Consider the following 53,630-nt stretch of genomic DNA (forward strand, 5'->3'; position numbering starts at 1 on the left):
CATCGTTACTGACCGCAATGGAATAATTCTCAGCATGCCCATGGGCACCCAACCGAGCGGTCTAGTGATCTACGCGGCCGACGGCCACATGTCCGCACACCTGCGCGACCCTCAGCGTCGCACCTCAAGCGCATCCGTCTCCGAATTCATGAATAGCTCGCAGGTCGACGCCGAATCGATCGCCATGAACCATCCCTACATCGGATACTGCGGAACCTATTGCCTAGAGGATGATCAAGTCATCCATCATGTGCAGGTGGCGTCTGTTCCCGAATGGATTGGAGGGAACCAGGTTCGCAATTTCGCGTTGAGAGAGAATGTGTTGACGCTGTGTTGTCCGGCGAAGTGGGACGGCTCTGGCATCCGGCTTCCGTACCTGACGTGGGAGCGGATCCGGCCCGCGGAATCGCCAGCTGGTGCGACCGTAGCACCATAGCGGCCACCGCTGACGAAGAAAAGAGCCTGCCATGACGGGCGCACACGCTGGCCGTGCCAATTTTGGCTGGCACGCACGATTCATTGATCTGCCTGCCGGCCGATTCAGCTATCGGGTCTGGAGTGAAGATCGAGATGAACGAATGCGGGTCGTGTTGCTGCATGCCAACGCGGGATCGGCTGCAAGCTGGTCTCGTGTCGGCCCCGCGCTGGGGGATAGGTACCAGGTGTTCGCGCTCGATCTGCGAGGACATGGTGCCAGTGTTCGAGCACCCATCGGGTCGTACGGCCTACGCAAGGCCGCTGATGATGTGGTGTCCTTCCTGACCGCCCTGGGGGTCGAGGAGCCGATGCTGGTCGGCCACTCGTGGGGAGCCGCCGTGGCCCTGGTCACCGCGACCGGTGCCGAGTCGGAGCAGCTTCCCCCGACGGTGTCGAGTCTTGTTCTTGAAGACCCCCCGGTGATGATGTCACCAAAGCTGCAGCGCGAACAGATCAACGATCTGATCAAGGCCATCGCACTGCCCGAAATAGAACTGCGGGAAATCCTCGCCATGGTTCATCCCAGCTGGCACCCCGATGATGTGGACAGTCTGCTGGAGGGTTTCCGGTACGCCGACCCTGCCATCGTCGAGAGCCTGGTGCGCGATGGATCCTGTACGGGCTCGCTACTCCCGCTCCTAGGTCAGCTCACTGTTCGGACCCTTCTCATCCGCGCCAACCCGCTGCGGGGCGGACTGTGGTCCGACGAGGAATGGGCGCACGCACGCCGCATCCTGCCCGCCTGCTGCACCACCGTCGAGTTGCACAACGCATCACACGACGTGCACCGTAGCCAGTTCAACCAGTTCATCCAGGCCGTTCGCGAATTCGCAGAGATCTGAGAAGGTGTTTGAGATTGTCGGTCAGAAGGGGTTTGAGAATGGAGGTTGATAACGGTATGTGACCCGCCGGCGTGCGGGACGATGGCACCCAGACCCGCTGCCTGGACACGACGGCGAGCCGGGCCGCGTTCGGCCCGTCGGGCACCGCCGACGACCCGCCCCACCTACTTGTGCGCGCCGCGCTCATGACCACCTACGCGTCGCGAGCGACGCTCGGGGCCGCGATCGACGGCTCCCACGTCGGCGAGCAGACGCTGGCCGCCCGATCCTCGCCGAGCAGCCGGGGGTGTTCAACGCCCTGCGGACCTGCCTCGAACCGGAGTGGCAACGGTTCAACCAGCTTCCACAACTCGTCCGGGACCGGACGTAGAGCAAGCCGCTCTCCATCACATCCATGATCGTTTATCTACCGGGAACCGCCGCGTGAGACACGCTCTTAAAGTACTTCCATTGAGCTCACACCTGATCATCAATGGCACCAGCAAGGTTCGGAAGAGGCGGGCTGGTTTACCCGCCGAAGGTACTGATGTGATCACCGGAAGGACGCTTCAGGATCTTTTTGACCTCGCGGACGGGTGGAAAACCCGGCCTCTCGGGTAGGTGGAAAAGTTGCGCATAGGGCAGTAGACTACTGAATCATTATGGACACCATACATTCCTTCCAATCCCGATGGCCCCGGACGCCGAGGCACCGTGGCCGTCGAGCCATGGTGACGGTGCTTGGCGCCCTCGTCATCCCATCGACTCTGTTCCTCAGCGGTTGCGGCCAGAACTCCAAGCAGGACAACGGCGGCGCCGTACCCGTACCACGGGCCAGTATCGAGAGTCCGCAAAGTGCGACACCCCGGCCGGCGCCAGCCGGGGCCACCAGCCACGTTGCGGTCATAGCCCAGACAGCGGTCCCAACCCCTCCCGGAGGAAAATTCTAAGAACCTATTTTAGATCTTGCTCTAACCTCGGACGCATGCTGGGCGCCAGAGGATCGGACTCCGGCGCTCGGCGTGCCAACCGGTCGACAGCCCGCTTTATCGGGTCGGGATATGGGACCAGGGTAATTCCAAAACAGCTTCTTGGGTCGGGTGGCCCAGGGGATTCGCACTCCTGGGCTGGTAGGGGCAGGGCGACTCCGAAGGGTCAAAATCCTTCATCTGCCACGCAGTCGTTGGCCTGTCCGTGGTCTTCCCGACGGGCTGACGAGCGGGAGTGAGCCGGTCGGGTCGCGCGGGTCGAGCACACCCCGACCCCACCTACACCACACCCGATCGAGTTACGAAACAGCCTTTTGCAGGATGCGGTTATTTGACGTCCATACCGGCGCTAGCGTCGGGCACCGGAATGTGCGCTTTCGGTGTCGCCGGGGGGTCCAGTCGCCGTAGTGTCTCGTCCGCGGTGTGCTCCACCCGTCGCATCGTGAGGTGCAGGATCGGCGGAGTTATCATGGTGGTGATGAGTGCCACGAGGACCACCACCGTGTAGGCCGCCGTGTTCAACACGCCGAGGCGCAGCCCCACTCCGGCGACGACCAGACCGATGACCCCGCGGGCGTTCAGCCCGGCGCCGAGCGCGAGGGCCTCCCAGTGGCCAAGCCGGCTGGCCCGGGCTCCGAGGTAGGCGCCGGCGAACTTGCCCGCGACGGCAAGCAGCAGGACCACCAGGCCGGCGGCGAGGACCGACAGGTCGGTGAGCTTGCCGAGATCGACCCGTAGCCCGGCGGTGGCGAAGAAGATCGGCGCCAGCACGGTGAGCACCACCGTCCGCAGCGGCGCGACCCGGTCGGGAGCGAAACCCCGGCTGGACCCGATGACGACGCCGGCGATGAACGCGCCGAAGATCGCCTCAAGCTTCAGTGCCTCCGTGGCCGCCGCCGCGGCCAGGATCAGTACGGTGACGACCACGATGTGGCCACCGCCGTCGCGCGCCGTGCTGGCGTATCGAAGTGCCCGTCGGACCGTCGGAGGACCGACCACCAGGGCGGCCAGCACGGTGCCGAGCACGCTGACCACCGGCACGGCGATGTCACTGCCACGCACGCCCGTGGTCGCCATCGCCGACACTATGGAGAGTGCGAACCACCCGGCCACGTCGTCGACTGCGGCCGCGGCCAGGGTGAGCTGGCCGACGTTGCGGTCCAACAGGTTCATGTCGATGAGGATCTTCGCGGCTACCGGGATCGCGCTGACCCCGAGCGCTACGCCGAGGAACACCGCGAACACCAGCCGATGGGCGCCGTCCGCGACGAGAGAGTCAGGCAGCAGTAGACCCGCCGAGACGCCGAGGCCCACCGGAACCAGCAGCCCGGCGAGGCCGACCCGGGCGGCGGCCAGACCCCGGCGCCGCACCATCTGGATGTCCATCTCTATGCCGATGAATCCGACCAGCAGAATCACGCCGAGCTGGCCGACGGCGTCGAGGAGATGGAACTGGTCGGCCCGTGCGGGCAACAGCCAGCCGGCGAAGCCAGGCGCGAGCGCGCCAAGCAGAGATGGCCCGAGGATCACGCCGGTGAGGAGTTCACCCACCACTGCCGGCATTCCCAGCCGCGTTGCCGCCCGCCCGAGGAGATAAGCTAGCCCGAGCAGGACAGCGATCTGGAGCAGGAAAACGAGAAGCGCATGGGGCGACAGCGCGGCTACCGGACCGGATGCGTTGACCATCACTACTCCTGGGAAGGTCAGGCGGACGTCTAAACCGACGGTGACGCCGAGCACGAGCGAGAGTGGCAGGATGAGGTAAACCGCCGGTAGATCCGATGCGCTGCGTGCGTAACCGTTACTCCCCGGGGCCGGCGAGCGTTTCTCGGTAGGTCATCGGGTCAGCCGCCAACCGCCCGCGCGATGGTCTTTGCGTACGTGTCGTAGGCGTTGCCCTCGGTCAGGAGCAGACGGGGGATGACGAGCTCACATTCCAGTAGCCGCAGCACACGGTGTTCGTCCCGCAAGCCGTCAACCCGGCCGAAGATCAACGGTCCGTATCGGTTCTCTAGTGCTTCATATACACAGTACGCCCACTCACGCTCGGCTGGTGTCGGCTGGATCACTTCATTCCGGCCACCGAACCGTTCGTGTGCCCACCAGCCGCCGTCCCGGGCGACTCTTTTGCGGACCGCGTGGCTCAACTTTCCGCCTAGGAAGACGAAGGAGAGTTCACCGTGAGCCAGGATCGATGAAAGAAAGGGCTGGACACAGACGTGATGGGTGGACACCAAGTCACGGAGCAGTGTCTCGGGTTCCGTGTCGCGGCGTGGTGCCACGCCCGTCGCCGACGTTGCTTCGTGGCCGTGCCGGACGAAGTGCGTTGCTGAGGTGCTCGGCCCGCTCCGTGAGACCCGGAAGGTGCGCCAGGAGCCGGCCGAGACGGTTGGCTTGATGACGACATGGTCCCATCCGGTCTGGGTCATGAGCGTGTCAATCGTCACGTCCTCGCCCCGGGAAACCCACCGGGTCGGGATCACCGCGATGCCGTCCTGTTCGAGCTCTGACAGGTACCGACGTTTGTCGAGCGTCCCGACGGCCACCCGCATCGAGTTCAGAATTGGAATCTTCCCGTCCAGCTCCAGATACAGTCTCCGGATCCTGTCAAGAAAGTCGGGCCGCTCGTGGAAGCCGCGGCACATTCGTAGGTTCACGCCGTCGAACGCTGTCCAGTCGACGGTGTGCACGTTGTCGAGATGGACCGCGACTGCCGTGACACCGTAATCAGCCAGGGCGGTAACGATCTGTGGGTACTCCGCGTGCGGCGAGTCCAAATGTAGATAAGCGATCGGTCGCCCAGTGGTAACGGCTTTCATTCATTCTTCCTTAGCAAGGCCTCGTGGTTAGCGAGTTCGCTGGCCGTCGCGCTGTCGCTGGGGCGGCGTACAAGCAGGCGCAGGCGTCGGATCGCCGTGTCCGCCCCGTCCCACAGATAGGCAGCGGAGAATCCGGCGAGCAGGGCGTACGGCCGCAGCCGGATCACCCATCGCAATCGGGTGTTGGCCGGCACGGGCAACCGGTCCAACCAGGTCGCGGTGCCCTCTGGTCGTAGTTCCGCGGGTTCCACCAGGTCATGAGCTGAAATATCTCGTCCGCGGTCCCCGCCGATCGCCAGCCACCACAGCTTAGGCAGCGGCGCGGTGACGTTCTGGACACTACGGACCGTTGGTAGCTTGACACCGTGATCCAGCCGCCACCGTGCGCGGGCCGCGAGGTTGGCCTGTAGCCGGCTCTGTATCCAATGCACGGTTTCCGGCGGCAACCACCGCCACAGCGGGGCCCGGGAGTAGAATAGCGTGGATTGCAGACGCCGCCGGACGCGGCGGTTCTTCGGGGTCTCCCGAGTGGTGTCGCCCTCGGTGTCGACGAGCCATCGGGTGAGCGCTGAACGGGTGCTGCCCACCGACCAGAACACCATCATATCAAGCACGTGGGACAACACGAAGAAGCGAGGATCCGCGATCGCGGCAGTGTACTTTTCGCGGACCATCGCGCGCAGCATGTGCCAGTCCTGGCGAGTGGCTCGGTTCACCCGCTCGATATACGCCCGGTCCAGGTTCCCGGAGCGGACGTCGTCCTGGACAATGTTGGCGAGATGCCAACTGGTCACCAACGCCAGCGCGATTCCCTGGCTGTAGTAGGCGTCGATGATGCTGCCCGCGTCGCCTACCATTGCATAGCGCTGCGGGCTGACGAACGTGTCGGTCCAGTGCTGGACGTTCCGGTAGGTCCGGAACTCAAGGAGTGACTCCGGTGCGATCACCTTGTCGAGGACGGGGTGCCGCCGGATGAGATTCCAGAACTGCTCCTGCGGAGTTCGGCCGGGTGGCGCCGACCGCTGGTCGAAAGTCGCGCCGACGCTGATCCGTTCCTTCGAGAGCCGGATGACCCAGATCCAGTAACCGGCCCCCCACAAATGTACGGTGTACAGGTCGCGTTGCGTATCGCGGCCGTTAGGGAAGGTATGCGTCCACTCGTCACCGAACAGGCCGTCGGTCACGCCCTCGAACTGGCCCCAGACCGCTGTCGTCTGAAATCCGTCAGTCAGTTCCCGCCGCTCCGCGGCATGTCCGCGGCCGCGGGCCAACAACCGGTTGCGTCCAGAACAGTCGACGACCCAGCGCGTTCGGATGATGTTGCTGTGCCCGGTTGTGCCGTCCAGCCATTCCACCTGGTGCCAGTCCGCTCCCGGGGAGATCTGTATGTCGCTCACTCGGGCGGTGTCGACGAAAGTGATTCCAGCACGCCGTCGGACGGCCGCACACATCGAATCCTCCGCTTCGGGACGGACGATCTGCATGTCGAGGAACATGCAGCGGAACCACTTCTTGTCGGGCGCAAGATCGTAGAGATAATGCGGCGGATGCGGGTCGGCGTTGATGGCCCACTCGGTGGCGTCGTGGAAGTCTGATCTGTTCTCCGTGCCGTGGGAGAACCATACACCGAGTTTCGCGAATGATTCCTCGGTGATGAACTCATCCAGCTCGCCCACAGTGCGGAGAAAAGCACTTGTGAAGACTAGGAACGACTCTCCAACCTTGTAGCTGTGTTTCTTGTCGCGAAGGTTGTCGATCAGCGTTACTCGCAGGCCTCGTTTGGCAAGCTGAAGGGCGTTCGCCAGGCCTATGATGCCGGCACCGACTACCACGACATCAGTTTCGGAGGTCGTCTGCCGAATCACCGGCAAGCCCTTCGGTGAATGCGCTTTCTCGTTGGTCATCAAATCAGATCTTTGTCGAAGTTTCCGGGAAACGCGGTCGGCCTCGCCCACCGGCTGGATTTTCGCATCTGGTCTCGCGTGCTTAGTCTCGCATAAATTTACTTCGTCATAAGCGCACAGGACTGGTGTCGACGATACCAAGGGACTTTGTTGGCTAGCTCCGCAACCAGATCCGGCCGCCACGTTAACGATCTTCCTAACTGCCCTGCTTCGCAGGGTCTCCCCCAACTCTGGCGTCATCTCATTGCATGGAACACGGATGTACAACACCCGACTATTACAATTGATTGGCCTGTGGATGTGCCATTGCCCTGGCTGCCTACACCCGCTCCAGCCGGTCGGCTCCGGTCCCCGGCATCCCAAGGCTGCTGGCAGTGCAGTCTGCGTCCTCGGCATGGGTGCAGCCTGAGCGACGGACCGGTGTGCGGGGACGGGAGAACTACCTGTCTCACTACCTGTCCGCTCGCCTGCCCACCTGTCTGTCCCAGTTGTCCACCTGTCCGTCCCAGTTGTCCACTTATCCGACCAAGTTGTGTCCCCCCACAGGTAGCGGGACGGTGTTGTGTGTGTCCGGACGTGGAAGGTCGAACCTGCCGGCGGAACTAACCAGCTTCGTCGGTCGCAGACAGGAGCTGGCAGAGGCATTGCGGTTGCTGGCCGGCGCCCGGTTGCTCACGCTGACCGGGCCCGGGGGGGTCGGGAAGACCCGCCTCGCCCTTCGGCTCGCGGCGGACCGGCAGCGCGCGTTCCCCGACGGTGTCTGGATCGCCGAGTTGGCCGACCTCGACGACCCGTCACTGGTCGTCGACGCGGTCGCCGAGGCGATGGACCTGCAGTTCCTCTCCGGGCGATGGACCGCGGCGACGCTCGCCGCGCACCTTGCTCCGCGCAGGATCCTGCTCGTGCTCGACAACTGCGAGCACCTCGTGGACACGTGTGCCCGGCTCGTCAACACCCTGCTGCGCGCGGGCCCGGACCTGCGGGTCATCGCAACCAGCCGCCACCTGCTCGGGGTGGCGGGGGAACGGGTGCTGAAGGTGCCCCCGCTGAGAGTACCCCCGGTGCCGGCCCCGGGCGCGGACCAGTCCGCGTTGGCTGGCGGGCTCATCCAGTACGAGGCGGTGAGCCTGCTGGCGGAGCGCGCGGCGGCGGTACTGGGGGAATTCAGCCTCGACGAGGGCAACTGGCGGACCGTCGCGTCGCTGTGCCATCGCCTGGATGGCATCCCGCTGGCGATCGAACTGGCGGCTGCTCGGCTCCGGACGCTGTCCCTGGAGCAGATCCTCGATCGGCTCGACAACCGCTACGCCCTGTTGACGCGAGGCAACAGGGCCGGACCCCGCCGCCAGCAGACCCTGCGCGCGCTGATCGACTGGAGCTTCGGCCTGTGCAATCCCGAGGAGCAGCAGATGTGGGCGTGCCTGTCGGTGTTCGCCGACGGGTTCACCTTGGAGGCGGCTGAGCAGGTGGAGGGCGCCAGGTACCCGCCGGCAGTCGTGCTGGACGTGCTGAGCGGGCTGGTTGACAAGTCGATTCTGGTCCGTGACGACGACGAGGGGATGGTCCGGTTCCGGATGCTGGACACCATTCACCAGTACGGCCAGGACCGCCTGCGCGAGTCCGGTCGGGAACAGGACGTGCGCCGTCGGCATCTCGCCTACTACCGCCGGATGGCGGCCCTCGCCGACGCTCAGTGGTGCAGCCCGGCCCAACTGGACTGGATCCGGCGGATCCGGAACGAGCAAGCGAACCTACGGGTTGCGCTGGACCTCTGCCTCACCACACCGGGCCTGGCGGAGACCGCTCTGTCCATCATGGTGGCCTTGTGGCAATACTGGGCCGCCATCGGGCTACTCAGCGAGGCGCGCTTCTGGTTTGATCGGGGGCTGAGCAAGGCCACGGAGCCGGACGGGATCCGGGCCATCGGTCTGCAATCGGCCGCCCACGCCGCGTCCCTCCAGGGCGACATCACCGCGGCGGCGTCGCTGCTGGCCGAGGCTCGCGATCTGGCCGCCAGGCTGCACGAGCAGCGGGTGCTCGCACGCATCGCCTGCGTCGAGGGCAGGCTCGCCGCCATCAGCGGGGACACGTCGGCGGCGGTGGAGCGCAGTCAGGACGCCCGCCGCCGGTTCACTGACCTCGACGAGCCGCTCGGTCTCGCCCAATCACTGCTCTATCTCGGGCTGGCCCACGGAATCCGCGAGGAACAGGACGCGGCGGCGACCGTCTTCGCGGAATGCGTGGCGTTGACCGAGCGCTTCGGCGAATGCTGCTTCCGCTCGTTCGCTCTGTGCGGCCTCGGTCTGGCGGCCTGGCAGCTAGGCGAGTTGGAGCAGGCGATGGAGCACCATGCCGCGGCCATCTCCCTCAAATACGCGTTCCACGACCATGTCGGCATCGCCGTCGCGCTGGAGCAGCAGGCGTGGGTCATGGCCTCGGCCGGTCGGCACCACGAGTCCGCGGTCCTGCTCGGCGCGGCCGGGCGGATCTGGCGTGAGACCGGGGCGTCGATCGCCGTCTTCGGGCTCGCCTCGTTCCACCACCGATGCGAGGCGTCCCTGCGACGCGTCCTGGATCAACGGAAGCTCGAACGCGCCCTAGCGCAGGGCGCGGAACTCGACCTGGACGAGGCCGTCGCCGCGGCTACCCAGGGCACCGGGACTCCCGTCGCCCACCCCGTCGTTCCCGCCGGCGAGCCGGAGGTGCCCCTGACCCCTCGGGAGCGTCAGGTGGCGGACCTCGTCGCCCGCGGTCTGAGCAACAAGGAGATCGCGAGCTACCTGGTGATCGCCCAGCGCACGGCGGAAGGTCACGTCGAGCGCATTCTCGGCAAGCTCGGTTTCACCTCACGGGCCCAGATCGTCGCGTGGGTTAAGGACAGCAGCAGGAGCCCCCAGGAACGTACGTGTGAGCCGCAGCGACATGTTGGCGAGCGCGAGCGGAGCGCCTCCACCTCACCCCCGCCTCCTCATGGAGAGTCTGGAGGCGTACAACCTCACGGGTAGTCACGGGCCGCGACTTCGCTGGCGGCTGTGGATCATCTGACGGGGCCTCATCACAGATCTCATCAGAGCGCAGATCTCCGGACCGGGACACCAGGCACCTCCTCCTGCGTGGGCCCGGTCGAGGCCCGGCGTGTCCGCCCCGCCGACAACCACACCAAAGTGGAATATATATTAACCAAGTGGTTGATAAGCGACCGGATTGGGGTACTCTTCCTTCATCATCTCAACTGAGTCGCTGAGGAGCGTCCTCGTGTCGAAGCAGAGGAAGAGCGACGATCGACTGCCCCGGGTCTCCCCGGATCTTGCGGACCCGATCCGGCCCGTCCTGGTCGAACAGCTGACCAACAGTGACATCACGGTCACTACAACCGACGACTCCGCCAACGACGCTCCGGTCAAGAAGGCGGATCAGACCATCCGCGCGGATCCGAGTAAGGGTTCGGGTGAACGGACGCGGGATGCTGGGGGAAACACCTCCAGCGCGGTTGCGGTGATTGGGATCGGGTGCCGCCTTCCTGGCGGCGTTGGTTCCGCGGCGTCGCTGTGGGATTTCCTCCGCGACGGTCGTGATGCGGTCACCGATGTGCCATCAGAGCGATGGAGTGAGGCGTCGCGGGAAGCATCGCAGGCAGAGACCGATCGGAACGTGCTGTGGCGTGGCGGGTTTTTGTCGGAGGACGTCGGCGCCTTCGATCCAGAGGCCTTCGGTATCGACCCGACCGAGGCAGAGTTGATCGATCCTCAACATCGGCTGTTGCTGGAGGTCGTGCAGGAGGGGTTCGAGCACGCTGGATTGCCAACCGATGACCTGGTAGGGAGCAGCACTGCTGTGTTCGTCGGCATGTCCAACTTGGACCATATGCTCCACGCACATCAGCTCCCGAGCGGCGGGGGCCCCTACTTTGTGCCCGGTAACCAGGCCGGACCGGCATCCGGTCGGATATCGCACGTCTTCGGTTTGCGCGGTCCCAGCATGACCGTGGACACGTCGTGTTCGACAGGGTTGGCCACCGTGTACCTGGCATGTAACAGCCTTCGGCAGGACGAGTGTGACCTCGCGATCACTGGCGCGGTCAACCTGCTACTCAGCCCCCGAACGTTCCTGGCCTATAACGAGTTGGGAGTGCTATCTCCCACCGGGCGATGCTTCAGCTTTGACGAACGAGCGGACGGCTACGTTCGGGCCGAGGGCTGCGTGGTCCTCGTACTTAAACGTCTCGACGACGCGATGCGTGACCAGGACCGCGTGCTCGCCGTGCTACGGGGGGTGGCGGTCAATCATGACGGGAAGACGTCCCCGTTCACCGTTCCTTCCGAGCAAGCTCAGGAAGAGGTGTTCCGTACCGCCCTGAGTATTGCCGATGTCGACCCGGAAGAAATTGGAATGATCGAAGCGCACGGCACCGGAACCATCGTTGGCGACCCGATCGAGTTCCGTTCGCTGGCCGCCGTCTACGGACGGGGACGAGGCCGGTGTGCATTGGGTTCGGCTAAGACGAACTTCGGCCACGCCGAACCCGCCGCGGGCATGGTGGGGCTACTCAAAGCCATATTGGCGGTGTACCACGGTGAGGTCCCGGCGTCCCTGCATTTCCGACGGTGGAACCCCGCTATCAACCCGTCCGGCACCAGGTTGTTCGTTCCGACCGTAACGACACCATGGCCAGTCACCGGTGGTCCGCGCCTCGCGGCCGTGTCCTCCTACGGTGTGGGCGGGACCAACGCGCATGCCATCGTGGAGGAACCGCCGGATTCCAGCTCCCCGGTCGCGCCGAGGTCGTCCAGCAGCAGCGACGATTCCGTTCTCACGTTCCTGCTGTCGGAAGGATCAGAAACTGCGCTGCAGCATTCCGCGATCAGGCTCGCCGACTGGCTCATCCGCTCCGGCGCGACGACACCCTTGAAAGATATCGCGCACACGCTCGCGGTACGCCGCTCGCACGGCCCCGAGAGACTGGCGGTCGTCGCTCGCTCCCGGGACGATCTCGTCAACCGCCTACGCGCATATGCCGACGGGACACACCCCCGTCCTGAAGGCATGGTCAACGATTATGTCCACGCCGAGCACGCAACGGGACCGGTGTGGGTGTTCAGCGGCCACGGCTCGCAGTGGCCCGGTATGGGGCGAGACCTGTTCGCCACCGAACCCGTGTTTGCCGACACGATCGCGGCGCTCGACCCCCTGATTCGCGCCGAGTCGGGTTTCTCGCCGGAGGAGGTGCTGCGGGCCGGTGACGAGGTGACCCGAATCGACCAGGTACAGCCCTTGATTTTCGTGGTACAGGTCGCTCTGGCGCGCACCCTGCAATCCCACGGCATCCACCCCGCCGCCGTAGTAGGACACTCCATGGGTGAAATCGCCGCCGCCGTGATCGCGGAGGCGTTGACCGTGGAAGACGGCATCCGCGTCATCTGCCGTCGGTCTCGGCTGTGCGTTCCCATCGCCGAAGCCCGCGTTGCGGCGATGGCGGTCGTCGAACTGGATGCGGCCACGGTCCAGGCAGAGATCGACCATCTTCCCGACGTGGCTGTCGCGTTCTTCGCCGCACCCCGGTCCACCGTGATCGGCGGTACTCGAGTCGAAGTCGAACGCCTGGTCGAAAGCTGGACATCCCGCGACGTTCCCGCGCATATGATCAATGTCGATGTCGCCTCGCACTGTCCCCTGATCCATCCAGTCGCCGACGCGTTGACCGCTGAGCTCAGCGATATACGGCCTAGGCAGCCGACGATCCGTTTCTATACCACGGTTCTGCCTGATCCGCGGCAGACACCCACATTCGATGCTGCCTACTGGGGTGAGAACATGCGCTGCCCGGTTCGGGCGGTGGATGCCACGACCGCCATCGTCAACGACGGACACCAGCTTTTCCAGGAGATCTCTCCACATCCGGTGGCAATCCACCCGCTTATTCTGACCCTCCAGGCGGCCGGGGCGCCGGAGGCCACGGTTGTACCGACTACCGATAACAGGCACGATCAGGCCACAGCCCTACGAACGAGCATCGCAGCGCTTCATTGCGCCGGGCTCGACATGAATTGGCGGCGGTGGCACGGCGATGGAGCCATCGCGGACGTGCCGCCTACGACGTGGGACAGACGCACCTATCTGATCAAGCTACTCAGGAACCTGGCGCCCCCGACCGACTCGGCCCGGTCAGCGCATACAGAGCCGACCGAGCAACGTCCGGACACTGGGACGGACGCCGACATCAGCGCCGAGATTTCACAGGCTACCAGAGATGAACGCCTCAAGATCATCAGAAAGATGATCATTGAAATCTTGCGTGAGATCCTCAGCTTGCGAGCGCGTCGACTGAGCCCTAGTGCCGCCTTTTCGGAACTCGGTCTGAACTCCCTACGCGCCGTGGAATTCCGCGGACGAATCCAGCAAATATTCAAGGTCTCCATCTCGCTCGCCGCAATCCGGGAGCATCCCACAATCGCAGAATTCAGTGAGTATATCGCCGAACTGCTGTAGCCTCGACCCCTGAAAGGATTAATCGTGAACACAGCCATTCTGGGAACCGGGTCATACGTCCCAGAAAAAATTTTGACGAGTGAAGAAATGGAAGATCGCCTCGGTCTCGACCGTGGCAAGATCTTCGAGAAGACCGGCATCCGCGAACGCCGTGTGGCAGCACCGCACGAGGCCACCTCGGATCTGGCTGCCCACGCCGCACGACAGGCGCTCGCCGCGGCAGGCATGCAGGCCCGGGACATCGATCTGATCGTGCTTGCCACATCCACACCCGACCAGCCCATGCCCGCCACCGCATGCCACGTTCAAGCATCCATCGGCGCCACTCGAGCGTTCGCCTTCGATATTCAAGCGGTCTGCACCGGCTTCATCTACGCGCTGAAGTGCGCCGACTCCCTACTTGCCGCGGACCCGGATTACTCCACCGCCTTGGTTATTGGCGCCGACACCTATTCGCGCATTCTTGACTACACCGACTACCGCACCTCGACTCTTTTCGGAGACGGTGCTGGCGCGGTCGTCCTCGGCAAGGTACCTGACGGACAAGGCCTGTTGGCGAGCACCCTGTACTCGGACGGGCGCAACAAGGACTTGATCCAGATCCCAGGCGGAGGCAGTCGAATACCTCCGAGCCATCTCAGCATCGAGAAACATCAGCACTACTTCATGATGAACGGCCGGGAGGTTCGTCGCCTGGCAACCGAGAAGTTGGCAGCAGTCGTGACGGAACTGTGCACGACTGTGGGTATAACGCTGCCCGACGTTGATCTCATCGTGTCTCATCAGGCGAACGGCGTGATGCTGGCCGACCTGGCTGAGAACCTGGGGCTCGCCTCGGGAATGTTGCATCTCACCGTCGGCAAGTACGGCAACACCGGTGCCGCTTCCGTGCCGATCACACTGGATGACGCTGTACGGGCCAGTCGGCTCCAGCGGGACTCCCTGCTCCTTATCGTGGCTTTCGGCGGCGGCGCGACGTGGGGTGGAGTCGCCTTGCGCTGGGCGTAGGCCCGATATCAAGCAGTCGCCGATCCCGGCGCGGTCATCGCGACCGGCCGGGCGCCATCCCCACATTCCGGTCAGTCACCAGTCGCGAGGACGAACCGGCCACCCGCCAGCCGAATGATGTGTCTTGAGCAGGAAGGACTCAGCCGTGTTCCGCTGCGTCGCCATCGTCAACCGTGGTGAGGCCGCGATGCGCCTCATCCGAGCCGTTCGGGAGATAGTCGCCGAGACCGCGACAGCGATCGAGACCGTCGCCCTGTACACCGACGTCGACCGCACCGCGACGTTCGTGCGCGAGGCCGACAGGGCCTACTGTCTTGGCCCGGCCGCCGCGCGTCCCTATCTCGATCTGAGGGTCCTAGAGCGCGCGCTGGTGGAGACTGGGGCCGACGCCGCGTGGGTCGGCTGGGGCTTCGTCGCGGAGGACCCGGCGTTCGAAGAGCTTTGCGAGAGGCTCGGGGTCACCTTCATCGGGCCTAGTTCCGAGGCCATGCGTAAGCTCGGCGACAAGATCGGCGCGAAGCGGATCGCCGAGGAGGTCGGCGTGCCGGTCGCGCCGTGGAGCCGCGGTCCGGTCGAGAGCCTGGACGCCGCCCTGGCAGCGGCTGCCAAGATCGGTTATCCGCTTATGCTCAAGGCGGCCGCGGGCGGCGGCGGTCGGGGCATCCGTGTGATCAGGGACGAGTCCGAGCTTGTCAACGCCTTCGAGCGCACCAGGCAAGAGGCCGCGCGGGCGTTCGGCATCGATGTCATGTTCCTGGAGCGCCTAATTACTGGGGCCCGGCACGTCGAGGTCCAGGTGATTGCCGACGGCCAGGGCACCGCGTGGGCGCTCGGCGTCCGTGACTGCTCGGTGCAGCGGCGCAACCAGAAGGTAATCGAGGAGTCGGCCTCGCCGGTGCTCAGCCCGGAGCAGGCGGCCAACCTCAAGGCCGCGGCCGAGCGGCTGATCGTCGCGGTCGGCTACCGGGGCGCGGCGACCGTCGAGTTCCTCTACCATCCCGGCGACAAGCAGGTCACGTTTCTCGAGGTCAACACCCGCCTGCAGGTCGAGCACCCGATCACCGAGGCCACAACCGGGTTCGACCTGGTCAAGGCCCAACTACACGTGGCCTCGGCCGGCCGGCTGCAGGGCGTGCGGCCGGTCGAGCGCGGACACGCCGTCGAGGCCCGGCTCAACGCGGAGGACCCCGACCGCGACTTCATGCCGTGCCCGGGCCACATCACGCGGCTGGAGCTGCCAGCCGGACCCGGCATCCGCGTCGACACTGGCTTCAGCGAGGGCGACACCATCCCGGCCGACTTCGACTCGATGATCGTGAAGATCATCGCCTACGGCCGCGATCGCGACGGGGCGCTGGGCCGGCTGCGCCGGGCGATTCAGGAGACCAAAGTGATCATCAAGGGTGGTGTCACGAACAAGAGCTTCCTGCTGGACCTGCTCAACCGGCCCGAGCTGATCGACGCCAGCGCGGACACCGGCTGGATCGACCGCGTCGGGGACGGGCTTGTCTCGCACCGGCACTCCGCCGTGGCCCTGGTGGCAGCGGCCATCGACGCGTACGAGGAGAAGGAGCACGTCGAGCGGCAGCGGCTGCTGTTGACGGCGTTCGGCGGACGCCCGCAGGTGCAGCACGACAGCGCTCGGCCGCTGGACCTCAAGTTGCGCGACGTCGGCTACCGGGCGCGCGTGGCGCGGCGGGGCCCGTGCCGGTTCCACGTCAGCCTCGAAGCGGGCGCCGACGTCCGCACCGCTGACGTCAAGATTGACCGCTTCGATCGGCACACCGGGCAGATCGTCGTCAACGGTGCCCGGTACCGGCTACTCGCCGACATCCACGGGCCCGTCCACCTGATCGAGGTGGACGGCGTCACCCACCGGGTCAGCCGCGACGAGGGCGACGTCGTCCGCTCGCCCATGCCTGCCATGGTTATCGCCACGCCGCTGGAGGTTGGCGCCGAGATCGAGGCGGGCGCACAAATCCTGGTGCTGGAGAGCATGAAAATGGAGACGGTGCTGCAGGCGCCGTTCAAGGCGCGGGTGAGGGAATACTTCGTCTCCGTGGGCAGCCAGGTAGAGGCGGGTGCGCCGCTGCTGCGGCTGGAGCCGATCGCCGGCGCCGAGGTCGAGGACAGCCCGGCCGCCGCGGCGGCCGGGCTGGACCTGCCGACCGCGCCCGAGGAGGTCCCGGCGCGTGAGCGCACCGCGCGCGGCCTGGAGGATCTGCGCGCTTTGCTGCTGGGCTTCGACCTGCACGATGAGCGCCAGGTGCTCCACGACTACCTCGCCGCGCGTCGGGCGGCCACCGAGGAGGGCCACCAGCCGCTGGCCAAGGAGCTAGAGATCATCGAAATATTCGCCGACCTGGCCGAGCTGAGCCGGAACCGGCCTGCCCGCATGGACGTCGGCGATGAGGGCCACCTGCGCAACCCTCACGAGCACTTCCACACCTACCTGCGCAGCCTCGACGTCGAGCGGGCCGGGCTACCGGAGGCGTTCCAGGCCAAACTGGCCAAGGCGCTCGGGCATTACGACGTCACCGACCTGAAACGCTCCCCCGAGCTCGAGGCCGCGGTGTTCCGGATCTTCCTCGCCCGGCAGCCCGCCACCGCCAAGGTGGCCGCCAAGGTAGTTGCAGCGCTGCTGGAATCGTGGCGGTGGGAGCCGCCGCCGGACAAGTCCGTGCACAAACCGGTGCGTCTGGCGCTGGAGCGGCTGGTGGCCGCCACGAAGGGCCACTTCCCCGTGGTTGCCGACCTCGCGCTCGACGTGATGTTCGCCTGGTTCCAGCATCAGCAGTTGCTGCGCCGTGCCCAGGAGCGCATCCGTATCTTCGAGCACCTGCTCCACCTGGACGCCTACCCGGACGCGCCGGATCGCACCGAGCGCATCGCCGAGATGGTGCGCAGCACCGAGCCGCTGGTGCCGCTGCTGGGCCAGCGGCTGCTGCGCGGCGACCGGGATAACACGGTCATACTGGAAGTGCTGACCCGCCGGTACTACGGCAACAAGGACCTCACCCACATCCGCGCCACCGAGTACGCCGGCTACCGGTTCTGGGTGGCCGAGCGCGCGGGCTCCAGGCTCGTCTCCTGCGCAGTTGGCTTCGACGCGCTGGACGCGGCGCTGGGTGGGCTTGCGGAGCTGGCAGGCGGCGAGCGCTCCGTCGATGCTGACATCTACCTGTCCTGGGAGAACCAGCCGGCGGACTCCGACGTGATGGCGGCCGCGCTGGGCGAGGCCGCCAGCGCGCACCCGCTGCCGCCCCAGGTGCGTCGGCTCACCATCACCATCACCCCGGAGGCAGCCGCACGATGACCCACCACTTCACGTTCCGGCCGTCGGACGCCGGGATGGCCGAGGAACGGCTGATCCGCGGCCTGCACCCGTGCATCGCGCAGCGGATGCAGCTGGAGCGGCTGAGCAAATTCGACCTCACCCGGTTGCCGTCGTCAGACGAGGATGTGTACCTCTACCAGTGCGTGGCGCGGGAGAATCCGTCGGATAACCGCTTTGTCGCGTTCATCCAGGTACGCGACCTGTTTAGGGAGCACGATCATGATGGCCAGCTGGTCGCGTTGCCAGCGGCCGAGGACGCCGTGGCCGCCTGCGTCGACTCGATCCGCCGCGCGCGGTCGCGGCGACCGTCGGACAAGCGTTTCAACACCAACCGGATCGTGGTCTACGTCTGGCCGCCGAGCGACATCACCCGCACCGAGCTGGAGATGATCGCTGAGCGTGTGCTGCTGATGACCGCGGACGCCGAGCTAGAGGAGATCCTGTTCATCGCCCAGCAGCGCAGCCCGCAGACCGGCGAGCTGTCTGAGATCGCCGTGTGTGTCTCCTTCAAGACCACGGGCGCCGAGCTGACCGTTGGCGAGCCTTCGGTCGAGCCGGTCGAGCCGATCGACGATTACCGGCTCAAGGTGCTACGCGCGAGCAACCGCAAGATGATGCACCCGTATGAACTGACCGACCTGCTCGGCGACTTCGTCGAGTACGACCTCGACGACAACTGCGCGCTGGTGCCGGTCGACCGGCCGAAGGGGCACAACACCGCGGCGATCGTCGTGGGTGTGGCCACCACCCCGACCAGGCTGCACCCGCAGGGTGTCACCAGGGTCGTACTGCTCAGCGACCCGACGAAGTCGCTCGGCGCACTGTCAGAGCCGGAGTGCCGCCGCGTGATCGCCGCACTGAACCTGGCCGAGCGGAGGCGGTTGCCGCTGGAATGGTACGCGCTGTCCTCCGGTGCCCGGATCTCCATGGAATCGGGCACGGAGAACATGGACTGGGTGGGCGCGGCACTCAAGCAGATCGTCGAGTTCACCCAGGCCGGCGGCGAGATCAACATCGTGGTCACGGGCATCACCGTCGGTGCGCAGCCGTACTGGAACGCCGAGGCGACGATGCTCATGCACACCAAGGGCATCCTGGTGATGATCCCGGACTCGACGATGGTGCTCACCGGCAAGCAGGCAGTGGATGTCTCCGGCGGCGTGTCGGCCGAGGACAACTTCGGCATTGGCGGCTACGACCGAGTGATGGGCCCGAACGGGCAGGGGCAGTATTGGGCGCCGAACCTGACCGCCGCCGTGGACATGCTGATGGCATACTACAACCACACATATGTCGCCCCCGGCGAGGATGGTCCGCGGCGAGCGGAGACGAACGACCCCGTCGACCGCGACATCTCCGACTACCCTCACTCGGTGGCTGGCAGCGACTTCACCTCCGTCGGTGAGATCTTCTCCGCCGAGGCCAACCCGGACCGCAAGAAGCCCTTCGGCATCCGCCCTGTGATGGAGGCGCTGTCCGACCAGGACCACCCGGTGCTGGAACGCTGGAAGCACATGGAGAGCGCGGAGACCGCGGTGGTGTGGGACGTACACCTCGGCGGCATACCGGTATGCCTGATCGGCATCGAGTCGCGCGCTGTGCCGCGGCACGGTTTCCCGCCCACCGACGGCCCGGAAATCTATACTCCGGGCACGCTGTTCCCGCAGTCCTCGAAGAAGGTCGCACGGGCGATCAACGCGGCAAGCGGGAACCGGCCGCTGGTGGTGCTGGCGAACCTGTCGGGCTTCGACGGCTCGCCGGAGTCGATGCGCAAGCTGCAGCTGGAGTACGGCGCCGAGATCGGCCGCGCGATCGTGAACTTCCGCGGGCCCATTGTATTCTGCGTGATCTCGCGGTACCACGGTGGCGCGTTCGTGGTGTTCTCGAAGGCGCTGAACCCGAACATGACCGTGCTGGCGCTGGAGGGCTCGTTCGCCTCGGTTCTCGGCGGCGCTCCCGCCGCCGCGGTGGTATTCGCCCGCGAAGTCGACGCCCGCACCGCGGCCGACCCGCGGGTGCGCGGCCTGGAGGCCCGCGTCGCGGCTGCCACCGGCGCCGACCACACCGCGCTAACCGCGGAGCTCGACGAGCTCCGCGTCTCGGTCCACGCGGAGAAGCATCGCGAGATAGCCACGGAGTTCGACCGCCGGCACACTATCCAACGCGCGGTCGAGGTCGGCTCCGTCGACGCCGTCATCCCCCCCGCCGAATTGCGCCCGCGGGTCATCGAGGCCATCGAGGCATCAAAGCCCGTGGGCGCTGACCCCGAAAATGAGGTGAGGTGACGGCGCGCCGGGGCCCGGTGGCCGTCGAACGTGAGATCGAACGCGTTCAGAGCGGGGCGGTCCCAACCGATCGGTGCGGTCCCACCGCCCTGCCGACGCGTCTCGAACCGAGGGCAGCAATGCTTCCACCAGCTCCCATAGATCGTCCGGGACCAGTCGCACCGCGAGGCTGTTCTCCATTACATCCATGATCAGAGATGCACCCCGCGCACCCACACGAGACACGCTCTTATACGTCGCCATGACCACTTGATTCCGCCCTCAATGATCTGCCACTAACATATAGATGCTGACGCATCGACTCCTTGAGACCGCCCGGATAATCCGAATTATGTATTATCGCGGGCCGGGACTTCATCGATAATTTATCTTGATTGAGAAATTCGGATAATATTATTAATTGGATAAGCGATAGGATGAGCGATAGATGGATGAATTTTCTAGAATTTTCGCGGCCCTTGCAGACGCGACCCGTCGCAACATGGTCGAGCGACTTGTCAAAAATGACGCCACAGTAGGTGAGCTTGCCGAGCCGTATGAGATAAGTCTCCAGGCGGTCTCCAGGCACCTCAAGGTGCTTCAGGAAGCCGGCTTGATCCGCCGTCCTGGAGGTTGCCACCGCAGCCCGGTGCGTCTCGAAGAGGATGCGCTCGGCCCAGCGGCCCGATGGATCCAGGAATTTTACAGCTCTCGCCTCAGATTCAAGGACGACGATATCGCCGGAAATCTCACAGGGGTAGCTAACCCGGAGAAATTAATAGCTGTCCGGGAAAAGGAGGCGCTGACCGCGCTGGAGACCGCGCTGGAGACCGCGCTGGAGACCGTCTTCGGCAGAGCTGCAAGCCTGCCCGAAAAAGCCCTATAGCGTAAGTTGATCAGCGGTGTGTGTCCGACAGATACCGGATCCGCCCGGACCCCGGGTCGGCATGCTGCGCTTCGCGGCCTTGGCGGTCGCGGTCATCGCCGAGGACAGTGGCGCGGAGCATCGGGACGTCGCCCAGCAACGGGTGCGTCTTTTCTGAAAGCGTCATTTGTGTCTGATTGGAGTCAAGACATCCTGCCATCGGCGAGTCCGGACCTTTACGGATGTTTCAGGCACTACCAGGTGTGATCGTCGCTGGTCAGCGGCTGGTTGACCGACCGAGGGAAGCACCGGCGGGGAGGGACTTCGTCGCCGGGATCGTCGACTGCCGTCCAGTTCGCGGGATCATGGGCGACGTTGGTGCCCTTGTCCCAGACAGGTCACGGAGGCCCTGCGGTGGCGGTTGCGGTGACGGTGGAGCGCGTCGGTGAGGACGGCGGCAGGGTCCCGCTGGACCCCGAGACCGCCGCTCTGCTCGCGGGTCCGATCGAGCGGTGCTCCTCGCTGATCGGCTGGGCGGTCGACGGCGCCGCCGCCCTGGATCACGGCGACCGGGAGAAGACGCTCGAGACGGACGGCCGCGAACTGCTGCGCACGCTGCTGGAGACCACGTTCGCCCTCGACGCCGCCCGCGAACAGCGCGTCAGCCACCTGGTGTCCGCGGCCGGGATCCGCCACGGCGGCGTCGAGAAGAGCCACGACCGGGGCGTGATCAGCGTCTTCGGCCCGGTCCGGGCGTCCCGGCTCGCCTACCGCAACCGGCGCGAGGCGAACCTCTACCCGGCCGACGCCCGCTGGGCGCTCGCCGACGACGCCTACTCGCTGGGGATCCGCGCCCTGGCGGCCTTCCACCTCGGGACCAGCGGCTACGGGCAGGCCCAGCAGGTCATCACCGCGAGGACCGGGGTCACCATCGGGCGCGCCCAACTCGCCCAGCTCGCCCACGACCTGGCCCGCTGGGTCAGCGACTTCTACGACCTGCGTGCCGCCACCGCGGGCGACCTCGCCGCCGGCGACGTGCTGATGACGCAGGCCGACGGCAAGGGCATCGCGCTGCGCCCCGAGCACCGCACCACCGCCAGGAGCGACGCCACCCATCCCGGGATCAAGAAGATGGCCGAGATCGTCGCCGTCACGACCTTCACTCCCGCCGTCCGCCAACCCGAGGACATCGCCGCCCCACCCGCCCGCCGCGCTGAACGCCCCGGACCCACCGCGCGCGACACGTGGGTCTCCGCGTCGATCACCGACGACATCCCCGCCGTGATCGGCCGGGCGTTCGACGAGGCCGACTGGCGCGACCCCCTGCACCTGCACCAGCGGATCTTCCTCGTCGACGGCAACAGGCAGCAGATCACCGCCATCGGCGAGCACGCGCGCACCCGCGGCCTGACCGTCCCGGTCATCATCGACTACATCCACGCCGCCGAATACGTCCGCAAGGCCGCCCGTCCAGCTCAACCGCGGGAAGACCCCCACCGAGGTCAGCGACTGGGGCGACGGGCAACTACTGCGCCTCCTGCACGGCCGCGCCAAGCCGGTCGCCGCCACCCTCGCCTCGCTCGCCGCGAAGCGGCGGAACAACCCGCGCACCCGCGACCAGGACCTCGCCGACGTCGACCGGGCCGTGACCTACCTGACCGACAACCACCAGCACATGCGCTACGACCAAGCCCTCGCCAACGGCTGGCCGATCGCCACCGGCCTCATCGAGGGCGCCTGCCGCCACATCATCGAAGACCGGTTCGGCCTGACCGGCGCCCGCTGGTCCCCCGACGGCGCCGAGGACATCCTCAAGCTCCGCGCCGTCGTCATCAACGGCGACCTCAACACCTACCTGACCTACTACAAGCAGCGCTACCTCACCGAGCACCACCTCGCCCGCTACGACCCCGCCAGCATCCCCGACCTCGGACTCCACCCTGCACGACCGGAATGACCCGGAATCACCAACCTCTCAAAAAGACGCACCCCCCAGCAACTCCTGCGCAGAGCCGCCGAACTCCAAGAGTAAACGGCGCGGGGGCCGAGGACTCGTCGTAGGGCGGCTCGTCTCACCGCGGGCCGCCCGCGGCTGGGTCGAACCGGACTACAAGCAGGTCAAACACGAACTGGGCTGGGCCGACTTCCAGGTCCGCTCCGCCACCGCGATCGCCCGCCACTGGACCCTGGTGAACTGCGCGTTCAGCCTGTGCTGGCACGACACCCCCGCCAAGCCGCCCGCACCCAGCCCAGCCGGCGACAGCCCGCACCCGGTCCGTCCTGGCACACCGCCCCGATGCCCCACACCCCGCGAACTGATCGACACGCTCGCCGCCGGACACCAGCTCTGCCTCTACCTACCCCCGTAGATCACAGATCACGAACTGCCCATCACAACAAACCACCGCCAGTTGCCTCGATGATATGCTAACATCTATAGCTGTCGATGCACCGACCTCTTGAGGCCGCCCGGATAATTCGCATGGTCAAAACTGAGACAGAAGATCTCTGGCCGTCTGCGCTCGCTCGCTGGGATCCGCCACTTCTGTGCTCTGCACAGCTATCTTCGACAGCCCGCAAGAACGGCCTCGGCGCGCTCGACGCCCTCGCTCGTCTCACCACGGGCCGCCCGTCGCTGCCCGAAAACAGCCCAGCCCTCACCGCCGCCGCGCAACCATCCGTCACTGTCAATCAAGCGGCACCTCTGGCCAGTTACATCTGAATATGTATTATTCGCAGGCCGAGACGCCCGATTGATCTTGATTGAGAAATTTTGATAATGTTGTTGATTGGGTACGATTATGACTGAATATTCCAAAATTTTCGCGGCTCTTGCAGACGCGACCCGTCGTAACATGGTCGAGCGACTTGTCGAAAATGACGCCACAGTCGGTGAGCTCGCCAAGCCGTATGGGATAAGCCTCCAGGCGGTCTCCAGGCACCTCAAGGTGCTTCAGGAAGCCGGCTTGATCCGCCGCCCTGGAGGTGGCCACCGCAGCCCGGTACGTCTCGAAGAGGATGCGCTCGGCCCAGCGGCCCAGTGGATCGAGGAATTTTACAACTCTCGCCTCAGATCCAAGAACAACGATATCACCGGAGAGATCATAAGGACAGCTAACCCGGCCCCGGGAGAATTCGTAGTTGTCCGAGAATTCCCGTTCCCCCTAAGGCAGCTGCACCGTATCCGAACGGATCCTGAGCTGTACGTGCAATGGATTTCGCCGCCTGAGACGCAGGTCAGGATCATGTTCTGGGACCCCAGACCTGGTGGACGTTGGCGCCTCCGTTTCATCGGGGACTCGAAGGTCGATATCTACGGCACCTTCCACGAGTACGACCCTGGCTGGATCGTGCAAATGTTTACAATTGGCAATAAAACCGACAATCTCGCAATCTCGAGCCAGCGGGCCAAGGATGTCGGCGGCGACGAAAGCAGGATGTCCTTCAAAGTGACGACCGACAATCTCGAGGTCTGGGCGGACTTCAGACGCCGCTGCTACCCCGAGACCGAAACCAACGCTTCCGATATCCACGGGGAGGTGGAGGCCGAGATCAAGGAAGCCTTCGGCAGAGCTGCAAGCCTGCCCGAAAGCGATGCAGCGTAAGTTGATCAGCGGTGTGTGTCCGACAGATACCGGATCCGCCCGGACCCCGGGTCGGCATGCTGCGCTTCGCGGCCTTGGCGGTCGCGGTNCGGACCCCGGGTCGGCATGCTGCGCTTCGCGGCCTTGGCGGTCGCGGTCATCGCCGAGGACAGTGGCGCGGAGCATCGGGACGTCGCCCAGCAACTCCTGCGCAGAGCCGCCGAACTCCAAGAGTAAACGGCGCGGGGGCCGAGGGCTCGTCGTCTTCAGGGAAGGGCCTTCTCAATTCGTCTTCAGGGAAGGGCCTTCTCAATCCAGTCCCTGATCGTGGCGTGGCGGGCAGCCCAAGCGTCCCGCACCCGCACCGCCCAAGCTCTGAGCAGGGCCTCGTACTCGCCGGCCTCGTCAACGAGCCCGCCATTACACCCTCACCTGCCCTTCAGTCCCTGCGCCCGGTGACGACTCGGGCCGGGGTTCGACGACGGATCGGGCCGCGGGTGCGGCAGCGCGCTCGTCGACCGCCAGCCGTCGGCCGGTCCACCGGCGCAGACCGGTCGCGGCGAGCACGACGCCACCACCGACGGCGTAGGAATACACCCGCAAAGTCCACGCGTCACCGGGCAGATCCGTGAACAGCGAGACGTAGACGGGGTGCGCGGCCGCGGCGACGGCGAGCCATTCCAGCCGCCCGGCGATGACGGCGAGCGCCGCCAGCAGCACCCCGTACCAGGGCTGGACCGGGGTCGCGACAAGGAACGCGGCACCGACCAGCCACAGCGCGGCCCGTTCGACGGGAACCCGCTGTGGATCGGTCCGCAGCACGGCGACCGTGACCGCCGCCAGCAGGGTGGCCGCTGCCGCCTTCGCTGCGGATCCGTCCAGGTGCAGCAGCCCGGCGAGCAGGAGAAAGCGGCTGCCCTCCCCGTAGCCCTCGACGTCGAGGTACTGCGGGAGGAAGCCCAGCGCCTGTGTGCCGACGGCGAGGATGTGCGGCAGGTAGGACAGCACGACCACCCCGGCGGCGGCTCCGACGAGCGTGACGGGCCGGCGCCGGGCCGCCGCGGGCAGCAGCAACGCCGGGTACAGCTTCACCGCTACCGCGCCGCCGAGCAGCGCCCCGGCGACCCCCGTCCGCAGCGGGCGGGACCGGGCGGTGAGGACCGCCAGAGCGCTGAGCGCCAGCACGGCCCCGAGGACGTCGACGTGCGCATCGGAACCGATCTCCAGGCCGGCGAGCGGCGAGAACGCATAGAAGGCCGCGTGGCGCGGATCGCGGCCTCGCGCCACCAGCATCCGCATCATCAGCCCGACCAGCGCCAGGGACATCAGCGAGGCGTAGAGCTGGAGTTTGTGTTCGCGTGGCGGCCCCGGCAGGACATGAACGGCGGTGAAGTACGCCTGCGCCACCGGCGGGTAGATGGTGTGGGCGCGCGGGTAGTTCAGCCGGATGCAGTGCGGGCCGCGCCCGATCGCCGCGCATCCGGCCGGATCCGGGAACAGCCAGCGATCGCGCAGCCGGGCCAGTTCCGGAGCGAGCGGGCCGTACCGGTAGGGGTCGATCCCGGCGGCCTGGACCCGACCGTCCCAGGCGTAGCGGTACAGGTCGTCGGAGAGCTGCGGGCCGGTGGTGGCCGCTACGGCGTGGATGGCGACGATTCCGCCGAGCAGCATGGCGACGGCCAACCGGCGCGGGGCCGCGTGGACCAGCAGCGCGGCCGTGGCGACACCGAGCGCCCACCAGAGCATGACGGGGTAGAGCACCCCTGCCCGGCCAGGCAGGTATCCCGGCGCCGCAAGGACGGCGCACTGCGTCGCGAGCAGACCCGCGAGCCCGACACCCGCCCCGACCAGGGCCAGGGCGGGCCTGAGGCGTGGCGCGGTGCGGGTTCTGGGCATGGTCCCGAGACTGGCAGGCGCAGCGCCGGCGCGGGAACACCGCGCCGGGCCTTCCTCGTTCCGTAATGCCGGTCCTCGGTCGCGAGTGGTCCCGGCGACCTACCGTGCATTCGTGCGACAGTTGCCCCGCTGGTTGCCCCGCCGGTTACCTCGTCTGCTGACCGAAAAGCTGCCGGAACCACCCCCGGTCCTGCGGCGCGGCCCCCTGCGCGAAAACGCATTCCCCAGTCGGCTGCACGATCCACGGATGGCGGCTCTCCTCGGAGTCTGGCTCGGGATCGCCTTCGGAACATGCTTTCTGACCGGGCTGGTATCGCATTTCATGCAGCATCCGCCGTCCTGGCTGGAATGGCCTTCCCGACCCGCCTGGCTGTACCGGGTGACCCAGGGCCTGCACGTGACCACCGGACTCGCGAGCGTCCCACTGCTGCTGGCGAAGCTGTGGACGGTGTATCCGCTGTTGTGGGAATGGCCCCCGATCCGTTCCGTCGCCCATGCGGTGGAGCGGATGACGATCGTGCCGTTGATCGCAGGGGCGATCTTCCAGCTCAGCACGGGCATCGCGAACATCGCGCAGTGGTACCGGTTCCACTTCTTCTTCACCGTGACCCATTACTGGGTCGCCTGGATCACGATCGGCGCGCTGGTCCTCCACATCGTCGCGAAGCTCACCGTCATCCGGGCGAATGTGGGCCGTCGCCGCCATGAGCGCGCGCACCTGGCCGCCGCCACCATGGCCACCACCACCATGGCCGGCGCCGCCCCGGGGACGGGCGGTCTGACGCGGCGCGGCCTCGGCCTCGCGACGGGGACCGCCGCCGGGGTGATCGTGGCGACGACCGCCGGTCAGTCGGTTCCGGGCCTGGCCCGGCTGGACCTGCTCGCGCCGCGGCGGCCCGACATCGGCCCGCAGGGGCTCCCGGTGAACCGCACGGCGCGAGCCGCGCGGGTCACCTCCCTCGCCCGTGACCCCGGGTACCGGCTGGAGGTGGTCGGTCCGCGCCGGGTGGTGTACACCATCGAGGAGCTGCACGCGCTGCGTCGGTACAGCTCGAAGCTGCCGATCACCTGCGTCGAGGGATGGGCCGCGGACGCCACCTGGCACGGGCCGCGGCTGCGGGATCTACTGGACGCCGCCATGATCCCCGCCGACGCGACGGTCCGGGTCGAGTCCCTCGAGGCCCGCGGGGGCTACCGGGCAAGCGACGTCAACCCCTCGCACGCCCGGGACTCGTTGACCCTGCTCGCGACCGGAGTGAACGGCGCCGACCTCGACCTCGATCACGGTTATCCGGCCCGGCTCATCGCGCCGAACCGGCCCGGGGTCCTCCAGACGAAATGGGTACATCGGGTGGTGATGGTATGAACGCCGTCGTGCTGCGCGGTGTCGCGGTGGCGGCCGGGCTGGCCGCGATCGGTTACGGGGTCGACGGCGTGCTCACCCACCAGCAGGCCACCCGGCCGCCGAACACCGTGGTCTGGCTGATCGGCGGGGTCCTGGTCCATGACGCGTTGCTCGTGCCCGCGACGATGCTCGTCGGCTTCCTGCTCACCCGGTTGGTCCCACCGCCCTACCGGTCCGTCGCACAGGGCGCACTGCTGGTGAGTGCGGCGGTCGCCCTGTCGTCGCTACCGCTGTGGCGTGGCTACGGCGGGGACCCTGGGAACCCGACGGTGAACCCGCTGCCGTACGGACGCAACCTCGCGCTCGTTCTCGCAGTGGTCTGGGCCGGCGCGGCGGCCCTCATGGTGAGTCGGGCGGTCCGCGCCCGGCGGGGAATCATCCAGTCGGGAGACGCCGGCGCAGCGCGGCGAAGTGCCGACCGGCGTCGCACCAGGTCCGGGTGATCAGCAGTCCGGCGTCCGGCGCGATGCCGGTCAGATCGTCCCCGTCCACCAGGCACCAGGAGAAGGGCCGCGACACCCGGCCGGTCGCGTCCTCCAGCCGGACCCGCATCGGACCGGTCTGGGTGCCCGGCGGTTCGAGTTCGACGAGCACCCGGCCGGAGGGGGCGAGGAGTTCCCCGGCCCGGCGCAACAACCGGGTCGGGTCGCCGCCGATGCCGATGTTTCCGTCGGCAAGCAGCAGCGCGACCCATCGTCCCTCGGCAGGCACCCGGCCGAACACGTCCCGCCGTAGTGCCGGCACACCGGCCCGCCGGGTAAGGTGCACCGCGAACGGCGCGACGTCGATGCCGAGGGCCGGCACCCCGCGGGCCGCGAGCGCGGCCGCGAGCCGGCCGGGCCCGCAGCCGACGTCGAGGGTCGGGCCGCCGCAGTGACGCAACAACGACAGATCCCCGGGGGACAGCGCCCCGGTGGACCAGGTGGACCAGGTGGGCGGGGTCGACGCCGCCGGGGACAGGGTGCCACGCCAGCGGTTCACCGGCAGCGGGTCGCGTCGCCCGTCGGGACGGCGCATCCACAGCTGTCCACCGGCGGAGCGCAGTCCCGCCTCGTAGACGGTCGTCGGTCCCCACCGGCCGTCGGGGACGCCGGTCAACACGCGGTGGCCCGGCCGGCGGCGATGCGATCCCCGTGCGTGGCGCGCAGCGCCGCGGCGAAGCGTCCACCGGGCGCGAGCCGGGCGACCGCGTCGGCGTCGGCCATGGTGTCGACGTCACGCACCGTCGGCAGGGTTGTGACCGTCAGGCCGGCTTCGGACAGGCGGGCCCGCTGCCGTGCGCCGGTGTCCGGGCGCGAGGTCGGCACGCCACGGAGAAGATCGCCGTCGGGGGTGGTCAGGCCGAGTGCCCACCATCCCCCGTCCGCGGCGGGACCGAACACCGCGTCGGTCGCGTGCAGCGCGTGGCAGGCGGAGGCGAGCAGGGCTGCGGTCACCTGGGGAGTGTCCATCCCGATGAGCAGGGTCGGCTCGGTGCCGGCGTCGAAGGCGGCGGCGAGCCGGACGTCGAACGGCCCCGACACCTGCGGCATCACTTCGATCGCGATTCGTCCGCCCGGGGTTCGTCCGCCCGGGGTTCGTCCGGCCGGGATTCGTGCGAACGAGGTCTCCAGCCATGGGCCGACCGCGCCGTCGAGGACGAGGACCGGGCGCAGTGCGTCGAACCCGGGCAGGCGAGTCAGCTCCTCAACCGCGGCCAGCGTGTCCGCGAGCGCGGCCGCCGCGACGGCCGCCGCCTGGTCCGGGCGCAGGGGCGGCGTGAGGCGGGTCTTGACCCGCCCAGGTACCGGCTCCTTCGCCATCACGAGCAGCCTCACCGGAGGCTCGCCAACAGGGCGGACATGTCCCGGGCCGTCCGGGCGGCGCCGAGCGGTGTCCCGGTCACCTTGGAGCGCCCGACCCGAGGGGTGTAGGCCACGTCGGTCTCGACTATCCGCCAACCGGCCTGGGCCGCCCGCAGCAGCAGTTCCAGCGGATAGCCGAACCGGCGGTCGGCGACGGGCAGTCGGAGCAGGTCCTCCCGGCGGGCCACCCGCATCGGGCCCAGATCATGGACGGGAACGCCGTGCCGGCGCAGCCGCCCGGCGACCACCGCGTTCCCGAGTCGGGCGTGCGGCGGCCAAGCCCGCATCGAGGTCGGGCGACGGCGACCGAGAACCAGATCGGCCCGGCCGGCCAGCAACTGCGTGACGAGACCGGGAAGCTCGGCGGGGTCGAGGGATGCGTCCGCGTCGCACACGCCGACCACGTCGGCGTCCGCAGCGAGCAGCCCGGCGTGCACGGCGGCGCCGTAGCCGCGCTCGGGCACGTCAACGACGACCGCCCCGCGTTCCAGCGCCACCTGGCGGGAGCCGTCGCGCGATCCGTTGTCCGCGACGATCGGCCGATAGTCGACGGGCATCCGGTCCAACACCCAAGGTAACGCCCCGGCCTCGTCTAGGCAGGGCAGGACGACGTCGACGGAGGCCCCGATCCCACTACGTTGCGTGAACATGATCGGGACTGTAGTGCCGTCCGCGCGTGATCAACCCTTACGAAACAAGGAATGCCCGGGTCCCGTCCGGCGGCTCGGCACGGACACGACGACGAGCACGACGAGCACGACGAAGCGGAGCATTACGAAGCGGAGACATCCGAACCGATCATGGCCGGGACGGCCGTCGCCTTACCTATCGTGGCTGGGTGGCCCGTGTGCTCGTCGTTGACGACGACGCCCTCGTCTCCGAGGTGGTTGACCGCTACCTGCGCAACGCCGGCTTCGACGTCGACCGCGCCGCGGACGGACTCACGGCCCTGCGGGTGGCCGAGACAACCCCACCGGACCTCGTCGTCCTCGACCTGATGCTGCCCGGTCTCGATGGCATCGAGGTGTTCCGCCGGCTCCGGGCGCACCGACCGGTACCAGTGATCATGCTGACCGCACGTGCCGACGAGTCGGATCGCATCACCGGTCTGGAGATCGGCGCCGACGACTACGTGACCAAGCCGTTCTCGCCGCGGGAGCTGACCCTGCGCGTGCAGTCGGTGCTGCGGCGGGCGAACGAGACGGTGCCGGGCGCGGAAGCCGGCGTCCTGCGGGCCGGCACCCTCGTCGTCGACGCGGCCGCGCGGACCGCCACCCGGCACGGGGTTCCGCTCGGGCTGACGGTGCGCGAGTTCGATCTGCTGGCCTTCCTGCTGCGCCGGCCCGGCCGGGCCTTCACCCGGGGCGAGCTGCTCGAACACGTGTGGGGATGGAGCTATGGCGACCCCTCGACGGTCACCGTGCACATCCGTCGACTGCGGGAGAAGATCGAGGATGATCCGACCGCGCCCCGGATGCTTGTCACGGTGTGGGGGGTCGGGTACCGCTACGATCCCGGCACCCCGCGCCCCGACAGCACCCCGCGCCCCGACAGCACCCCCACCGGACAGGTGGCGGCACCGGACGAGGGACGACACCGAGGATGAGACCCGAGGCGGTGCGGCGGGACGACGACCCCACGGGCGGGCTGCGAGCGAGAGCGAGGCCCCGATGAACGCCGACCTGGAGGTCATGGGGATCGCGCTCGGCTGTTCGACGGCGGCCGCGCTCACCGGCCTGCCGTTGCTGCGGGCGCTCCGGAGGCGGCCATTGTGGGCGACAGCAGCGTCATTGAGCGTGATACCGGTCGTCGCGGTGACGGTGGGGGTCGCCGGCACGGCACAGGCAATGTTCCTCTCCGATCATGACTTGCGGGTCGTGCTCATCGTGGTGGTCGTGTCGGCGGTGGTGGCGTCGGCATCCGCGGTGCGCCTGGGTGGCCCGGTCGTGGCGGCGATCGGGACGCTGACCCGGGCGACGGCGGCCCTGGGCGAGCCGGGCTATCACGGCGCCGACCGTGTTCCGACCGCCGAGCTCGGCGCGCTGGCGACGACCCTGGACGCGACCCATGTCCGCCTCGTCGAGGCGCGGGAACGGGAACGGGCACTGGAGGCAAGTCGCCGCGAGCTGGTGGCCTGGATCAGTCATGACCTGAGAACCCCGCTCGCGGGAATCCGGGCGACGGCCGAGGCCCTGCAGGACGGCCTGGTCACGGACGCCGAGACGACGGCCCGCTACCACCGGCTGATGCTCGCCGACGCCGAGCGGCTGACCGGCATGGTCGACGACCTGTTCGAACTGGCCCGGCTGCAGGCCGGTGCGCTGCGGCTGAGTCTGGAGAAGGTGCGCGTCGCCGACGTCGTCTCGGACGCGATCGCCGCGGTGGACCCGATCGCGCGGGCCAAGGGAGTCGTCGTCAACGGGCGGGCCGACCACGCCGGGTACGTTGACGCCGACGCGGCCGAGGTGGGGCGCGTGCTGACCAATCTCCTCGTCAACGCCATCAGGCACACCCCCGACGACGGAACGGTGGAGATCACCGCTACCGCGGACGCCGACCGGGCGGTCTTCGCCGTGGCGGACCGGTGCGGCGGCATCCCGCAGGAGGAGCTGCCCCGCGTGTTCGACCTCGGATTCCGGGGCGAGTCGGCCCGGACCCCCGGTGGTGACGACCATCCGCACCAGCCACGGATGCGGTCGGGGATCGGCCTCGCGATCGTCCGTGGCATCGTCGAGGCGCACGGGGGCGACGTCACCGTGCACAACCATCGGGAGGGCTGCCGCTTCGTCGTCGCGCTTCCCACGTCCTGACGTCCGGACGCCGCCCGGGGTTGCGACGGCACGGGCCGGGCCGGGCTGGAGACGTTCCGTGGTTCGTAAGATCCGGCGCGTCCCGGCACCGTTAGCGTCAGCGTCATGCGGGTTCTCGTCACCGGTGGCGCCGGCTTCATCGGTTCTCACGTTGTTGACGCGCTGGTCGCGGCGGGCGACGAGGTCAGGATCCTCGACGCCCTGCTTCCGGCGGTGCACCGGACGAAGCCCCAGGTCAACAACGCCGCCGAGATGATCGTTGGGGACGTGACCGATCGGGACCAGGTCGCCGAGGCACTGAGCGGGATCGATGTCGTATGCCACCAGGCCGCCATGGTGGGTCTGGGGGTTGATCTGGACGACCTTCCGGCGTATGCCACGAACAACGATCTCGGCACCGCGGTCCTGCTCGCGGCGATGGCCCGCGCCGGGGTGGGGCGACTGGTCCTGGCGAGCTCCATGGTGGTCTACGGCGAGGGTGGTTACCGCTGCCCGACGGACGGACCAGTGCGCCCCGGACCACGGCAGGCCGCCGAGCTGGACGCGGGCCGTTTCGAGCCGCCGTGCCCACGGTGCCACCGGCCGCTCGCGCCCATCGTGGTCCACGAGGACGCCCCCCTGGATCCCCGCAACGCGTACGCGGCGACCAAGGTCGCCCAGGAGCATCTCGCGGCGGCGTGGGCGGCGGAAACCGGCGGAACCGCCGTGGCACTGCGCTACCACAACGTCTACGGTCCGCGGATGCCCCGGGACACCCCCTACGCCGGCGTCGCGTCGATCTTCCGCAGTGCGCTGGAACACGGGCGGGCCCCGCGGGTCTTCGAGGACGGCCGGCAGCTGAGGGATTTCGTGCACGTCCACGACGTCGCGCGGGCTAACCTGCTGGCGTCCGGCCAGCCGCAGGCACCTGGCCGGCTGGTTCCCCTCAACATCGGCTCCGGTGATCCCCACACCGTCGGGGACATGGCGGACGCGCTGGCTCGTGCCTTCGGCGGTCCGAGGCCCGTCGTGACCGGCACCTCCCGGGTCGGCGACGTCCGCCACATCGCAGCCTCCTCGGCCCGAGCAGGCGATCTTCTCGGCTACCGGCCGCGGGTCGACTTCGCCGAGGGGATGCGGGCCTTCGCCCATGATCCGCTGCGGGACTGAGATTCTCCCCCGGGTCCGCAATCCTCCCCGGGCCCGCTCGGGGCAGACCCACGAAGGACTAATCCCCGCCGACCATCTTCATGAGATCGAAGATGCATCCGCCGAACACACTGCCCGTGAACGCTGCCCGTGAACGTGCAGGACGCGAACGTCACGTCAAAGAACGAGCACCGAATGAAGGTGCAGGTGGTGAAAGCAGTGTCCGAATAGACTGATGCGCTAAACCGGACCCCCGGAAAGTGCACTCGGTCAAATCCACCGCACGAAGAAAACATGATCATAGCTCTGGCCGGACCGATCCCCGCCGTCGGGGCCCAGGGACCGGGTGGTCGTCCGCGTCCGCGGGGCCGGTTCGCCGTATTTCCGTTCGGCCCTGCGCCGCCGCCTTCCGGTCAGACACGATCTTCAGTGCCCACCCATGGTCGCACTCCGAACTGGGCGTATCACTCGACGAGGCATCAATCGCCCACGAATTGTGTTGCATGCCACATGTCCCGTCGATGCTATCCGGCGACAGGAGGTGACGATAAACACGATCCCATCTCGGATATACGGCGGAAAATAGTAGCCGGGGGCCGGCACCATCAGGTATATGGTCTTCGCGGCGCCAAGGGGCACCGCCGGAGTCAAGAGGCTGAGCGGAGAAGGATCGTGACCACGGACAGCGCCCAGACAGGGCAGGCCGGCGAACCGGAACGGCTCGAGGAGCGAAGCACCTCCCCGCACCGAGTAGTGATCATCGGGTCTGGCTTCGGAGGTCTGTTCACCGCGCAGGCCCTCCGCAAAGCACCGGTCGAGGTCACTCTCGTCGCGAAGACGACGCACCATCTGTTCCAGCCGCTGCTCTACCAGGTGGCGACGGGTATCCTGTCCGAGGGCGAGATCGCCCCGACCACCCGTGAGGTACTGAGCCGGCAGGACAACGCGCAGGTCGTCCTCGGCGAGGTGACCACCATCGACGTGAACGCAAGAACGGTCACGTCCCAGTTGCTGGGTCGCACGACCGTGCACCACTACGACAGCCTCGTCGTCGCCGCGGGCGCGGGCCAGTCGTACTTTGGCAACGACCATTTCGCCACGCACGCCCCGGGCATGAAGAGCATCGACGACGCGCTCGAGCTGCGCGGCCGGATCTTCGGGATGTTCGAGCTCGCCGAGGCGTCCACCGATCCCGCGGACGTGGAGCGGTTGCTGACCTTTGTCGTCGTCGGGGCGGGCCCCACCGGCGTGGAGATGGCCGGGCAGATCGCGGAACTCTCGCGCCGGACCCTGCGGCGGGACTTCCGCAGCATCGACCCCGCCAAGGCCCGAGTCATCCTGCTGGACGCCGCACCCGCCGTCCTGCCGCCATTCGGCGAGCGGCTCGGCGCGAAGGCGGCCGACAAGCTGACCAAGATCGGCGTCGATGTGCAGCTGGGCGCCAAGGTCGTCAATGTCGACGCGACCGGCATCGACGTCGAGGACAGCGACGGCACCCGCCGGCGCATCGACTCGGTCTGCAAGGTCTGGGCCGCCGGCGTTGCCGCGAGCCCGCTGGGCCGGCAGCTCGCCGAGCAGACCGGTGCGGGGCTCGACCGCGCCGGCCGCATCGAGGTGCTGCCCGACCTGACCCTGCCGGGTCATCCGGAGGTGTTCGTCATCGGGGACATGGCGAGCCTCAACCGGCTGCCCGGCGTGGCGCAGGTCGCGATCCAGGGCGGCCGGCACGCCGCCAAGGAGATCCAGGCCTGGGTCGCCGGCAAGCAGACGGGCCGGCCGTTCGAATACCATGACAAGGGCAGCATGGCCACCATCTCGCGGTTCAGCGCGGTGGCGAGCATTGGCAAGGTGCAGTTCAGCGGCTTCTTCGCCTGGCTCGTCTGGCTGGCCGTGCACCTCGTCTACATCATCGGGTTCAAGCACCGGCTGACCACCCTGCTTCACTGGACGGTGAGCTTCATCGGCCGGGGCCGGTCGGAACGTACCGTCACCGAGCAGCAGATCTTCGCCCGGGTCGCGGTCCAACGCCTCGGAACGGACTTCGCGCCCTCCCTGCCCCCGCACGCGAGTCAGGAGGCGCCGTCCTGGACGGGGGCCCGGACGATCGTGCCGATGCAGCCGCAGGCCAAGGGCGAGGGCAAGGGCGAGGACAGCCGGCAACCGTCCCGGGTCTAGCGCGTAGCGCGGATCCGGCCTTCCACGTGGTTCGCACCACGCTCGCATGTTGCTCACATCTCGCTGTCGCATCGTGGGCTCCGACCGCGTGCCACCGTGGCGCGCGGCGCCCGGCCGATCGCCGCCGCTCAGGGCCGACGACCGGTTCGCGGCGTAGTGACGCGACGCGGAAGGACGACACAGATGCGCAGCTTCCTGACCGGACGATGGGGTGCTGGGGTCGCCGCAGCGGGTCTGCTTGGGCTCGGGTTGGGGGTCGGGCTCGGGTTCGGCGGGACAGCCGCATCCGCTGCCTCGGACCGGACTGCCAGCGCAGCAGCCACCCCAGCCGACCACACGTTCCTGGGCGACCATCCGCGACTCGCCGAGGCCCGGCTGCGTTCCCACGACGGGCTGCGTCCCCATGGCGGCATCTGGGCCGGCGGCGGCGTACACGGTGAGGCAACGGTCAAAACCGGCAAGGGCTTCCAGGTAGTGGCGGGGCAACGCGGGAAGGTGACCGCGGTGAGCCCCACCTCCCTGACGGTCACCAGTGAGGACGGCTACGTCGGCACCTATGTGATCAACGCCGATACCCGGTTGCGGATTGACGGGGACGCCGCGAAGGTCTCCGACCTCCACCCGGGGGCGACGGTCCGGGTGGGCGCGACGGTCAAGGACGGCACCCGCACGGCGGTGGTTGTCGCCCAGCCCCAGGACTGACCCACCGCCGAGGGCCTATCCCGGCATCGAAGATCACCTGGGGGACGCCTGTCAGCGTGACGGCGGCGTCCCCCCTCCGCCATCCGGCTCGTCCGCAGGAAGCTCCGGACAGCCCTCGCGTTCGAGGTCCGCGGCGCGGACCATGCGACACCGCGGGCACGGTGTCCCCGGCCGCGCCATCGTCTTCAGCCCCTGGCGGGGACGCCGTCCCCGATGTTCCGGACACCGCAGGTACAAGAAGTCGGCCTGAACGGGCATCGATTTCTTCATGGCAGGGGAACCTTTCCGGTTCCACCGCATTCCCGACACTTGATGTTGGCGTCACCGTCGAAAAGACCGTCCTCGTCCGATTCCGCCTGCGGGCGCGTCTGATACTGCGTGCCGTTGCAGGACGAGCAGGTCATCAGGCCTAGGCTGAGCCGCTCGTCGGGCGGCCGAAAATACCGACTGGATCTTTTTCGTTGTCTCGCCACGCGATCAAGGGTGCACGCTCCATCACAGCCTGTCCAGACGCATCCACCACCAGGGCGTCATCCGGGAGACAGGCGCACCGTACTCATCCCATCCATCACTCGTCCGGCTACTTTGCCTACATTTTGACCCCCGGGCCGGCGCCATGGTGAGCGGCGGGAGCGACTGGACGACCGCGACCTCGTCGAAGCGGCCGTGTGCCTCGCCAACGGCGAGCGCAGGAGTGCTCCTGCTGGTCTCATACGATGACCGACTGATTCGTCGAGGCAGGCAGGCCGTCGTGCCGCGGTGGCCTGTCCCGGCACCGCGATCGGCGCGCAGTCCGTGGCCACCCGGAGAAGGACGAGGGATGGATGATCAATAATGCTGCCCACGTACGGACCAACCGTGCCCGCTGGAACGAGATCTCTGACGACTACCAGCGACTGAACGCCCCGCAGATCCGCCGGCAGGTGTTCACCGGCGACATCTCCTGGGGGCTATGGGCCGTTCCGGAATCACGGCTCGGCGTGCTCGGTGAGGTCACCGGACGGGACATCCTGGAGATGGGCTGCGGGGGCGGCCAGTGGTCGAGCGCGCTGGTCCGGCGGGGGGGCCGACCGATCGGCTTGGACCTCTCCGAACGGCAGCTGCACCACAGCAGACAGCTCGCCGCGGAGACCGGGCTGTCCTTCCCCCTGATCCAGGCGAGTGCTGAGGCGGTGCCCTTCGCCGACGACTCGTTCGACATCGTCTTCGCCGACCACGGCGCCTTCTCCTTCGCGGACCCCTTCCGGGCCGTGCCGGAAGCCGCACGCGTGCTGCGCCCCGGCGGCCTGCTCGCCTTCAGCCACGTCAGCCCGATCTACGAGATCACCGTGGCGCCGGGCCGGGACGCCCCTGGCAGTCGCCTGACCCGCGACTACTTCGGGCTGCGTTTGCTGGCCGAGGCCGACGGCCTGGTCAGCGCCAACCTTCCCTACGGCACCTGGATCAGGCTCTTCCGGGACAACGACCTCGTCATCGAAGATCTTCTGGAACCCCGCCCGGCACCGCCGGCATCCGACAGTCACAGCGAGGAACCGGCACCCGCCCAGCCCGAACGCGGCGACAAGGCATGGGCGCGCCGCTGGCCCTCCGAATGCATCTGGCGGCTACGCAAGCCGACGCGGTGAAGGCATCGGCCTCGTGACGACCACGCTGACTGGCGACGCCGCCCCGCACGCCGCTCTGCTGACGGGCATGGCGGATCTCGCCCGCCGGCTCCGACCGGGCGGCCGGGAGACTCCCGTCGTGCTGTCGCACCACGGTGAACGGCTGATCGTGCGCCACGGTGACGTCGTGCTCAAGGCCCACCCGCCCGGATCCGGCCCACAGCCGCCCGCGGCCCGGCTCCGGCTCGTGGCCACATCCTGCTGTCCCCGCTGCCGTCCCCGCTACCCCAGCCGTCCCCGCTACCCCAGCCGTCCCCGCTACCCCAGCCGTCCCCGCTACCCCAGCCGTCCCCGCTACCCCACGCCACCCCTACCGGTCTGGACGGGCTTGCCGTCCGGGTCCACGACCGATGGGTGAGTGCCTGGCCGCGATGGGTGAGTGCCTGGCCGGCCGGAGGGCCGGCCGGAGCTCAGGACAGCGCGAGCAACGCGCCGAGGGTGAAGCCGACCGCGGCGAGCCACACGAGGGTGGGCAGAGCGCGCAGCCAGCTCGCCACGGGCGAGTGGCCGGCGTGACGCTGGGCCGGAACCTGGGCGGAGTCCGCCCCCGCCGGGACGGGGCTGGGATCGATGCGGCCCTGGCCGCCCTGGCCGGCCAGCATGGTCGCCAGATTCCCGACGTCCGGGTCGTCGGGCGCGGCGGGCGGGCGCCGCGGCGTGGGACTGACCGGGGCCAGGACGACCGTCGGCCCGTTCGCCGCGCCGAGGTGCACCTGCACCTCGCCGTCGTTCAGGGCGATGCTGCCGGTCCGGGCGCCGTCCACCCAGATGCCGTTGGAACTGACGTCCCGGGCGAGCCACCCGGCATCGCCGCGGGGCTCCAGCAGGACGTGACGCCGAGACACCCGGCCGTCCGCGATGACGACATCGCAGTCACGGCCCCGGCCGACGACGTGACTGCGGTCGGCGGACAGCACGCTCTGGCCGGACGGGACGGTGATCCGCAGCCCTGTCGGGTCCACTGTTTCTCCTCCTGGGAGGATCCGGCTCCTGCCGAGATCCGGGCGATCGGGGCGCGGGGGTCAGGCGGGGAAGATCGCGTTGTCGCGGACGGTGACGGCGACCGGCGGCAGCGGCTGTTTCGCCGGCCCCGCGACGGGTTCCCCGGTACGGGTGTCGAAGGCGCTGCCGTGGCACGGGCAGAGGATGCGGCCCTTCGCGATCGCGTTCACCGAGCAGCCCTGATGGGTGCAGACGGTGGAGAAACCCTGGATCGTGCCGGCGGCATTCCTCGTGAGCACCAGGCCGGCGTCGCCGAGGATGAGACCGCCGTCGGCAGGCACCTCGTCGACCCGGGCGAGGGGCGCCGCGCCGCCGGCCTGGCCACCGCCGTTACCCGCGCCCGAACCGTCGCCACCCGCGCGGGTCCCGCCCGCGGTTGCCTGCCGTGGTTTCGGATCGGCCGCGTCGCTGCTGCTGGCGACGACATACCCGACGGCACCCGCGGCGACGGTGACCGCGATGCCGGGGACCACGAGGCGCCGCGTCGGTGCTTCCTGCGTCATGACTTTTTCCTCGGGATCCTGTTCAGACGTGCGGAATACCGGACCGGGTGAAAAACCACAGTGAAGCCGTCAACCAGATTGCGACCAGGGAAACGAGAACCGTCGAGCCGAGGACGGGCAGTACCCACCCCGGTAACCCGCTAGTCCGTAGGCTGATCATCTTTGCCGCGTAGGCCCCGTAAAAGGCGCAACCCAGGAGGCTGTGGAGAAGCACCCGGGTGCCATCGCTGGCAAAGCCCAGCGCCCAGATGCAGTGGAAGGCCACCGGCAGGGTGAGGACGAACGCGGTCGTCCCGCTCCATCGGTGCAGCGGACCGGCCCAGCTCGGCGCCGGGCCCGCGCCGGGCAGCCGTCCCCACATCCACAGTGCCGTGGCCAGCTGAACGAATAGCAGAACGGCGGCGGCCGTCGTCAGCCACGCCTTCATCGGCAGCATGCCAGAGAAACCGAGGGTGAACAGCGGCCGCCCGGCCGGTTCGTGAACCCTCGCGTACACACCGGTCGACACCGCGACGGCGGCACCGACCAACAAAGTAACGCCTAATGCCGCACCCGCACTCGTCTGCCGTTCGGCCCGGTCCGTGCCGGCTGCCATACCGCCCCCCGTCCCCTGAGACACCCTTGCTGCGCGAACTATGCCGGAAAGAGCGCGGGCGCGTCCAGAGCCGTCGGCGAGATGACATCGTCAGTGGAATGACGATGCCGCCGGCCGGATAACGGGTGGGTTGGAGCAGGGCCGGCGTCAGGGCCGGAGACGGGCCCGGCGTCAGGGGCGGAGACGGGCCCGCACCGCTCGGCGGAGTTCGTCGGTCGCGTCGACGACGACGCGGCGCAGGAGCGGGTCGAGACGGTCGCGGGCCAGCAGGGCGTCCGCCTCCCGCACCGTCCCCACGGACACGGCGAACTGCGGATAGGCGTGGGTGGCGATCTGCCGGGCGGCGTGCGGGGATCGCCGGGCCGCCATCGCCGGCATCTGCTCGAAGTAGCGGGAGACGTACCCGTCGGTGAGATCCGCCTGCTCGGGCTGCCAGAAACCCTCGGCCGTCGCGGCGACCAGCCGGGCGGACATCGTGTCGTCGTCCACGATCATCCGCCAGGCCCGGGCTTTCGCCTCGGGATCGGCAACGGCGGCGCGGGCCCGCGCCGCATGCTCGGCGGCCCGGGCGCTGCGATCACGCCGGCTCTCGGCCGCGATCTCCCCCTCCCCGGCCCGCCCGAGTACGACCAGCCGGTGCAGCAGAGTCCAGCGTAGTTCCGGGTCGATGACCAGTCCGGCCGGCACGTCCGTCCCGGCGAGCCACGCCGCCAGCGTTCCCGCCTGCGCCGGTCCGCTACACCCGATGACCCCGCGGGCGGCGGAGAGCTGATGACCGCCTCCCGGTGCTGCGGCCGCGAAGGCCCGCGCGCAGGCGGCGTGGAGCGCCTGCGCCGCCGCCGGTCGCGCCGACGGCGCGAGATAGCGGTTCAGCACGGTGGCCCGGGCGAAACGCAGGGCGTCCTCGAAGACGGCGATCTCGGTCTCCCGGGGCAGCGCACCCGCGGCGAGCGTCAGATAGTCGGCGGCGGGCCATTCGGCGTCCCGGGTCGCGTCGGCCGCGGCCGCCCAGATGATCGCCCTGGCAAGCGGATCGGCCGTCCGCGGCAGGACAGTGGGCAAAGCGGCGAGGTCGGCCGGGACGAAACGGATCTTGGCGTAGGTCAGGTCGCCGTCGTTGACCAGCAGCAGGCGTCCCGCCTCGCTCCCGACCAGTGACGCGATCCCGGTGCGCCCGCCCGGCGCCGCCGGATCGATGTCCACCTCCACCCGGCGGAGCAGCACGATCGGCCCGGTCGGCTCCGTCGGATTGGTCGGCTCCGTCGGATTGGTCGGCTCCATCGGCTCGGTCTGCTCCGCCGGGCCGTAGACGCCGATGCCGATGCGGTGCGGACGCAGCGTCGGGTGCGTCGGCGGTGCCGTCTGGACCACTGCGACCTGGGCGAGGCGGCCGTCGGAGCCGATCGTGATCTCGGGGCGCAGCGTGTTGACCTGTGCGTGGCGCAGCCACACCTCGGCCCAGCCGGCGAGGTCCCGGCCGCTCTCCGTGGTCAGCGCGGCGAGCAGGTCGGCCAGGGACGCGTTGGCGAAGGCGTGCTGGGCGAAGTACGTCCGCAGCCCGGTCAGGAAGGCGCCGTCGCCCACCCAGGCGACCAGCTGCCGCAGGGCCGACGCTCCCTTGGCGTAGGAGATGCCGTCAAAGTTCAGCAGGGCGAGTGCGGTGTCGGGGACGTCGGCCGGGGCCACCGGGTGCGTCGACGGCCGCTGGTCGGCGGCGTAGCCCCAGCTCTTGCGACCGACGGCGAAGCTGGTCCACGCCCCGGTGAACCGCGTCGCCTCGGCGGTCACCCGATAGCCCATGTACTCGGCGAACGACTCGTTCAGCCACAGGTCGTCCCACCAGCGCATGGTGACCAGATCACCGAACCACATGTGGGCCATCTCGTGGGCGATGACGACGGCACGCAGCTCCCGTTCGGCCTCGGTCACCGCCGAGCGGAACACGAACTCGTCCCGGAAGGTCACGCACCCCGGGTTTTCCATCGCGCCGGCATTGAACTCGGGCACGAACGCCTGATCGTAGGTCCCGAACGGGTACCGGCTCGCGAACAGCTCGTGGTAGCGGTCCAGGCAGGCCCGGGTGACGCCGAAGATCTCCGCCGCGTCGGCGTCGAGGTACGGCGCGAGTGAGCGGCGGCAGAGCAGCCCGAGCGGGATGCCGTCGTGGAAGTCCTCGACGAGGTGGTACGGCCCCGCGACCACCGTCACGAAGTAGGTCGCCAGGGGTGCCGTCTCGGTGAACTCCCACCGCCCCGGCGAGGCCTGCTTCCCGGCACCGTTCGCCCGCACCGTCCAGTCGGGGGGTGCGGCCACGCTCAGGCGCACCGGCGCCTTGAGATCGGGCTGGTCGAAGCAGGCGAACATCCGCTGGGCGTCGTCGAGGAAGGTCTGCGCATACAGGTAGACCTCGCCGTCCTCCGGGTCGGTGAACCGGTGCAGCCCCTCGCCGGTGTTCGAGTACCTCATCGTGGCCGTCACCACGAGCTCGTTCGTCGCGTGCAGCGTCGCGAGGGGGAGCCGGTTGCCGTCGACGGCGGAGGGGTCCAGCGGCTGGCCGTTGAGCCACAGTTGCTGGATGGATACCGGTTTGAGCTCGACGAACGTCGCCGGTGCCGGTTCGCCGTCCGCCGACGAGCCGTCCGTGGCGAGGGAGCCGTCCGTGGGGGGACGGAGGCTGAAGCGCACCCTGGTCGTCGAGCCGAACTCCGTCGACGTGCGAGCCGCGGTCAGGTCGAGCTCGATCTCGTAGCCATCGACGCGGACCAGGCCGGCGCGGGCGAGGGCTTCGTCCCGGGTGAGGCTGTGCATACGGCGAACCTATGAGATGCCTCGCCGCCCGTCCGACGTGGACCTGGTCACCCCCCGATCTTGCCGGGTGGCCCGTCGATGTCAGTGCCCGGAGGCGAGGACAGGGTCGGTGACGCCGTGGGGGCAGGCGAACCGCTCGATGTCCCTACCCGCCCGGTAGGCCCCGGCCCGGTAGGCCCCGGCCCGGTAGGCGCTGTCGTCGAAGTCGAGAACGCCGGCCCGCCGGTCCGGGCCGCGCTCGAGGGCCGCGAGCGGGAGGACGGCACGGATGCGGATGGTCAAGGCGGATCTTGATGCCGAGCGCCGCCAGCGCGTCGAAGGTGCGGCGGTAGAACGACGCTACCGACTGCGCGACCAGGGGAAATGAGATCCTCTCGCCGTCCAGGCGCTGGACGACCAGCTCATGACCGACGAAGTCGAAGTCGATGGTGAAGATCGGGTTTCCGTCGACCTGGCCCATCGGACGCGTCGTCAGTCCACGGCCGGTCAGCTGGAGGGGAAGATGTCACGGGTTCAGCACCGGTCAGGCCGGCCGCGGCAGTCCGGGACGATGACCCGGCGAATCTCGATCTCTCCATCGCCGAACGACTTGAGGACCACCGAGTGCCGGAGCGCCTCGGCGACGAGCGGGACCTCAGCGAGCACCGAGTCGGGGGGCTTGCCCATCATCAGGTAGTCGACATCACGCCAGCCGTGGGGGAACCGGCCGCGCACCTGAGGGTCGAGGTCCAGCTTGTAGAACCACACCGGCAGCGGCCGGCGCCCGGCGATCGTGAGGTCGGTCCAAGCGATGTCGTCGGTGATAACGATGCCCTCCGGGGGAACGTTCGCGAGGAACCATCGGGTCGCCTCCCGGCTCGGGGCACTCGCGTCCTGGGTGAGCGCGGTGCGAATTTTCGGTGTCCAGTCCGGGATCACCGTCGCGGCGGCCACGGACAGGGCCACCAGGACCACGAGGCAGCGCAGGCCATTGACGATCATGGCCGCGGTCGCCCCCACCCCCGCCCCGGGCCCCGACCCCGGCCCGGCATGACGCGGCGGACCGCGTCGCGGCCGTGCTCCACTCGGCAGAACGGCGTCGAGCAACCCTGCCACGCACAACGCGGCGAACGGGAGCATCGCGGTGACGTAGGGGTTGGGCAGGTAGCCGTTGCGGAAGACGAAGGCAAACTGCAGCAGCAGTAGTCCGGCGACGACCCGCAGCCGCCGCAGGGCGAGCAGGGGAACCGCGGCCGCAATACCGGCGAGGACCAGGTAGGGATCGAGATCGAGCCAGGACCGCACGACATGGTAGGTGTCACTGCCGGTGTCGAGCACGCTGCCGCTCGGGGCCCGGTCGAACAGCTGCCATCTGATCGCCCATTCCAGCGAGACGTGGCCGGGCCCCTCGAACAGCTCGTTCTTCGCGGCCGCATACAGGATGTAGATGCCGCACACGCCGATCAGGCAGCCCATGAAGTTGCGCCGCACGAATCGCCAGTTACGAGGATCACGATTCTGCCGGAGCAGTACGTACAACCCCGGGAGGAAGAGCAGGACGGTTTCCTTCGACCAGAACGCGAAGGCCATGAAGATCCCGGCGAACGCCGCCGCCGCGACACTGCGTCGCGGCGACGCCGCGCACACCAGGGCGGCGAGCAGCCACATCACGGCGATGTTGTCGAGGAACGCCATCCGCTGATACCACAGGGCGAGCGGTGAAAGCGAGAAGACGAGCAGGGCCAGGCCGGCGAAGAACCGTCGTAGGCCGAGGAGCCGGCCGAACCGGTACAGCAGCACGCAGCTCACCAGATGCACGCCGAACATGAGCTCGCGGGCCGCGGTGACCGCCGTCGGCGCCCGGTTGAAACCATCAGTGATCTTCGTGTAGATGGCAATCAACAGCCATCCGCCGAACGGATGGTCATACCAGTACGTGTAATGCGCGATCCGGTTCCAGTACTGCATCGAATAAGCCTGGGCGGCATACGTGCCCTCGTCGTCGGTGACGCGGCCCGGCCAGCCGTCGAAATTGTAACCGTGCAGCACCGCCACCACCGTCAGGAGCACGGCGAGCAGGAGCAGGCTGCGGCGGCGGACGCCGACCCAGCCGACCAGTCGGCCGGTGAGCTCCCCGGCCCGGGCTGCGATCCAGGTCACGGCGGTCTGCGGGCCGAGCGGTCGGGGGTACGGGTTCGCGGCGTCGGGTGCGGTCACGACGCCGCCTCCAGCTCGAAGCGGCCGGAGCCGGTGCTGTGGTGGGCCCCGGAGTGGGAGGTCTTCTCCCACTCGACCCGGCCACGCAGCAACCGGGCCGTGGCGCGCACCGCGGCGGCGGAGAGCGCGAGCTGGTACAGCGGGGCGCAGAGCACGAGCCGCACGCTGTCCCAGCGACGCAGATCGAGCCCGTACGCCTCGGCGAACTCGCGGAACGCCGCCTGCTCGGAGAAAACCGTCATGACGGTCGCACCGAACGGAAGCCAGAAGACGATGACCAGACCGGTCGGCGCCGCCAGAAACAACGTGAGGACCAGCGACACCGGCAGCAGGACGCCGGCGAGTGCCTGGAAGAACGGCATCGTGAGCATCTCCACCGCCATGATGCGCTGACGTGCTCCCGGCAGCGCCCGCCAGTCCCCCTTGAAGAGGACCTGCATGAACCCCATCATCCAGCGGGTGCGCTGGATGATGAGTTTCGTGAGGCTTTCCGGGGTCTCCTCCCGGGTCGTCAGATCCGGATGGTAGAAGACCGCGGTCGGGATTCCGGCGGCCGAAGCCCGCACCCCGAGGTCACAGTCCTCGGTGAGGCAGGAGACGTCCCACCCACCGAGCCTTTCCAGCACCGTTCGCCGAATGAACACCGTGTTGCCGCCGAGTGGGATGAAACGCGCGCGCGCCTGGAAACGCAGCCGCGACATGAACCAGATGTAGTATTCGAGGCAGTTGCGGGCCCGCCACCAGGAGGTGCCCGCGTCCAACCAGTGGAGGAACGCCCGTATCGGTGAGTGGTCCGCGGCGCGCCGCCACGCCGTGGCACGCGCGTTCATGAGCTGCACGCCGCCCTGAAAGATGCCGACGTCGGCGTGGCGCAGGGCCAGCGTGTTCACGTAACGCAGGAGTCCCCCGGCGAGCAGGGACTCCGCGTCGACGACGCCGACCAGGTCGCCGGTGCAGTGCCGGCGGGCGTCCTCCAGGGACAGGGGTTTACTACGCCGGCTGCCTTCGGGCGCGACGACCCGCACGTTGGAATGCCGGCCGGCGATCTCCTCGGCGACCCGTCGGGTCTCCTGGTCGACCTCGTCATACGACACCATCACGACCAGTTCCACCAGGTCGCCGGGGTAGTCGCCGGCAAGGATCTGGGTCAGGGTCCGCCCGAGCACCGGCTCGTCGCGGGCGGGGACGATGAGGGAGAAGCGGTTGCGGGGCGCGAGGTTGCCGGTCAGGTCCACGTGATGCACCCGCTCGGGACGCTGCCAGCTGTACTGGCCGCGCACGAGGGTCAGGCTGGCGACCAGCAGCATCAGCAACGAGACGATCGTCCATGCGGCGAGTAGCACGACGTGGTGATGCTCGGCCGCACGCACCCCCAGCGTCACCGCGAGGGGCACGCTGACCAGCGCCCACACCCAGCGCCGCCGGCGGCTGGCGCCGGGGATCGACCCGCGGGTCCGCGCCCGGAGCCGACCGGACAGGACCAGGCCGCCGGTCACCGCCGCCACCGCGCCCAGTACCACGGCGAACGGCTGGCCCAGGCGCGGACCGCCGTACGAGACCAGCCTGATGTCCGGCGAACCGGCGAACATGTAGACGTACCAGCCGCCCGACTCGCACGCGAGCCGGGCGAGCCACGGGATCCGCCGGCCCCGGCCACCCCGGCCGAACATCCGAGGCAGGACGACCGCGAGTGCGCCGGGCAAGAGGTAAGACATGCTCCCGTCCAGACCGACCAACGCGGACAACACGAGGGCCGACGTGGTGTGCAGGGCGGCCCCCCACCCCGCGGCCCACCACCCCGCGGCCGCTACCATCCACAGCCGAGGTGAGCGTCGGGGCACGCGGGGATCTCGGTGCGCATGGGCATGCCGACGCGCGCCGCGGGGGAGCGCCCGCGCACGCGGGACTTCGGAATCAGAATCGGATGTCACCTGTACCTGCCTGAAAGGGGTGGGCACGGAGCACCGCGGGCGGGCGACACCGCGGCGGGTCCGGTCCCCGGCCTGGATGGAAGGTCAGTTCGCCGCGACGAGCTTCGGGAGGTCGGCCACGTACTCGGCGACCGTGGTGTCGGCGAATTAGCTCCTCGCCATTCCCTTGTAGTTCGTCGTCGGCGTGGAATACGCCAAGGTGCCGCCGGCAAGCATGATCCGCCTGTCGGGGAGCTGCGCATGCCCGGAACAGAACAGCCGGATGAGGACCCCACCGGCGCCGAGGTGTACGCCGTCACCGGCGGGTGGGCTACGAAACCGCACCGGACACCCCGTCCTCCGACGGCCTTCCGTAGGACGGCGACACCGCCCGCTCAGACACCGCCCGTCGCCGGTACACCAGCCGATCCACCACCAGGTATCGGACGATCACCGCGGCGGCCAGGGACATCAGGGTCGAGATGCCGACGCCGAGATGCCATCGCCCGACCAGCACCGCGAGCAGTGGCAGCCGAATGACCAGATCGAGATTGTTGATGAGCGCGAACGCCGGATAGCGACGCAGCCGGGAACCCGTCTCCCGATCCCAGACCAGGAGCTCGCAGCCGAGGAAGTTCCAGCCGACGGCGATCTGGGTCGCGACGATCGCCGCGACCAGGTAGTGCAAGCCGACGTGGTGAAGCACGGCGGTGCCAAGCAGGTTCGGCACCGTCCCGGACGCCCCGACCAGGGCGAACCGCGCGGGCTTCGGAACCCGCAACGCGAACAGCCGCCGGGCGAAGCGGGCGCCTTCGGTCAGCGAGGCGTTGGAGGTCCCGGCGTGCCGCTCGGCGAAGGCGTACCCGATCTCGCGGACGCGCAGCCGTCCGGACGCGACGAGCAGCTCCAGCAGGATCTTGTAGCCGTCCGGTCGCAGGCCGGCCCGGTCCACGACGGCGACCCGTACCAGGAAGAAGCCGCTCATCACGTCCGAGACGCCGCGCAGCCGACGGGGGAAGACCCACCGACACAACCGGTTCGACCCCGTCGAGACCAGGTGCCGCATGCTTCCAGCGAGCCCCGATGCGCTGCCGCCGGACACGTACCGGCTGCCGATCACCACATCGGCGGCATGTTCCACGGCGGTGCCGAGCAGCGCCGGGATGGTCTCCGGCGGATGCTGGAGGTCCCCATCGATGATCACCGCATAGGGCGCGGCACAGAGCGCGAAGCCCTCGCTGACCGCGCCCCCCAGCCCGCCGACCCGCTGGGCCGGGGTCCGGTGGTGCACCCGTACCGGTAACCGCACCGAGGGGCGGACGCGCGCGATGACCTCGGGCGTTCCGTCGTCGGAGTCGTCAACGAAGATTACTTCTCCGGACAGGCCGTGCAGCGCCTCGTCGAGGCGCCGCAGCAGCGGTTCGACGTTGCGCGCCTCGTTGCGGGTGGGTATCACGACCGACACCTGTGGCCCGACGTCCAGCCGGGAACCGACCGGTTCCGCGGCCGAACCGCCCGTCCGCTCGGGACGCTCCAGCGGGTGGCGGGGATGCGGCAGAACGGGCAGACGGAGCAGGCCCGTGCGGTCGTCCGGTCTGCCCGCCGGCCCGGTCCGGCTCCCCTGCTCGGTCCTACTCGCTTGATCGGTCCTACTCGCTTGATCGGTCCTGCCCCCCTGATCGGTCGAGGTCATCGGATCCCCCCGGGGCCACAGACCCGCGAAACGCGAGTCAACGCCGAGATAATCCCGATCCGTCGAATTCCGGACAATACAGCGCAACATTCACGCGGCCACATTCCTGTGGTGATCATAACGAATTTCCCCCAGAGGCAGCGGAACAAGAGAAGCCTCGGATCGAGCCATCTACCGGCACCCCATGCCCGATCCGGGCCCTACGGTCATAAGGCCGGGCGAAAAATTACCGCAGGTCGTCAGCCGGCGGGGGCGGGTGACCACCAGGAACACTCCGAGACACGGCCTCCCCGCTAAGCCGGGTGCGCCGTGCCACACCGCACTCCACCGGCATGCTTTCCGACACTTCCGGGCAACCCGGTTGGCCGGTACCGTCCGGCCCTATAATTCAGAAATCACCGATCAACATCCCCGCATAGGGCCACAAGTCCCGGCCCCACGGAGCGGTACATCGCGACAACACGTGGAACCACCCCGGCCGGGTTGACGACAGTCACGACCGCAGAACCCCGCGCCCATAGACTTCCCAGCCATAAACCCCAGGGAGCACGGTGTCAGACCAGCCTCGCAAGAGCAGAGCGGACAGGGGGCACGTTCGCCTCAACCAACGGGATCTCCACGCCCTCGAATGGATCTTCGATATGCGGGCCGCCTTCGAGTCGGACATCTCGGAGATTCTCGGCCCGGAACACCCGATCTCCAAGAACGCGGCCCGCGCCGTCGTGAAGCGCTGGGAGAACGCCGGAGTCGCCTCCGCCGATCCCGTACTCGCCGGCCAGGGCCGGCTCGTACGGCTCACCGCCGAGGGCACCCGGCTGGTCAGTTCGATGGAGCTGGAATCCGACGGGGCGGCGACGAGCGCGGCGGGGGCCGTGCGCCACGCCATGGTCGCCCGCGCCCGGCTGCGGATCGAGAACGCCGGGGTGGGCGGGTCGCGGGTGCTGGCCTGGATCAGCGAGCGACAGTGGCGGCACGAAAACGAGGCCGCCCTGCACACCGGGTCGCACGTTCCCGACGGATTCGTCCGCCTCGATGGCGGGATGACGGGAGTCGTGCAGGTCGGCCATACCCGGGTGGAGGTCGCCCGGCTCCGGCCACTGATCGCGAAGCTCGCCCGTCACCATCCCGTCGTCGTACTCGCCGTTCCCCGGGGAGAGCTGGCCGGCAACCCGGCCGGCCCCGCCGCGGTCACCGACGACGGCGACGGCCTGCCGGCGACGGTCTTCACCGTGGAGATCTGACTTCGCTTCTGACGTCACTGTGGAGATCTGAGCCCGGCGAGACGCTCGGCGAGCAACTCGGCGAGATGCCGCCCGCGCCGGGCGGCGACGTGTTCGGCCTGGGTCCGGCAGGAGAATCCGTCGGCGAGCAGCACGGTGCCCGCGGGAGCCGAGGCGATCGCCGGGCCCAGGGTACGGGCAGCGATCGCCATCGACACGTCGTAGTGCCCGGCCTCCATACCGAAGTTGCCGGCCAGGCCGCAGCAGCCAGCGAGGACGTCGACGTCCGCGCCGGCCGCCGCCAGCAGGCCGCGGTCGGCGGCGAATCCCATGACCGCGTGCTGGTGGCAGTGCGGCTGGGCAAGGACGCGCACCCCGTCGAGACGCGGCGGAGTCCAGCCGATGGTGTCGGCGAGCAGCTCGGCGAGGGTACGCACCGCACCGGCGACCAGCGCGGCTGCGGGGTCGCCCGCGAGCAGCTCGACGAGGTCGCCGCGCAGCACCGCCGTGCAAGACGGTTCCAGGCCGACGATCGGCGTCCCGGCCCGGGCGTACGGCGCGAGGCAGTCGACGGTCGCTCGCAACCGGTGGCGCGCACCGTCGAGCTGGCCGGTGGTGATCCAGGTGAGACCACAGCACGCGGGGCCCGGCGGCACGATCACCCGGTAGCCGGCGTCCGCCAGAACTGCCACGGCGGCCCGGCCGACTTCGGGGGAGAACGCCTCCGTGAACGTGTCGATCCACAGCACCACCTCCCGGCTGTGGGCCTCGCGCCGGTGGATCGCCCGCCCGTCGGCCGCTTGCCCGTCAGCCGGCCGCCCGTCAGCCAAGTACCCGTCGGCCGGGTACCCGTTTCCCAGGTCCGAGCCGCTTCCCAGGTCCGAGCCGCCGTGCTCGCGCCACCAGCGGCTGAATGGTTGCCTGGCGAAGGCCGGCACCTCGCGGCGCGCGTCCATGCCCCCCATCCGCAGCAGCAGCCGTCGCACCGCCGGTCCGGCCAGCACCGCGTTGACCAGGCGTGGCGCCCGCCCGGCGACCCGGGCCCATCGGGGCAACCAGCCGAGCACGTAATGGCTGACCGGCCGGAGTCGATGCCGGTAGGCGCGGAACAGCACCTCGGACTTGTACGTCGCCATGTCCACCCCGGCCGCGCAGTCGCGCGCGCACGCCTTGCACGACAGGCACAGGTCGAGCACCTCGGCCACCTCCGGGGCCCGGGCGCCCCCGGCACCTCCGCGGACCAGCGAGCCGTTCGCCATCTCCTGCAGCACCCTGGCCCGGCCGCGGGTGGAATCCTTCTCGTCGCGCGTCGCGAGGTACGACGGGCACATGAAGCCGCCGGCCGCCGGCGTGTCGGCCCGGCAGGTGCCCAGCCCGACGCAGCGGTGGACGGCCCGCCCGAACTCCCCCGCGTCGGCGGTGAAGGCGAATCCGCCGATAGTGGGCAGCGGGCGAGCCGCCGGCAGGCGCAGGTCGGCGTCGATCGGCCTCGGCCGGACCAGCACACCCGGGTTGAGAAGATCGTCCGGGTCGAACAGGGCCTTGAAACCGGCGAAGACGCCGAGCGCGGCCGGCGAGTACATCCTGGCCAGCAGCTCACCGCGGGCCCGGCCGTCCCCGTGCTCACCGGATATCGAGCCGCCGTAGGAGGCGACCAGGTCGGCGGCCTCGGTCAGGAACGGGCGCAGGCGCCCCGGGGCCTCCGCCAACGGTAGATCAATCCGGATGTGCACGCAGCCGTCCCCGAAGTGTCCGTACGGCACCCCGTCGATCCGGTGCGCGCGCAGCAGGTCTTCGAAGTCACGCAGGTAGGCTCCCAGGCGCTGCGGCGGCACGGCCGCGTCCTCCCAGCCGGGCCAGGCTGGTTCCCCCGCCGCGCTCCGCCCGGCGAGACCCGCGCCGTCCTCGCGGATCCGCCAGAGGGCGCGGGTCTGCGGGCCGGTGGGCAGCACCCGGGTGGCCCTCGTGCCCGCGGCGGTCGCCAACGCCCAGCCGGCCGCGAGCGCCTCCGCCGGGCTCGCCCCACCGACCTCGACGAACAGCCAGCCGGTGCCGGCGGGAAGCTCCGGTACGGCCCGCGGTCCCCGGTGCCGGCGCACGATGTCGACCAGGCGCGCGTCCATGCCCTCCACCGCCAGCGGAGCGTGCGGGAACAGCAGCGGCACGGCGTCCGCGGCGGCCGGCATGTCCGGATAGCCCAGCACGACCATCGCGGTCGCGGCCGGCCGGGGGACGAGGCGGACGGTCGCCCCGAGCACGACCACACAGGTGCCCTCGGAGCCCACCAGGGCCTTCGCCAGGTCGCCGCCGCGTTCGGGCAGCAGGTGCTCCAGCGAGTAGCCGGAGACCTGGCGGGGGAACCTGCCGAGTTCGGTGCGCAGGACCGCCAGGTTGGCCCGGACGAGGTCGTCGAGCCCGGGGACTGCCGGATACCCGGGGACTGCCGGATACCCAGAGCCACCCGATCGCCCGGAGCCACCCGGGCCGACCCGTAGTCGACGTCCCGTGCCGTCGAGCACGTCGAGATCGACGATGTTGTCGGCGGTCCGGCCGTAGGCGATCGCCCGTGCGCCGCAGGCGTTGTTGCCGATCATGCCGCCGATGGTGCAGCGGGCATGGGTGGAGGGATCCGGACCGAATCGCAGCCCGTGCCGGCCGGCCGCCTCCTGGAGGCTGTCCAGGATGACCCCGGGCTGCACGCTCGCGGTGCGGGCGGCCGGGTCCAGGGAGATGATGCGGTGCAGGTGGCGGCTGAGATCCATCACCACCCCGGGGCCCACGGCGTTGCCCGCGATGGAGGTGCCCGCGCCCCGGGTGGTCAGCGGGGTCGCGGTGGACCGGCAAACTGCCGCGATCGCCAGGATGTCCCCGACCTCCCGGGGGAACACCACAACCGCGGGCGGCACCCGGTAGTTCGAGGCGTCGGAGGAGTACTCGGCCCGGCGCCGGGCCGAGGCGTCGACCATGGGCCGGACCACTCGATCATGATCTACACCGGTGCCGGCGACCATCGATCCGGCCGTGGTCGGTCGCTCCCCGAGCGCCGCCCGCAGCATCTGGACCAGCTCCGCCCGGTCCCCGGCCCCTGTTCCGGCCCCGGCCCGATCCCCGGGACGCCGAAACTGTCGGCGAAACCGTTGGACCCGCACGCGACGCTGCTCCCGCTGCACCCCACCATCCTCGCCACGGGCCGGGCCGGCCGCACCGGATCGACCTGCCACTGTGGATCTTCAATGAGATCGCCCTCCCGGAACCCGGGCACGGCACGGTCGGTGGCCTCCTTCGGCCGCTCACTGAGCGTAAGAGTTCGGTGATGGCGTGGGTGGGCGGGCCGAAGGCCCGGCCGGTGTTGCCGGTCGGGTGGTTTTCGGCTTGTGGGTGGGGTTAGGGCTCGGGCCCGTCGGGTGGGCCGTCCTGGGGTGGGTCGGTGCTGGGAGGGCTGCCGGTCTGGGTGGTGGTCTGCCAGGTGAGGAAGGGTTCGAGGGCGGGGCCGGCGGGTGCTTTCCCGCCGGCTGTGGCGCAGGC

37 protein-coding genes and 2 pseudogenes are annotated in these 53,630 nt (G+C 68.7%); 20 read left to right on the forward strand and 19 right to left on the reverse strand.

Going from position 1 to position 53,630, the window contains the following annotated elements; translation table 11 throughout:
* Nucleotides 1–436: lipocalin-like domain-containing protein (locus BMG523DRAFT_RS23235; protein WP_235463161.1), on the forward strand; the 436-nt coding region annotated here is incomplete at its 5' end.
* Nucleotides 437–467: 31 nt separating this feature from the next.
* Nucleotides 468–1,319 (forward strand): alpha/beta fold hydrolase, encoded by an 852-nt coding sequence (locus BMG523DRAFT_RS14895; protein WP_082456737.1) that lies wholly within the window; start codon nt 468–470, stop codon nt 1,317–1,319.
* Between the two features lie 1,295 nt (nt 1,320–2,614).
* On the opposite strand, the gene BMG523DRAFT_RS14900 is transcribed toward BMG523DRAFT_RS14895, so the two are convergent.
* From BMG523DRAFT_RS14900 to BMG523DRAFT_RS14910, 3 genes are all read right to left on the reverse strand, one after another.
* Entirely contained in the window at nt 2,615–3,973 is a 1,359-nt protein-coding gene (locus BMG523DRAFT_RS14900) for a cation:proton antiporter (protein WP_011435446.1), read from the reverse strand.
* A 158-nt stretch (nt 3,974–4,131) separates the two neighbouring features.
* Complete coding sequence (locus tag BMG523DRAFT_RS14905; RefSeq protein ID WP_011435445.1) at nt 4,132–5,106, reverse strand: RimK family alpha-L-glutamate ligase; 975 nt, start codon at nt 5,104–5,106, stop codon at nt 4,132–4,134.
* The gene (locus BMG523DRAFT_RS14910; RefSeq protein ID WP_200923113.1) at nt 5,103–7,151 is read right to left on the reverse strand and encodes an NAD(P)/FAD-dependent oxidoreductase; all 2,049 of its coding nucleotides are present in this window, start codon (nt 7,149–7,151) and stop codon (nt 5,103–5,105) included. Before BMG523DRAFT_RS14910 ends, BMG523DRAFT_RS14905 begins: the two co-directional genes overlap by 4 nt.
* A gap of 281 nt (nt 7,152–7,432) precedes the next feature.
* Here BMG523DRAFT_RS14910 and BMG523DRAFT_RS14915 point away from each other — a divergent pair, with 281 nt between their 5' ends.
* The 6 genes and pseudogenes from BMG523DRAFT_RS14915 (at nt 7,433) to BMG523DRAFT_RS25350 (ending at nt 21,148) form a co-directional block, all read left to right on the forward strand.
* On the forward strand, nt 7,433–10,015 hold the full coding sequence (locus tag BMG523DRAFT_RS14915) for a LuxR C-terminal-related transcriptional regulator (protein WP_023841296.1): 2,583 nt from the start codon (nt 7,433–7,435) through the stop codon (nt 10,013–10,015).
* 250 nt (nt 10,016–10,265) lie between these two features.
* On the forward strand, nt 10,266–13,496 hold the full coding sequence (locus BMG523DRAFT_RS14920; protein ID WP_011435442.1) for a type I polyketide synthase: 3,231 nt from the start codon (nt 10,266–10,268) through the stop codon (nt 13,494–13,496).
* A 24-nt stretch (nt 13,497–13,520) separates the two neighbouring features.
* On the forward strand, nt 13,521–14,504 hold the full coding sequence (locus tag BMG523DRAFT_RS14925) for a 3-oxoacyl-ACP synthase III family protein (protein WP_023841298.1): 984 nt from the start codon (nt 13,521–13,523) through the stop codon (nt 14,502–14,504).
* Between the two features lie 145 nt (nt 14,505–14,649).
* Nucleotides 14,650–20,126, forward strand: a pseudogene (locus tag BMG523DRAFT_RS27395) (carboxyl transferase domain-containing protein).
* A gap of 427 nt (nt 20,127–20,553) precedes the next feature.
* Complete coding sequence (locus BMG523DRAFT_RS23245; protein ID WP_011435438.1) at nt 20,554–20,991, forward strand: helix-turn-helix transcriptional regulator; 438 nt, start codon at nt 20,554–20,556, stop codon at nt 20,989–20,991.
* Between the two features lie 16 nt (nt 20,992–21,007).
* On the forward strand, nt 21,008–21,148 hold the full coding sequence (locus BMG523DRAFT_RS25350; RefSeq protein ID WP_157902460.1) for a hypothetical protein: 141 nt from the start codon (nt 21,008–21,010) through the stop codon (nt 21,146–21,148).
* Between the two features lie 185 nt (nt 21,149–21,333).
* On the opposite strand, the gene BMG523DRAFT_RS14940 is transcribed toward BMG523DRAFT_RS25350, so the two are convergent.
* Nucleotides 21,334–22,581: a hypothetical protein gene (locus BMG523DRAFT_RS14940; RefSeq protein WP_131728922.1), complete on the reverse strand. Its 1,248-nt coding sequence runs from the start codon at nt 22,579–22,581 to the stop codon at nt 21,334–21,336.
* A gap of 34 nt (nt 22,582–22,615) precedes the next feature.
* Here BMG523DRAFT_RS14940 and BMG523DRAFT_RS23250 point away from each other — a divergent pair, with 34 nt between their 5' ends.
* Both BMG523DRAFT_RS23250 and BMG523DRAFT_RS25355 read left to right on the forward strand, forming a co-directional pair.
* A complete protein-coding gene (locus BMG523DRAFT_RS23250) occupies nt 22,616–22,927 on the forward strand; it encodes a hypothetical protein (protein WP_063613394.1) in 312 nt (103 codons plus the stop codon).
* Between the two features lie 844 nt (nt 22,928–23,771).
* On the forward strand, nt 23,772–24,575 hold the full coding sequence (locus tag BMG523DRAFT_RS25355; RefSeq protein WP_011435437.1) for a metalloregulator ArsR/SmtB family transcription factor: 804 nt from the start codon (nt 23,772–23,774) through the stop codon (nt 24,573–24,575).
* Between the two features lie 399 nt (nt 24,576–24,974).
* Here the strand turns inward: BMG523DRAFT_RS25355 and BMG523DRAFT_RS14960 are convergent, their stop codons facing one another.
* Complete coding sequence (locus BMG523DRAFT_RS14960; protein WP_043591411.1) at nt 24,975–26,450, reverse strand: glycosyltransferase 87 family protein; 1,476 nt, start codon at nt 26,448–26,450, stop codon at nt 24,975–24,977.
* 247 nt (nt 26,451–26,697) lie between these two features.
* Here BMG523DRAFT_RS14960 and BMG523DRAFT_RS14965 point away from each other — a divergent pair, with 247 nt between their 5' ends.
* The gene (locus BMG523DRAFT_RS14965) at nt 26,698–27,816 is read left to right on the forward strand and encodes a molybdopterin-dependent oxidoreductase (RefSeq protein ID WP_235463162.1); all 1,119 of its coding nucleotides are present in this window, start codon (nt 26,698–26,700) and stop codon (nt 27,814–27,816) included.
* Complete coding sequence (locus BMG523DRAFT_RS14970) at nt 27,813–28,298, forward strand: hypothetical protein (RefSeq protein WP_023841302.1); 486 nt, start codon at nt 27,813–27,815, stop codon at nt 28,296–28,298. Before BMG523DRAFT_RS14965 ends, BMG523DRAFT_RS14970 begins: the two co-directional genes overlap by 4 nt.
* On the opposite strand, the gene BMG523DRAFT_RS14975 is transcribed toward BMG523DRAFT_RS14970, so the two are convergent.
* Genes BMG523DRAFT_RS14975 through BMG523DRAFT_RS14985 form a run of 3 tightly spaced genes read right to left on the reverse strand, consistent with a single transcriptional unit; the run spans nt 28,231 to nt 30,349 of the window.
* Nucleotides 28,231–28,956, reverse strand: coding sequence for a methyltransferase domain-containing protein (locus tag BMG523DRAFT_RS14975; RefSeq protein WP_011435433.1), 726 nt, complete (start codon nt 28,954–28,956; stop codon nt 28,231–28,233). The two genes, BMG523DRAFT_RS14970 and BMG523DRAFT_RS14975, sit on opposite strands and share 68 nt — an antisense overlap.
* The gene (locus BMG523DRAFT_RS14980; RefSeq protein ID WP_023841303.1) at nt 28,950–29,657 is read right to left on the reverse strand and encodes a DUF2064 domain-containing protein; all 708 of its coding nucleotides are present in this window, start codon (nt 29,655–29,657) and stop codon (nt 28,950–28,952) included. Before BMG523DRAFT_RS14980 ends, BMG523DRAFT_RS14975 begins: the two co-directional genes overlap by 7 nt.
* An 11-nt stretch (nt 29,658–29,668) precedes the next feature.
* Nucleotides 29,669–30,349: a glycosyltransferase family 2 protein gene (locus tag BMG523DRAFT_RS14985; RefSeq protein ID WP_011435431.1), complete on the reverse strand. Its 681-nt coding sequence runs from the start codon at nt 30,347–30,349 to the stop codon at nt 29,669–29,671.
* Between the two features lie 188 nt (nt 30,350–30,537).
* Between BMG523DRAFT_RS14985 and BMG523DRAFT_RS14990 the strand changes: the two genes are divergently transcribed.
* From BMG523DRAFT_RS14990 to BMG523DRAFT_RS15020, 7 genes are all read left to right on the forward strand, one after another.
* Nucleotides 30,538–31,305, forward strand: a complete 768-nt coding sequence (locus BMG523DRAFT_RS14990; RefSeq protein WP_043591413.1) for a response regulator transcription factor — start codon at nt 30,538–30,540, stop codon at nt 31,303–31,305.
* A 64-nt stretch (nt 31,306–31,369) separates the two neighbouring features.
* The gene (locus BMG523DRAFT_RS14995) at nt 31,370–32,509 is read left to right on the forward strand and encodes a sensor histidine kinase KdpD (protein ID WP_011435429.1); all 1,140 of its coding nucleotides are present in this window, start codon (nt 31,370–31,372) and stop codon (nt 32,507–32,509) included.
* Between the two features lie 105 nt (nt 32,510–32,614).
* Entirely contained in the window at nt 32,615–33,658 is a 1,044-nt protein-coding gene (locus BMG523DRAFT_RS15000) for an SDR family NAD(P)-dependent oxidoreductase (protein ID WP_011435428.1), read from the forward strand.
* Between the two features lie 732 nt (nt 33,659–34,390).
* Nucleotides 34,391–35,812, forward strand: coding sequence for an NAD(P)/FAD-dependent oxidoreductase (locus BMG523DRAFT_RS15005; RefSeq protein ID WP_368671114.1), 1,422 nt, complete (start codon nt 34,391–34,393; stop codon nt 35,810–35,812).
* Between the two features lie 183 nt (nt 35,813–35,995).
* A complete protein-coding gene (locus BMG523DRAFT_RS15010; protein ID WP_011435426.1) occupies nt 35,996–36,514 on the forward strand; it encodes a DUF5666 domain-containing protein in 519 nt (172 codons plus the stop codon).
* An 824-nt stretch (nt 36,515–37,338) separates the two neighbouring features.
* Nucleotides 37,339–38,139: a class I SAM-dependent methyltransferase gene (locus tag BMG523DRAFT_RS15015; protein ID WP_011435425.1), complete on the forward strand. Its 801-nt coding sequence runs from the start codon at nt 37,339–37,341 to the stop codon at nt 38,137–38,139.
* A 13-nt stretch (nt 38,140–38,152) separates the two neighbouring features.
* On the forward strand, nt 38,153–38,536 hold the full coding sequence (locus tag BMG523DRAFT_RS15020) for a hypothetical protein (protein ID WP_023841305.1): 384 nt from the start codon (nt 38,153–38,155) through the stop codon (nt 38,534–38,536).
* Nucleotides 38,537–38,588: 52 nt separating this feature from the next.
* On the opposite strand, the gene BMG523DRAFT_RS15025 is transcribed toward BMG523DRAFT_RS15020, so the two are convergent.
* The 10 genes and pseudogenes from BMG523DRAFT_RS15025 to BMG523DRAFT_RS15060 all read right to left on the reverse strand — a co-directional run bounded on the left by BMG523DRAFT_RS15025 (nt 38,589) and on the right by BMG523DRAFT_RS15060 (nt 48,885).
* Nucleotides 38,589–39,140 carry an FHA domain-containing protein gene (locus tag BMG523DRAFT_RS15025; RefSeq protein WP_011435423.1) on the reverse strand — a complete coding sequence of 184 codons (552 nt, stop codon included), beginning with the start codon at nt 39,138–39,140 and terminating at the stop codon, nt 38,589–38,591.
* 60 nt (nt 39,141–39,200) lie between these two features.
* Nucleotides 39,201–39,683: a Rieske (2Fe-2S) protein gene (locus BMG523DRAFT_RS15030; RefSeq protein ID WP_011435422.1), complete on the reverse strand. Its 483-nt coding sequence runs from the start codon at nt 39,681–39,683 to the stop codon at nt 39,201–39,203.
* Nucleotides 39,684–39,705: 22 nt separating this feature from the next.
* A complete protein-coding gene (locus BMG523DRAFT_RS15035) occupies nt 39,706–40,278 on the reverse strand; it encodes a DUF6529 family protein (RefSeq protein WP_011435421.1) in 573 nt (190 codons plus the stop codon).
* Nucleotides 40,279–40,449: 171 nt separating this feature from the next.
* Nucleotides 40,450–43,086 (reverse strand): aminopeptidase N, encoded by a 2,637-nt coding sequence (pepN, locus tag BMG523DRAFT_RS15040; protein WP_043591414.1) that lies wholly within the window; start codon nt 43,084–43,086, stop codon nt 40,450–40,452.
* Nucleotides 43,087–43,167: 81 nt separating this feature from the next.
* Complete coding sequence (locus tag BMG523DRAFT_RS15045; RefSeq protein ID WP_043591415.1) at nt 43,168–43,368, reverse strand: hypothetical protein; 201 nt, start codon at nt 43,366–43,368, stop codon at nt 43,168–43,170.
* A gap of 40 nt (nt 43,369–43,408) precedes the next feature.
* A pseudogene (locus BMG523DRAFT_RS26530) lies at nt 43,409–43,546 on the reverse strand (DUF5996 family protein); the annotation flags it as partial.
* Between the two features lie 53 nt (nt 43,547–43,599).
* The gene (locus BMG523DRAFT_RS15050) at nt 43,600–45,282 is read right to left on the reverse strand and encodes a hypothetical protein (RefSeq protein WP_023841307.1); all 1,683 of its coding nucleotides are present in this window, start codon (nt 45,280–45,282) and stop codon (nt 43,600–43,602) included.
* Nucleotides 45,279–46,997, reverse strand: a complete 1,719-nt coding sequence (locus BMG523DRAFT_RS15055; protein WP_235463166.1) for a glycosyltransferase family 2 protein — start codon at nt 46,995–46,997, stop codon at nt 45,279–45,281. Before BMG523DRAFT_RS15055 ends, BMG523DRAFT_RS15050 begins: the two co-directional genes overlap by 4 nt.
* A 363-nt stretch (nt 46,998–47,360) precedes the next feature.
* Nucleotides 47,361–47,537, reverse strand: a complete 177-nt coding sequence (locus BMG523DRAFT_RS25360) for a hypothetical protein (RefSeq protein WP_023841309.1) — start codon at nt 47,535–47,537, stop codon at nt 47,361–47,363.
* Complete coding sequence (locus tag BMG523DRAFT_RS15060; RefSeq protein WP_043591419.1) at nt 47,524–48,885, reverse strand: glycosyltransferase family 2 protein; 1,362 nt, start codon at nt 48,883–48,885, stop codon at nt 47,524–47,526. Before BMG523DRAFT_RS15060 ends, BMG523DRAFT_RS25360 begins: the two co-directional genes overlap by 14 nt.
* Nucleotides 48,886–49,436: 551 nt before the next feature.
* On the opposite strand from BMG523DRAFT_RS15060, the gene BMG523DRAFT_RS15065 reads away from it, so the two are divergent.
* A complete protein-coding gene (locus tag BMG523DRAFT_RS15065; RefSeq protein ID WP_011435415.1) occupies nt 49,437–50,126 on the forward strand; it encodes a hypothetical protein in 690 nt (229 codons plus the stop codon).
* A 14-nt stretch (nt 50,127–50,140) separates the two neighbouring features.
* Here BMG523DRAFT_RS15065 and BMG523DRAFT_RS15070 read toward each other — a convergent pair whose 3' ends face one another.
* The gene (locus BMG523DRAFT_RS15070) at nt 50,141–53,116 is read right to left on the reverse strand and encodes an FAD-binding and (Fe-S)-binding domain-containing protein (RefSeq protein ID WP_035908252.1); all 2,976 of its coding nucleotides are present in this window, start codon (nt 53,114–53,116) and stop codon (nt 50,141–50,143) included.
* Nucleotides 53,117–53,630 lie beyond the last annotated feature (514 nt).

This window comes from Frankia sp. BMG5.23 (assembly GCF_000685765.2).
Lineage (GTDB): Bacteria > Actinomycetota > Actinomycetes > Frankiales > Frankiaceae > Frankia > Frankia casuarinae.

Bases quoted from the DNA above. Each gene is read 5' to 3' on its own strand.
- BMG523DRAFT_RS14895 (WP_082456737.1), top strand. From the start codon at position 468: ATGACGGGCGCACACGCTGGCCGTGCCAATTTTGGCTGGCACGCACGA.
- BMG523DRAFT_RS14900 (WP_011435446.1), bottom strand. From the start codon at position 3,973: ATGGTCAACGCATCCGGTCCGGTAGCCGCGCTGTCGCCCCATGCGCTT.
- BMG523DRAFT_RS14905 (WP_011435445.1), bottom strand. From the start codon at position 5,106: ATGAAAGCCGTTACCACTGGGCGACCGATCGCTTATCTACATTTGGAC.
- BMG523DRAFT_RS23245 (WP_011435438.1), top strand. From the start codon at position 20,554: ATGGATGAATTTTCTAGAATTTTCGCGGCCCTTGCAGACGCGACCCGT.
- BMG523DRAFT_RS25355 (WP_011435437.1), top strand. From the start codon at position 23,772: ATGACTGAATATTCCAAAATTTTCGCGGCTCTTGCAGACGCGACCCGT.
- BMG523DRAFT_RS14960 (WP_043591411.1), bottom strand. From the start codon at position 26,450: ATGCCCAGAACCCGCACCGCGCCACGCCTCAGGCCCGCCCTGGCCCTG.
- BMG523DRAFT_RS14965 (WP_235463162.1), top strand. From the start codon at position 26,698: ATGGCGGCTCTCCTCGGAGTCTGGCTCGGGATCGCCTTCGGAACATGC.
- BMG523DRAFT_RS14970 (WP_023841302.1), top strand. From the start codon at position 27,813: ATGAACGCCGTCGTGCTGCGCGGTGTCGCGGTGGCGGCCGGGCTGGCC.
- BMG523DRAFT_RS14980 (WP_023841303.1), bottom strand. From the start codon at position 29,657: ATGGCGAAGGAGCCGGTACCTGGGCGGGTCAAGACCCGCCTCACGCCG.
- BMG523DRAFT_RS14985 (WP_011435431.1), bottom strand. From the start codon at position 30,349: ATGTTCACGCAACGTAGTGGGATCGGGGCCTCCGTCGACGTCGTCCTG.
- BMG523DRAFT_RS14995 (WP_011435429.1), top strand. From the start codon at position 31,370: ATGAACGCCGACCTGGAGGTCATGGGGATCGCGCTCGGCTGTTCGACG.
- BMG523DRAFT_RS15000 (WP_011435428.1), top strand. From the start codon at position 32,615: ATGCGGGTTCTCGTCACCGGTGGCGCCGGCTTCATCGGTTCTCACGTT.
- BMG523DRAFT_RS15010 (WP_011435426.1), top strand. From the start codon at position 35,996: ATGCGCAGCTTCCTGACCGGACGATGGGGTGCTGGGGTCGCCGCAGCG.
- BMG523DRAFT_RS15015 (WP_011435425.1), top strand. From the start codon at position 37,339: ATGATCAATAATGCTGCCCACGTACGGACCAACCGTGCCCGCTGGAAC.
- BMG523DRAFT_RS15030 (WP_011435422.1), bottom strand. From the start codon at position 39,683: ATGACGCAGGAAGCACCGACGCGGCGCCTCGTGGTCCCCGGCATCGCG.
- BMG523DRAFT_RS15035 (WP_011435421.1), bottom strand. From the start codon at position 40,278: ATGGCAGCCGGCACGGACCGGGCCGAACGGCAGACGAGTGCGGGTGCG.
- pepN (WP_043591414.1), bottom strand. From the start codon at position 43,086: ATGCACAGCCTCACCCGGGACGAAGCCCTCGCCCGCGCCGGCCTGGTC.
- BMG523DRAFT_RS15055 (WP_235463166.1), bottom strand. From the start codon at position 46,997: ATGTCTTACCTCTTGCCCGGCGCACTCGCGGTCGTCCTGCCTCGGATG.
- BMG523DRAFT_RS15060 (WP_043591419.1), bottom strand. From the start codon at position 48,885: ATGACCTCGACCGATCAGGGGGGCAGGACCGATCAAGCGAGTAGGACC.
- BMG523DRAFT_RS15070 (WP_035908252.1), bottom strand. From the start codon at position 53,116: ATGGTCGCCGGCACCGGTGTAGATCATGATCGAGTGGTCCGGCCCATG.